Annotated in this window: 58 protein-coding genes (1 of these 58 running past the window's edge); 29 read left to right on the top strand and 29 right to left on the bottom strand. The window is 65.5% G+C overall.

Annotation, left to right across the window (positions count from 1 at the left end; genetic code table 11):
• The 4 genes from AB0J47_RS11880 to AB0J47_RS11865 form a co-directional block, all read right to left on the bottom strand.
• Positions 1-886, bottom strand: the 5' portion of a protein-coding gene (locus tag AB0J47_RS11880) for a phosphomannomutase/phosphoglucomutase (RefSeq protein ID WP_364344581.1). It extends 485 nt beyond the left edge of the window; only the first 886 of its 1,371 coding nucleotides appear in the window; the start codon lies at positions 884-886; its stop codon lies off the left edge, out of view.
• Between the two features lie 60 nt (positions 887-946).
• The gene (locus tag AB0J47_RS11875) at positions 947-1,336 is read right to left on the bottom strand and encodes a DUF3499 domain-containing protein (RefSeq protein ID WP_218007639.1); all 390 of its coding nucleotides are present in this window, start codon (positions 1,334-1,336) and stop codon (positions 947-949) included.
• A gap of 97 nt (positions 1,337-1,433) precedes the next feature.
• Positions 1,434-1,913 (bottom strand): metallopeptidase family protein, encoded by a 480-nt coding sequence (locus AB0J47_RS11870; protein ID WP_330249994.1) that lies wholly within the window; start codon positions 1,911-1,913, stop codon positions 1,434-1,436.
• 152 nt (positions 1,914-2,065) lie between these two features.
• Positions 2,066-2,299: a WhiB family transcriptional regulator gene (locus tag AB0J47_RS11865; RefSeq protein ID WP_029901515.1), complete on the bottom strand. Its 234-nt coding sequence runs from the start codon at positions 2,297-2,299 to the stop codon at positions 2,066-2,068.
• 528 nt (positions 2,300-2,827) lie between these two features.
• On the opposite strand from AB0J47_RS11865, the gene cofD reads away from it, so the two are divergent.
• The 15 genes from cofD to raiA all read left to right on the top strand — a co-directional run bounded on the left by cofD (position 2,828) and on the right by raiA (position 18,244).
• Complete coding sequence (gene cofD / locus AB0J47_RS11860) at positions 2,828-3,826, top strand: 2-phospho-L-lactate transferase (RefSeq protein WP_364344001.1); 999 nt, start codon at positions 2,828-2,830, stop codon at positions 3,824-3,826.
• Positions 3,823-5,187 carry a coenzyme F420-0:L-glutamate ligase gene (locus AB0J47_RS11855; protein ID WP_364343998.1) on the top strand — a complete coding sequence of 455 codons (1,365 nt, stop codon included), beginning with the start codon at positions 3,823-3,825 and terminating at the stop codon, positions 5,185-5,187. The genes cofD and AB0J47_RS11855 overlap by 4 nt, the downstream gene beginning before the upstream one ends.
• 76 nt (positions 5,188-5,263) lie before the next feature.
• Positions 5,264-5,779 carry an NUDIX domain-containing protein gene (locus AB0J47_RS11850; protein ID WP_364343995.1) on the top strand — a complete coding sequence of 172 codons (516 nt, stop codon included), beginning with the start codon at positions 5,264-5,266 and terminating at the stop codon, positions 5,777-5,779.
• A 209-nt stretch (positions 5,780-5,988) separates the two neighbouring features.
• The gene (locus AB0J47_RS11845; RefSeq protein WP_364343992.1) at positions 5,989-7,227 is read left to right on the top strand and encodes an alkane 1-monooxygenase; all 1,239 of its coding nucleotides are present in this window, start codon (positions 5,989-5,991) and stop codon (positions 7,225-7,227) included.
• Between the two features lie 2 nt (positions 7,228-7,229).
• Entirely contained in the window at positions 7,230-7,403 is a 174-nt protein-coding gene (locus AB0J47_RS11840; RefSeq protein ID WP_040694908.1) for a rubredoxin, read from the top strand.
• The gene (locus tag AB0J47_RS11835) at positions 7,400-7,582 is read left to right on the top strand and encodes a rubredoxin (protein WP_364343988.1); all 183 of its coding nucleotides are present in this window, start codon (positions 7,400-7,402) and stop codon (positions 7,580-7,582) included. The genes AB0J47_RS11840 and AB0J47_RS11835 overlap by 4 nt, the downstream gene beginning before the upstream one ends.
• A gap of 39 nt (positions 7,583-7,621) precedes the next feature.
• Positions 7,622-8,260: a TetR family transcriptional regulator gene (locus AB0J47_RS11830; protein WP_364344578.1), complete on the top strand. Its 639-nt coding sequence runs from the start codon at positions 7,622-7,624 to the stop codon at positions 8,258-8,260.
• 258 nt (positions 8,261-8,518) lie between these two features.
• Positions 8,519-9,589: an alkane 1-monooxygenase gene (locus AB0J47_RS11825; RefSeq protein WP_364343985.1), complete on the top strand. Its 1,071-nt coding sequence runs from the start codon at positions 8,519-8,521 to the stop codon at positions 9,587-9,589.
• A gap of 69 nt (positions 9,590-9,658) precedes the next feature.
• Complete coding sequence (gene ahcY / locus AB0J47_RS11820; protein WP_364343982.1) at positions 9,659-11,143, top strand: adenosylhomocysteinase; 1,485 nt, start codon at positions 9,659-9,661, stop codon at positions 11,141-11,143.
• Positions 11,144-11,244: 101 nt separating this feature from the next.
• Entirely contained in the window at positions 11,245-11,892 is a 648-nt protein-coding gene (locus AB0J47_RS11815; RefSeq protein ID WP_364343979.1) for a dTMP kinase, read from the top strand.
• Positions 11,893-11,961: 69 nt separating this feature from the next.
• Positions 11,962-12,648, top strand: a complete 687-nt coding sequence (mtrA, locus tag AB0J47_RS11810; protein WP_174555219.1) for an MtrAB system response regulator MtrA — start codon at positions 11,962-11,964, stop codon at positions 12,646-12,648.
• Between the two features lie 196 nt (positions 12,649-12,844).
• On the top strand, positions 12,845-14,758 hold the full coding sequence (gene mtrB / locus AB0J47_RS11805; RefSeq protein WP_364344574.1) for an MtrAB system histidine kinase MtrB: 1,914 nt from the start codon (positions 12,845-12,847) through the stop codon (positions 14,756-14,758).
• Between the two features lie 2 nt (positions 14,759-14,760).
• Positions 14,761-16,578: an MtrAB system accessory lipoprotein LpqB gene (gene lpqB, locus AB0J47_RS11800; RefSeq protein WP_364343976.1), complete on the top strand. Its 1,818-nt coding sequence runs from the start codon at positions 14,761-14,763 to the stop codon at positions 16,576-16,578.
• 74 nt (positions 16,579-16,652) lie between these two features.
• A complete protein-coding gene (locus tag AB0J47_RS11795; RefSeq protein ID WP_364343973.1) occupies positions 16,653-17,297 on the top strand; it encodes a ComF family protein in 645 nt (214 codons plus the stop codon).
• Positions 17,298-17,560: 263 nt separating this feature from the next.
• Positions 17,561-18,244, top strand: coding sequence for a ribosome-associated translation inhibitor RaiA (raiA, locus tag AB0J47_RS11790; protein WP_364344571.1), 684 nt, complete (start codon positions 17,561-17,563; stop codon positions 18,242-18,244).
• 176 nt (positions 18,245-18,420) lie between these two features.
• Here raiA and AB0J47_RS11785 read toward each other — a convergent pair whose 3' ends face one another.
• The 3 genes from AB0J47_RS11785 to AB0J47_RS11775 all read right to left on the bottom strand — a co-directional run bounded on the left by AB0J47_RS11785 (position 18,421) and on the right by AB0J47_RS11775 (position 20,185).
• On the bottom strand, positions 18,421-18,966 hold the full coding sequence (locus AB0J47_RS11785; RefSeq protein WP_364343970.1) for a hypothetical protein: 546 nt from the start codon (positions 18,964-18,966) through the stop codon (positions 18,421-18,423).
• 79 nt (positions 18,967-19,045) lie between these two features.
• The gene (locus AB0J47_RS11780; protein ID WP_364343967.1) at positions 19,046-19,468 is read right to left on the bottom strand and encodes a hypothetical protein; all 423 of its coding nucleotides are present in this window, start codon (positions 19,466-19,468) and stop codon (positions 19,046-19,048) included.
• A gap of 12 nt (positions 19,469-19,480) precedes the next feature.
• Positions 19,481-20,185 (bottom strand): helix-turn-helix transcriptional regulator, encoded by a 705-nt coding sequence (locus tag AB0J47_RS11775; protein ID WP_364343964.1) that lies wholly within the window; start codon positions 20,183-20,185, stop codon positions 19,481-19,483.
• Between the two features lie 417 nt (positions 20,186-20,602).
• Here AB0J47_RS11775 and AB0J47_RS11770 point away from each other — a divergent pair, with 417 nt between their 5' ends.
• Positions 20,603-21,895, top strand: coding sequence for an acetyl-CoA C-acyltransferase (locus AB0J47_RS11770; protein ID WP_364343961.1), 1,293 nt, complete (start codon positions 20,603-20,605; stop codon positions 21,893-21,895).
• Between the two features lie 320 nt (positions 21,896-22,215).
• On the opposite strand, the gene bluB is transcribed toward AB0J47_RS11770, so the two are convergent.
• The 6 genes from bluB to AB0J47_RS11740 all read right to left on the bottom strand — a co-directional run bounded on the left by bluB (position 22,216) and on the right by AB0J47_RS11740 (position 29,184).
• Positions 22,216-22,860 (bottom strand): 5,6-dimethylbenzimidazole synthase, encoded by a 645-nt coding sequence (gene bluB, locus AB0J47_RS11765; protein WP_364343958.1) that lies wholly within the window; start codon positions 22,858-22,860, stop codon positions 22,216-22,218.
• Positions 22,861-23,108: 248 nt separating this feature from the next.
• A complete protein-coding gene (locus tag AB0J47_RS11760) occupies positions 23,109-24,356 on the bottom strand; it encodes a fatty acid desaturase (protein WP_364343955.1) in 1,248 nt (415 codons plus the stop codon).
• A gap of 99 nt (positions 24,357-24,455) precedes the next feature.
• Entirely contained in the window at positions 24,456-25,871 is a 1,416-nt protein-coding gene (locus AB0J47_RS11755; RefSeq protein ID WP_364343952.1) for a fatty acid desaturase, read from the bottom strand.
• An 82-nt stretch (positions 25,872-25,953) separates the two neighbouring features.
• A complete protein-coding gene (locus AB0J47_RS11750) occupies positions 25,954-27,111 on the bottom strand; it encodes a ferredoxin reductase (RefSeq protein ID WP_364343949.1) in 1,158 nt (385 codons plus the stop codon).
• A 95-nt stretch (positions 27,112-27,206) separates the two neighbouring features.
• Positions 27,207-27,764: a hypothetical protein gene (locus AB0J47_RS11745; protein WP_364344568.1), complete on the bottom strand. Its 558-nt coding sequence runs from the start codon at positions 27,762-27,764 to the stop codon at positions 27,207-27,209.
• Positions 27,765-27,771: 7 nt separating this feature from the next.
• Positions 27,772-29,184, bottom strand: coding sequence for a wax ester/triacylglycerol synthase family O-acyltransferase (locus AB0J47_RS11740; protein WP_364343946.1), 1,413 nt, complete (start codon positions 29,182-29,184; stop codon positions 27,772-27,774).
• Positions 29,185-29,770: 586 nt separating this feature from the next.
• On the opposite strand from AB0J47_RS11740, the gene secA reads away from it, so the two are divergent.
• Positions 29,771-32,599, top strand: a complete 2,829-nt coding sequence (secA, locus tag AB0J47_RS11735) for a preprotein translocase subunit SecA (protein WP_364343943.1) — start codon at positions 29,771-29,773, stop codon at positions 32,597-32,599.
• 71 nt (positions 32,600-32,670) lie between these two features.
• Here the strand turns inward: secA and AB0J47_RS11730 are convergent, their stop codons facing one another.
• The 5 genes from AB0J47_RS11730 to AB0J47_RS11710 form a co-directional block, all read right to left on the bottom strand.
• Entirely contained in the window at positions 32,671-32,937 is a 267-nt protein-coding gene (locus AB0J47_RS11730) for a type II toxin-antitoxin system RelE/ParE family toxin (RefSeq protein ID WP_364343940.1), read from the bottom strand.
• Positions 32,934-33,212 carry a type II toxin-antitoxin system Phd/YefM family antitoxin gene (locus tag AB0J47_RS11725; RefSeq protein WP_364343937.1) on the bottom strand — a complete coding sequence of 93 codons (279 nt, stop codon included), beginning with the start codon at positions 33,210-33,212 and terminating at the stop codon, positions 32,934-32,936. Before AB0J47_RS11725 ends, AB0J47_RS11730 begins: the two co-directional genes overlap by 4 nt.
• A gap of 35 nt (positions 33,213-33,247) precedes the next feature.
• Positions 33,248-34,234 (bottom strand): ribosome small subunit-dependent GTPase A, encoded by a 987-nt coding sequence (gene rsgA, locus AB0J47_RS11720; RefSeq protein WP_364344565.1) that lies wholly within the window; start codon positions 34,232-34,234, stop codon positions 33,248-33,250.
• Complete coding sequence (aroA, locus tag AB0J47_RS11715; protein ID WP_364343934.1) at positions 34,231-35,541, bottom strand: 3-phosphoshikimate 1-carboxyvinyltransferase; 1,311 nt, start codon at positions 35,539-35,541, stop codon at positions 34,231-34,233. The genes rsgA and aroA overlap by 4 nt, the downstream gene beginning before the upstream one ends.
• A 227-nt stretch (positions 35,542-35,768) precedes the next feature.
• On the bottom strand, positions 35,769-37,277 hold the full coding sequence (locus AB0J47_RS11710) for an aldehyde dehydrogenase family protein (protein WP_364343931.1): 1,509 nt from the start codon (positions 37,275-37,277) through the stop codon (positions 35,769-35,771).
• A gap of 134 nt (positions 37,278-37,411) precedes the next feature.
• Between AB0J47_RS11710 and AB0J47_RS11705 the strand changes: the two genes are divergently transcribed.
• Positions 37,412-38,203, top strand: coding sequence for an SOS response-associated peptidase (locus tag AB0J47_RS11705; protein WP_364343928.1), 792 nt, complete (start codon positions 37,412-37,414; stop codon positions 38,201-38,203).
• A gap of 24 nt (positions 38,204-38,227) precedes the next feature.
• On the opposite strand, the gene AB0J47_RS11700 is transcribed toward AB0J47_RS11705, so the two are convergent.
• Positions 38,228-38,587, bottom strand: a complete 360-nt coding sequence (locus AB0J47_RS11700; protein ID WP_364343925.1) for a hypothetical protein — start codon at positions 38,585-38,587, stop codon at positions 38,228-38,230.
• 73 nt (positions 38,588-38,660) lie between these two features.
• Positions 38,661-39,155 (bottom strand): Cys-tRNA(Pro) deacylase, encoded by a 495-nt coding sequence (gene ybaK, locus AB0J47_RS11695; protein WP_364343922.1) that lies wholly within the window; start codon positions 39,153-39,155, stop codon positions 38,661-38,663.
• A 340-nt stretch (positions 39,156-39,495) separates the two neighbouring features.
• On the opposite strand from ybaK, the gene AB0J47_RS11690 reads away from it, so the two are divergent.
• From AB0J47_RS11690 to AB0J47_RS11675, 4 genes are all read left to right on the top strand, one after another.
• Positions 39,496-40,119: a sigma-70 family RNA polymerase sigma factor gene (locus AB0J47_RS11690; protein ID WP_364344562.1), complete on the top strand. Its 624-nt coding sequence runs from the start codon at positions 39,496-39,498 to the stop codon at positions 40,117-40,119.
• Between the two features lie 20 nt (positions 40,120-40,139).
• A complete protein-coding gene (gene rsrA, locus AB0J47_RS11685; protein ID WP_364344559.1) occupies positions 40,140-40,400 on the top strand; it encodes a mycothiol system anti-sigma-R factor in 261 nt (86 codons plus the stop codon).
• Positions 40,401-40,637: 237 nt separating this feature from the next.
• Entirely contained in the window at positions 40,638-40,853 is a 216-nt protein-coding gene (locus AB0J47_RS11680) for a biotin/lipoyl-binding carrier protein (RefSeq protein ID WP_364343919.1), read from the top strand.
• A gap of 23 nt (positions 40,854-40,876) precedes the next feature.
• A complete protein-coding gene (locus AB0J47_RS11675) occupies positions 40,877-42,391 on the top strand; it encodes a histidine kinase N-terminal domain-containing protein (protein ID WP_364343915.1) in 1,515 nt (504 codons plus the stop codon).
• Positions 42,392-42,660: 269 nt separating this feature from the next.
• Here AB0J47_RS11675 and AB0J47_RS11670 read toward each other — a convergent pair whose 3' ends face one another.
• Positions 42,661-42,915 (bottom strand): WhiB family transcriptional regulator, encoded by a 255-nt coding sequence (locus AB0J47_RS11670; RefSeq protein ID WP_011211115.1) that lies wholly within the window; start codon positions 42,913-42,915, stop codon positions 42,661-42,663.
• Positions 42,916-43,165: 250 nt separating this feature from the next.
• Complete coding sequence (locus AB0J47_RS11665) at positions 43,166-44,110, bottom strand: diacylglycerol kinase family protein (protein WP_364343912.1); 945 nt, start codon at positions 44,108-44,110, stop codon at positions 43,166-43,168.
• A 67-nt stretch (positions 44,111-44,177) separates the two neighbouring features.
• On the opposite strand from AB0J47_RS11665, the gene AB0J47_RS11660 reads away from it, so the two are divergent.
• Entirely contained in the window at positions 44,178-44,609 is a 432-nt protein-coding gene (locus AB0J47_RS11660) for a hypothetical protein (RefSeq protein ID WP_364343909.1), read from the top strand.
• Positions 44,610-44,616: 7 nt separating this feature from the next.
• Here the strand turns inward: AB0J47_RS11660 and AB0J47_RS11655 are convergent, their stop codons facing one another.
• The 5 genes from AB0J47_RS11655 to AB0J47_RS11635 all read right to left on the bottom strand — a co-directional run bounded on the left by AB0J47_RS11655 (position 44,617) and on the right by AB0J47_RS11635 (position 49,768).
• Positions 44,617-45,297, bottom strand: coding sequence for an endonuclease V (locus AB0J47_RS11655; protein WP_364343906.1), 681 nt, complete (start codon positions 45,295-45,297; stop codon positions 44,617-44,619).
• Positions 45,298-45,301: 4 nt separating this feature from the next.
• A complete protein-coding gene (locus AB0J47_RS11650; protein WP_364343903.1) occupies positions 45,302-45,793 on the bottom strand; it encodes a GNAT family N-acetyltransferase in 492 nt (163 codons plus the stop codon).
• A complete protein-coding gene (locus AB0J47_RS11645; RefSeq protein ID WP_364343900.1) occupies positions 45,790-46,401 on the bottom strand; it encodes an acid phosphatase in 612 nt (203 codons plus the stop codon). Before AB0J47_RS11645 ends, AB0J47_RS11650 begins: the two co-directional genes overlap by 4 nt.
• A 49-nt stretch (positions 46,402-46,450) precedes the next feature.
• Positions 46,451-47,686, bottom strand: a complete 1,236-nt coding sequence (locus tag AB0J47_RS11640) for a hypothetical protein (protein WP_364343897.1) — start codon at positions 47,684-47,686, stop codon at positions 46,451-46,453.
• A 321-nt stretch (positions 47,687-48,007) separates the two neighbouring features.
• Positions 48,008-49,768 carry a DEAD/DEAH box helicase gene (locus AB0J47_RS11635; RefSeq protein WP_364344556.1) on the bottom strand — a complete coding sequence of 587 codons (1,761 nt, stop codon included), beginning with the start codon at positions 49,766-49,768 and terminating at the stop codon, positions 48,008-48,010.
• A gap of 368 nt (positions 49,769-50,136) precedes the next feature.
• Between AB0J47_RS11635 and AB0J47_RS11630 the strand changes: the two genes are divergently transcribed.
• From AB0J47_RS11630 to AB0J47_RS11620, 3 genes are all read left to right on the top strand, one after another.
• Positions 50,137-50,994 carry a hypothetical protein gene (locus AB0J47_RS11630; protein WP_364343894.1) on the top strand — a complete coding sequence of 286 codons (858 nt, stop codon included), beginning with the start codon at positions 50,137-50,139 and terminating at the stop codon, positions 50,992-50,994.
• A gap of 70 nt (positions 50,995-51,064) precedes the next feature.
• Entirely contained in the window at positions 51,065-52,120 is a 1,056-nt protein-coding gene (locus tag AB0J47_RS11625) for an alpha/beta fold hydrolase (RefSeq protein ID WP_364343891.1), read from the top strand.
• A gap of 157 nt (positions 52,121-52,277) precedes the next feature.
• Positions 52,278-52,970 (top strand): ferritin-like fold-containing protein, encoded by a 693-nt coding sequence (locus tag AB0J47_RS11620; protein ID WP_364343888.1) that lies wholly within the window; start codon positions 52,278-52,280, stop codon positions 52,968-52,970.
• On the opposite strand, the gene AB0J47_RS11615 is transcribed toward AB0J47_RS11620, so the two are convergent.
• Positions 52,971-53,801 carry a helix-turn-helix transcriptional regulator gene (locus AB0J47_RS11615; RefSeq protein ID WP_364343885.1) on the bottom strand — a complete coding sequence of 277 codons (831 nt, stop codon included), beginning with the start codon at positions 53,799-53,801 and terminating at the stop codon, positions 52,971-52,973.
• A 102-nt stretch (positions 53,802-53,903) separates the two neighbouring features.
• Between AB0J47_RS11615 and AB0J47_RS11610 the strand changes: the two genes are divergently transcribed.
• Entirely contained in the window at positions 53,904-54,449 is a 546-nt protein-coding gene (locus AB0J47_RS11610; RefSeq protein ID WP_364343882.1) for a YceI family protein, read from the top strand.
• A 265-nt stretch (positions 54,450-54,714) separates the two neighbouring features.
• Complete coding sequence (locus AB0J47_RS11605; protein ID WP_364343879.1) at positions 54,715-54,942, top strand: DUF3107 domain-containing protein; 228 nt, start codon at positions 54,715-54,717, stop codon at positions 54,940-54,942.
• 74 nt (positions 54,943-55,016) lie between these two features.
• On the opposite strand, the gene AB0J47_RS11600 is transcribed toward AB0J47_RS11605, so the two are convergent.
• Complete coding sequence (locus AB0J47_RS11600) at positions 55,017-55,682, bottom strand: TetR/AcrR family transcriptional regulator (RefSeq protein ID WP_364343876.1); 666 nt, start codon at positions 55,680-55,682, stop codon at positions 55,017-55,019.
• 414 nt (positions 55,683-56,096) lie between these two features.
• Here AB0J47_RS11600 and AB0J47_RS11595 point away from each other — a divergent pair, with 414 nt between their 5' ends.
• Positions 56,097-57,092 carry a DUF3152 domain-containing protein gene (locus AB0J47_RS11595; protein ID WP_364344553.1) on the top strand — a complete coding sequence of 332 codons (996 nt, stop codon included), beginning with the start codon at positions 56,097-56,099 and terminating at the stop codon, positions 57,090-57,092.
• Positions 57,093-57,197: the final 105 nt, after the last annotated feature.

Raw genomic sequence — 57,197 nt, 5'->3', positions numbered from 1 at the left:
CGGGCACCGCATGCGAGGTGATCAGATTGTGGATGATGACCGCGCCCGGCTCCTTGGCCAGCTCACGCTCGGCGACCAGTGCGGTGATGGCCGACGGCGAAATCGGATCGCCGTTCTCGTCGACCACGAAGCAGCGGTCGGCGTCGCCGTCGAAGGCGAGACCGATATCGGCACCGGACTTGCGGACCAGAGCTTGCAGATCGACCAGATTCTTCGGATCGAGCGGATTGGCCTCGTGGTTGGGGAACGAGCCGTCCAGCTCGAAGTAGAGCGGCACCAGGTTCAGCTGCGCCACGGTGCCCAGCACCTCGGGCACGGTGTGTCCGCCCATGCCGTTGCCCGCGTCCACCGCGATGGTGAGCGGGCGGACCTTGTCGAGATCGACAAGCCCGCGCAGGAACTTCGCATAATCGGCCAGCAGATCGATCTTCGTGGCGCTGCCCGGTGTTCCGTCGTAGCCGGGTACCCCGTTGATCACCTCGTCCTTGATCGTCGCCAGACCGGTGTCCTGGCCCACCGGAAGCGCCTTCGCACGGCACAGCTTGATGCCGTTGTAGCGGGCCGGATTGTGGCTGGCGGTGAACATCGCGCCGGGACAGTCGAGGTCACCGGAGGCGAAGTAGAGCTGATCTGTCGAGGCGAGTCCGATGTGCACCACGTCGAGGCCCTGGCCGAGCACGCCGTCGGCGAAGGCGCTGGCCAGTTCCGGGGAGGACTCGCGCATATCGTGTCCGATGGCTACGCGGGTCGCGCCCTCGGCGCGCATCAACCGCGCGAACGCGGCCCCCACATCCTTGACGAATTCTCCGTCGATCTGTTCACCGACGACCCCGCGAACGTCATAAGCCTTGATCACCGCGTTCACGAATTCGGCAGAGCGGGCCACTGTCATGATGACCACCCTAGTGGCTCGCGCCGACACCCCTGACACGGTCCCATCCGAGTGCTAGCTGGGCGGGTCCGGGAGTACTCGAAGGTGGCCGCGCCGGCCGGTGCGCGTGGCGCGCGGTGCGGGCGGGGCGTAATCGGAATAGCCACGCTGATCGTGCTCCGGGGGACGGCGGCGCAGGCCCGCCTCGCGGACCGCTTCGGCCAATGCCGTCAGATCATCGTCATCCGGTGTGCTGGAAGAGAATCCGCCTTCGTGGCGAACCATTTCCCAACCCTTCGGTGCGGTGATGCGGGAAGCGTGTGTTTCACACAGATCCCAGGAATGTGGTTCGGCCACCGTTGCCAGTGGCCCGACCACCGCGGTCGAGTCGGAGTACACGTAGGTGAGCGTCGCAACAGCGGGATTCTTGCAACCTGGTCGGCAGCAACGACGCATGGGGATCACGCCGATGAGAGTAACGCGCTCGGCGTTGCGATGTGCTCAGACACGCTAAGGATTCGGCGATTTCGGGCGAGTTCACCCGCCCTCGGCGGTGTGTTCGTCACGCGCCTTCGGGATCGATGAGGTCCGGATCGACGCCGAGATAGGTGGCGATCTGTTGCACGAGCACCTCGCGCAGAAGATCGACCAGATCGTCGGGATCGCCCGCGCGCAGTTCGAGTGGCTTGCGGAACAACACAACTCGGGCGCGGGTGGCCACTCCGTGCCGGTCTACGCCCGCCGGAATGAGTCGGGAAAGCGGCACCGGTCCGTCGGCCACCACCTCATCCGGCCAGGTGACCGAATCCGGGTGCAGCGGACGGATTTTCGGCACATCGTCGACCGCGATATCGAGCTTGGTGAGTCGATCGTGCCACCGGGTGTCCAAGGGCGCGAAGGCCTCCAGGACCAGCCGGTCGAACTGCTGGCCCCTGGTGCGCCATGCCGGCACCGTCGGTGGGAGCATCGGCCCGCGCACCCCGCGCCCACGACGGATCACCGATCGTGCGGTCGGTGGACGACGATTACGTGAACGGGCCATGACTAAAACTTAGGCTAATCCGCCTCCCCCGACCTTCGGCGCCCCATTGGGTGCCGCGTTCGCCGCGTCGGCGGCCGAGGGTCGGGTGCGGTCGACTTCTGGGCTTGCCCCCCGGAGTTGCCCGAGGCAACTCCGGGGCTTGCCCCAAGTCTCTAGCCGATGCCGCGCTTCAGGCGGCGCCGCTCTCGTTCGGAGAGCCCGCCCCAGATACCGAAGCGTTCATCGTGTGCGAGTGCGTACTCGAGGCACTCGTCGCGTACCTCGCAGCCCATGCAGATCCGTTTGGCCTCACGGGTCGAGCCGCCCTTCTCGGGGAAGAACGCCTCCGGATCGGTCTGTGCGCACAGGGCACGTTCCTGCCACTGCTCTTCGATCGATTCGAACATCTCGTCGAAGCCCGTCACGACCAAGCTGAGCCGGGGTGCTGTCACTCCGTCGGTCATCTCAGGCCCGATCCGGTCCGGTTCGATCCGACCGATGTCTGCGCAGACGCCACGTGCTGCGCCTGCTGTGGAATCGGTTTGCGATACGCCGCCCGGCATGCCCGAAGGGGCCAGCTCATTGGCCATCGCTCCGCCTCCTCACTGTGTGTTAGCGCAGATTGATTCTTTCCGTCGGACCAACACGCACACCGACGGCCGTACCCCGCGACGTTGTCCCGCGGACATCCCCGAGCTTGCCACTCCGATGCGAACACTTGTTCGAAAAACTGTCCGCGCCTTGAACTCTCGCGCGAACCCGAAATGACATGTCTGTGATTAGACACGCCGGACGTGTCGATGGTCAAGCCGCCGTCGCAATTCCGTTACTATCCGCTACCGCTTTCCAGAGCTGATCTTGAACGCGGAATAGCAAATGAGCAGCAAATACGGCGTGAACCGAGGCCGCTCCGACAGCGCATAGGCTGTGTCGATGTGACTCCACAACAAGCGGACACCGCACCCGCAAGTGGGCCCAAGATCGCCGTCCTGGTGGGCGGGGTCGGCGGCGCGCGCTTCCTTCAGGGCGTCCGGGAACTACTGCCCGATGCGGACGTTTCCGCCATCGTCAATGTCGGTGACGACGTCTGGATGCACGGCCTCCGGATCTGCCCCGACCTCGACACCTGCATGTACACCCTCGGCGGTGGGATCGATACCGAACGCGGCTGGGGCCGGGTCGCCGAGACCTGGCACGCCAAGGAAGAACTCGCCAAATACCATGCCCAACCGGATTGGTTCGGTCTGGGGGATCGCGATATCGCCACGCACTTGGTTCGGACCGAAATGTTGCGCGCCGGGTATCCGCTCTCCGCGGTCACCGAGGCATTGTGCAATCGGTGGCAGCCGGGCGTAAAACTCATCCCGGCTACCGATGATCGTTGCGAAACACATGTCGTTGTCAGTGACCCCGACAACCCTGGCGAACGTCGCGCGATCCATTTCCAAGAGTGGTGGGTTCGCTACCGCGCGGACATCCAGACGCACGGATTCGCCACAATTGGGGCCGATGAAGCCAAACCGGCGCCAAATGTGACGCAGATCATAGCCGAGGCCGATGTCGTGCTATTGGCCCCCTCCAACCCCGTGGTGAGCATCGGTGCGATCCTCGCGGTGCCCGGCATTCGCGGCGCACTGCGCACCACCGCGGCCAAGGTGATCGGCATCTCCGGCGTGATCGACGGAAGACCGTTACGCGGCATGGCCGATGAATGCCTCTCGGTGATCGGCGTGGAAACCACCGCCGAGGCGATCGGACGGCACTATGGCGCTCGCTCGGCCACCGGCATCCTGGACGGGTGGCTGATCCACAGCACCGATACCGCGGATGTGCCCGGTGTCGACGTGCGAAGCGTGCCGCTATTGATGACCGATCCGCCGACCACCGCCGAAATGGTGCGGGAGGCGCTCGACCTGGCTGGGGTGAAACCATGACTACACAAGAGCCATTGACGGGTCGGGCCGACCACGCGGCGGGGGAGTTGCGGATCCTGCCGATTACCGGGCTGCCGGAGTTTCGGCCCGGCGACGATCTCGCCGAACACATCGCTGCCGCCGCGCCCTGGTTGGTCGAGGGCGACATCCTGGTCGTCACAAGCAAGATCGTCGCCAAGGTCGAGGGTCGGATTGTCGAGGCGCCGCTGGATCCGGAGGAGCGCGATACCGCGCGCCGCGCGCTGGTGGAACAGGAGGCGGTGCGCGTGCTCGCGCGCAGGGGCCGCACGCTGATCACCGAGAACAAGCTCGGCATCGTGCAGGCCGCTTCCGGGGTGGATGGATCCAATGTCGAGCAGGGTGAACTCGTTCTGCTGCCAGCGGATCCGGACGGGAGCGCGAAGGCGTTGCGCGCCGCGCTGTCCGAGCGGCTCGGGGTGGATGTCGCGGTGGTCATCACCGACACCATGGGCCGCGCTTGGCGCAACGGGCAGACCGATACCGCCATCGGCGCCGCCGGACTGCGGGTGCTGCACGACTATGCGGGCGCCGTCGACGGACAGGGCAATGAACTGCAGGTCACCCAGGTGGCGGTGGCCGACGAATTGGCCGCCGCCGCGGATCTGGTGAAGGGCAAGCTCGGCGGCGTGCCGGTCGCGGTGGTGCGCGGGCTGCCGATCACCGACGACGGCTCCTGCGCCGCGGACCTGCTGCGCGGCGGCACCGATGACCTGTTCTGGCTCGGCACAGCCGAGGCGATCGAGCGGGGCCGCTCCGAGGCACTGCTGCTGCGCCGCTCGATTCGTCAATTCGCCGATACCCCAGTCGATCCCGAACGCATCCGCGCCGCCGTGGCGAAGGCGCTCACCGCGCCCGCGCCGCATCACACTCGCCCGGTGCGCTTCGTCTGGGTGCGTAAACCCGGCATGCGCGCCGAACTGTTGGAAGCCATGGCCGAGAAGTGGCGGGCCGATCTCACCGCGGACGGTCTCGATCCGGAGCGAGTGGAACGCCGAATCGCCCGCGGCCGCATCTTGCACGACGCACCCGAGGTGATCATCCCGTTCTGTGTGCCCGACGGTGCACACGACTATCCGGATGAGCGGCGGCGCGGCAACGAACGCACTATGTTCACCGTCGCGGTGGGCGCGGCGGTACAGGGCCTGCTCGTCGCGCTGGCCACCGAGGGCATCGGCAGCTGTTGGATCGGGTCGACCATCTTCGCCCCGGAGATCACCCGCGACGTCCTCGGCCTCGCCGACGACTGGAACCCCTTGGGCGCCATCGCGATCGGCTACCCCCTCGAAGAACTCACCCCCCGTCCCGTCTTCGGGCCGGGCCCCGGCCTGGTCGAGCTGTGAGCGAGTGCCGGCCAGTGAACCGTGAACACAGTGCGCCCGCGCGTACGACGGGGCGCAGCGCCGGCGAGGTGCGGTCATGAGCGCCAGTTCGCTGCACCTCTCGGCAACGCGGTTGCTCGAGGCGTGGAAGCCGACGGGTGTCGATGCCTCGCTGCGCGAGGCCATGCTGGCCTTCCTCGGATCCGCACCGCGCGGGTGTCTGCGCGAGCACGCACCCGGTCACATCACGGCCTCGGCCGTCGTCTTCTCGCATGACGAGCGCGAGGTGCTGCTGACGCTGCATCCGCGGGTCGGCCGTTGGATCCAACTCGGCGGGCACTGCGAGGAGGGTGACCAGACGGTGGCCGACGCCGCGCTGCGCGAGGCGACCGAGGAGTCCGGCATGAACGGCCTGCGCATGGCTACCGAACTCTATGGCGCGCAGGCTCATCCGATCACCTGTTCGCTCGGCGTCCCGACCCGTCACCTCGACCTGCTGTTCCGCATTGTCGCACCGCCGGGTGCGGTCCCGGTCCGCAGTCATGAATCCACCGATCTGCGCTGGTGGCCGATCGACGCACTGCCCGACGACGCCGACGTCCTGCTTCGTTGAATCCGCACAGTTCGATCGCACGTCGTCCGCAATCGACGGGATGGCGCGGCGATCGTCGTATCGGGCGTTCCGCGGCGTCCGATTCGCCGTTTCCGCCAGAGTTTACAAATTCATAAATTTGTCTAGACAGAAGACAAGTTGATCTCTAATGTCCAAGTAAGTGGTACTGCACATCACATGTGATGTGCCGCTTGAATGAGGAGACAACGATGTCCACGGAAACCCATGCGCCAGGCCCCCCGGCCGCGGCGACCGATTGGCGCGACCGCAAGCGATACCTGTGGCTATGGGGGCTGTTCGCGCCGACCGGCCTTTTCACCATCGGCCTTCCATTGGTCTGGGCATTCAACGAATTCGGCTGGCACCGGCTGGCCCAGGTGCCGTTCTGGCTGGGCCCGGTGCTGGTCTACGTGGTGATCCCGCTGGCCGATATCTTCTTCGGCCCGGACGGCGACAATCCGCCCGACGAGGTGATGGAGTACCTGGAGAACGACCGGTACTACCGCTATCTCACCTACCTCTACCTGCCGTTCCAGTATGCGACGCTGGCCATGGGGTGTTATCTGATCACGGCGGACAACCTGAGCTGGCTCGGCATCGACGGTGGGCTGCACATCGTCGACAAGATCGGCCTGGCCATCACCGTCGGCATGATCGGCGGCATCGGCATCAATACCGCGCACGAACTCGGCCACAAGAAGATCGATCTGGAGCGCTGGCTCTCGCGCATCGCCCTGGCCCAGTCCTTCTACGGCCACTTCTACATCGAGCACAACCGCGGCCATCACGTGCGCGTCGCGACACCCGAGGATCCCGCGAGTTCCCGTGTCGGCGAGTCGTTCTGGGCCTTCTGGCCGCGCACGGTATGGGGCAGCTTCGTCTCTTCGTGGCGGCTGGAGAAGACCCGGCTGGATCGGCTCGGCAAGAAGTCGTGGAGTCTGCGCAACGAGGTGCTCAGTGCCTGGCTGATGTCGGTGGCGCTATATGCGGTCTTGCTCGCGGTATTCGGAATCGGCCTGCTGCCGTATCTGATCCTGCAGGCGATCGTCGGCTTCAGCTTGCTGGAGGCGGTCAACTACCTCGAGCACTACGGGCTGGTCCGCCAGCGCACCGCGTCCGGGCGGTACGAGCGGCCCGCGCCCGTGCACAGCTGGAACAGCGACCACATCGTCACCAATATCTTCCTGTACCACCTGCAGCGGCACAGTGATCACCACGCCTACCCGACCCGCCGCTATCAGACGCTGCGCAGTTGGGACGGTGCGCCCAATCTGCCGAGCGGCTACGCGAGCATGATTCTGCTCGCCTACTTCCCGCCGCTGTGGCGGCGCGTGATGGACAAGCGGGTGCTCGCACACTACGGCGGCGATATCACCCGCGCGAATATCCATCCGGCCAAGCGGGACAAGGTGATCGCGCGCTACGGTACGGCTGCGTCGGAGGCTTGACCATGAGCAGATTTCGTTGCCCTGTCTGCGATTACGTCTACGACGAGCTGAAAGGCGCACCGCACGAAGGGTTTCCGGCCGGCACGGCGTGGGAAAAGATACCCGACGATTGGTGCTGTCCGGACTGCGGCGTGCGCGAGAAGATCGACTTCGAACCGATGGGGGTTCCCAAATGAGTGAATACAAACTGTTCCAATGCATCCAATGCGGCTTCGAATACGACGAGGCCAAGGGGTGGCCGGAGGACGGAATCGAGCCGGGCACCCGCTGGGATGACATCCCGGACGACTGGACCTGCCCAGACTGCGGGGCCGCCAAGGCCGACTTCTATATGGTCGAGATCCAACGGTCGTGAATTTTGACTGCGGCAACCACCCGTGACAACCTCGCGGGTATGCCGCGCAACGGACCCAGAGTTTCCTATCAGGAGGCGGCGCGGGAACTCCTGCGCACCTCCGTCCTGGATTCGATGCGCGAACTGCTCACCGAGCGGGACTGGTCCAAGATCACCCTCGGTGATGTGGCCACCCGCGCCGGTGTCAGCAGGCAGACCCTCTACAACGAATTCGGTTCGCGCGCCGGACTTGCGCAGTCCTATGCGCTGCGCCTGGCCGACGATCTGGTCGATCATGTCGGCTCCGCGATCGATGGCAATATCGGCGACGCGCGCGCCGCATTCGAAGAGGGGTTGCGCGACTTCTTCCAGGCGGCCGCAGCCGACCCGCTGGTCCAGTCACTGGTCGCAGGTGAGGTGAAGCTGGATCTATTGCGGCTCATCACCCTTGATGCCGAGCCGTTGGTCGAACATGCGACCGCACGGCTGTCCATCGCGTTCCAGCACAGCTGGGTACAGGCGACGGTCATCGAATCCGATGTGCTGGCACAGGCTCTGGTGCGTATCGCGCTGAGTTACATCCCGACGCCGCCCGCGGAAGGCCGCAATGCGCCCGCCGAATTGAGTGCCGTCTTCAGCCCGTATGTCGAGGCGATTCTGGCCGCGCGAACGGCACTGATTCCACCACTGGGAAATTGACTGTTTGCGGTGAGTGTGCCCTGATCATGGCGACATGTGAAGGTACTTGAAAACCGACCGCCACGCATGTAACGGTTGACAACTTTCGGTGCCAAGCTGCTGTGTAACGGACGTAAGGTCTGTATGTATTCTCATGCGTCGGAGTTAGGGAACTTATTTAGCGGGGCAAACGTGCAAACGGCTGGCAAACCGGCGGGGTCGCCCGACCCTAAACGCCATCTGTGGGTTCTCGGCCTGATCGCTCCTGCGATCGCGCTGTTGCCATCGCAGCTGGTCTTGCATACCGGCGCCCCGGTCTTCTGGTGGATCGGGCCGATCATCGTGTTGATCGTCATCCCGGTGCTGGACTGGGTCGTCGGTGTGGACGGCACCAATCCGCGCGACGAGGATTACGAGTTGCTGTCCAACGACCGGTATTACCGGTGGTGCACCTATCTCTTCCTGCCGGTTCAGTTGGTCGGCCTGGTCATCGCCGCCATCATGTGGGCCGGCGACGAGCTTGCCGTGGTCGACAAGCTCGGGCTGGCAATGACTCTCGGGTTCGTCAGCGGTATCGGCATCAACGCGGCGCATGAGCTCGGGCATCGGGTCGAACATCTGGAGCGCTGGTTGGCCAAGATTTCGCTGGCGCAATCCGGATACGGACACTTCTTCGTCGAGCACAACCGGGGCCATCACGCGCGCGTGGCGACACCGGACGATCCCGCCAGTGCCAGGTTGGGCGAGTCACTTTGGGAGTTCTTGCCGCGCAGTATTTCCGGCGGATACCGCTCCGCCATCCGGCTCGAACGCGAGCGCCTTACCCGCAAGGGCAAAGGCTGGTTCACCTTGGGCAACCACATCTTGCAGGCGTGGGCAATGAGCGTGGTGCTGTTCGGCACGCTGATCGCGATCTTCGGCTGGCGCGTGCTGCCGTATCTGGCGCTGCAGGCGGTGATCGGCGTCATGCTGCTGGAGACGGTGAACTACATCGAGCACTACGGACTGCTGCGGGCCCGCCGACCCAATGGCCTGTATGTGCGCTGCTCGCCGCGCGATAGCTGGAACAGCGACCACCTGGTCACCAACATCTTCCTGTTCCATCTACAGCGGCACAGCGATCACCACGCGAATCCGGGGCGGCGGTACCAGACCCTGCGCAGTTCGATGCAGGCGCCACAACTGCCCGCCGGATACCTGTCCATGATCGTGTTCGCGGCCATCCCACCGCTGTGGCGACACATCATGGATCACCGCGTACTGGCCCATTACGGCGGCGACATCACTCTCGCGAATATCCAGCCGCGTAAGCGCCGCCGGATCCTGATGTCCTATGGCGTGACCGCGTAGTCCGTCGGGTGCACTCAGCGGTTAGCCTTGACCCGGTACTGACGAACCAGGAGAGGCTGATAGAGGCAGATGACGACCTCAGAACTTCCCGCACGCACGTCCCTGACCGCCGATGTCCGCAACGGCATCGATTACAAGGTGGCGGACCTGTCGCTGGCCGAATTCGGTCGCAAGGAGATCCGCCTCGCCGAGCACGAGATGCCCGGCCTGATGGCGCTGCGCCGCGAGTACGCGGAGGTGCTGCCGCTGAAGGGTGCGCGCATCTCCGGTTCGCTGCACATGACCATCCAGACCGCGGTGCTGATCGAGACGCTGACCGCGCTGGGCGCCGAGGTCCGCTGGGCCTCCTGCAACATCTTCTCCACCCAGGACCATGCCGCGGCGGCGGTCGTCGTCGGACCGCACGGCACCGTGGACGAGCCCAAGGGCACCCCGGTCTTCGCCTGGAAGGGCGAGACCCTGGAGGAGTACTGGTGGGCCGCCGAACAGATGCTGACCTGGCCGGGCGAGCCGGCCAATATGATCCTCGACGACGGCGGTGACGCCACCATGCTCGTGCTGCGCGGCGCGCAGTTCGAAAAGGCCGGCCTGGTGCCGCCGGAGGACGAGGACCACTCGACCGAATACAAGGTCTTCCTGAACCTGCTGCGCGAGCGCTTCGAAACCGATAAGACCAAGTGGGGCAAGATCGCCGCATCGGTGCAGGGCGTCACCGAGGAGACCACCACCGGCGTGCTGCGGCTCTACCAGTTCGCGGCAGCGGGTGAGCTGGTATTCCCGGCGATCAATGTCAACGACTCGGTCACCAAGTCCAAGTTCGACAACAAGTACGGCACTCGCCACTCGCTCATCGACGGAATCAACCGGGGCACCGACGTTTTGATCGGTGGCAAGAAGATACTGATCTGCGGCTACGGAGACGTCGGCAAGGGCTGCGCGGAATCGCTTGCGGGACAGGGCGCCCGGGTGCAGGTCACCGAGATCGATCCGATCAACGCACTGCAGGCGCTGATGGACGGCTACGACGTCGTCACCGTGGAGCAGGCGATCGGTCAGGCCGATATCGTCATCACCTCGACCGGCAACAAGGACATCATCACCCTCGACCACATGAAGGCGATGAAGGACCAGGCCATCCTCGGCAATATCGGTCACTTCGACAACGAGATCGATATGGCGGCGCTGGAGCGTTCCGGCGCAACGAAATTGAATATCAAGCCGCAGGTCGACCTGTGGACGTTCAAGGAGTCCGGCAAGTCCATCATCGTGCTGTCCGAGGGCCGACTGCTGAATCTCGGCAATGCGACCGGACATCCGTCGTTCGTGATGTCGAACAGCTTCTCCAATCAGGTGATCGCGCAGATCGAACTGTGGACCAAGCCCGAGGAGTACGACAACGAGGTCTACCGCCTGCCCAAGCATCTGGACGAGAAGGTCGCGCGCATCCACGTCGAGGCGCTCGGCGGCACGCTGACCAAGCTCACCAAGGATCAGGCCGAGTACATCGGCGTCGACGTCGAGGGCCCGTACAAGCCCGACCACTACCGCTACTGAGCCGCCGCGGATAGCGCTGAAAAGGCCTGTGCCCCGCCGACCGAGCCCGGTCGGCGGGGCGCTGTCGCTCTATGTCGTAGCCTGGCGGTAGCCTGCTCGCCATGGGCGTGTTGATTGCGGTCGAGGGCCTCGACGGAGCAGGGAAGCGGACGCTGATCGACAGCGTTGTCGCAAACCTGCGCGCGCGGGGTCTGCGCGCGCAAACACTCGCGTTTCCACGCTATGACCGGTCCATCCACGCCGATCTCGCGGCCGAGGCATTACGTGGCGCCCACGGCGATCTCGCCGATTCGGTACACGGCATGGCGCTGATGTTCGCGCTCGATCGGGCGGCGGCCCGCGATGACCTGTCGAAGTTGTTGGCCGACAACGACATCGTGATCCTGGACCGCTACGTGGCCTCCAATGCCGCGTATTCGGCTGCGCGCCTACATCAGTCGGCCGACGGCGAAATCGTGCGCTGGGTGGGCGAATTGGAGTTCGATCGGTTCGAGTTGCCGGTGCCGACGCTACAGCTGTTGCTGGATGTGCCTACCGAGGTCGCGGCCGAGCGTGCCCGGCTGCGTGGCGAACTCGACGACAGTCGCGCCCTCGATGCCTACGAGCGCGACGGCGGACTACAGTGGCGCACCGGCGAGGTGTACCGTGAGCTGGCCGAACGGGACTGGTACGGGCCGTGGTCGAGATACCGATCCGGTGACGATCCCGCGACGCTCACTACTCGTTTGGTCGAAATTGTTGCCGGATAAGGTTGGATGTGCGGCGGGATTGCACCAGTGTTGGCGTGGCGGCCCGTTCCGAGCGCGAGAGATGACAACATAGTACTTATGAAGCCGAAGATTCTGGTCGTCGACGACGATATGGCACTCGCTGAGATGCTGACGATCGTCTTGCGCGGGGAAGGGTTCGACCCGCATGTGGTCGGCGACGGCACGCAGGCGCTGGCGGCGGTTCGGGAGATTCGTCCCGATCTGGTGCTGCTCGACCTGATGCTGCCGGGCATGAACGGTATCGACGTATGCCGGGTGCTGCGGGCCGATTCCGGAGTTCCGATCGTGATGCTCACGGCGAAGACCGATACGGTCGACGTCGTGCTCGGTCTGGAGTCCGGTGCCGACGATTACATCGTCAAGCCCTTCAAGCCGAAGGAACTCGTCGCCCGCGTGCGTGCCCGCCTGCGGCGCACCGAGGAAGAGCCCGCCGAGCTGCTCTCCATCGCCGATATCGTCATCGATGTGCCCGCGCACAAGGTGACCCGCGGCGGTGCGCAGATCTCGCTGACACCGCTGGAGTTCGATCTGCTCGTCGCGCTGGCCCGCAAACCGCGCCAGGTCTTCACCCGTGAAGTACTGCTCGAGCAGGTCTGGGGCTACCGGCACGCGGCTGACACTCGTCTGGTGAACGTGCACGTGCAGCGGTTGCGCGCGAAGGTCGAGAAGGATCCCGAGAATCCGGAGATCGTGCTGACCGTCCGCGGTGTGGGGTACAAGGCCGGACCACCGTGAGCGAGCGTAGCGAGCGAACCATAGGCACGGCCGAGTCGCTCGGTCATGTCGGAGCCGAGCGCCAGCGAGGCGTAGGCATGAGCGAGCGCAGCGAGCGAACCATAGGCACAGCGTTCGCGAGAACGGCGCAGCCGAGCGCCAGCGAGGCGAAGCCGTGATCGGTGGCGATGCGGATCGTTCGACCGCCTCGCCCGGACTGGTGCAGCGTCTCGAACAATCCCTCGCGCCGGTGGTCGCTTGGCTCAAGGAGGTCGGCAGCGCCCTCGGTCATGTTTGGCGGCGTTCGCTGCAGTTGCGCGTCATCGTGTCCACGCTCACCCTGTCGCTGATCGTCATCACGATCCTCGGTGTGGTGCTGACCAGTCAGATCACCGATCGATTGATCGACGCGAAGATCAACGGCGCGGTCGAGGAGATGGATCGCGCCCGCAATACGGTGGAGAGCCAGCTGGCCGGTGTGCACGATATCGGCACCCAGCAGCAGCGCCTGATCGATGCCCGCAATGCGCTGTCCAACCGCGGCGGTACCGGTCAATCCACTGGTGTCGCAGGCAGTTTCGATTCCGCGTTGAGCATTGTCGGCAGTACCCCACAGCAGCCGATCTCGACCGGGCCGATCCAGGAGGTGCCCGAGGAACTGCGCCGCTTCGTCGCGCGCAACCAGGTCAGCTACCAGTTCGCCACGGTCGCGGATCCGGACGGCTACCACGGCAGGGCGCTGATCATCGGCAGCCCGAGCGCGGAGATCCCGACACTGCAGATCTACCTGATCTTCCCGCTGACCAATGAGGAGCGCAGCCTGTCGCTGATGCGCGGCACCATGTTGATCGGCGGCGTCGTGCTGCTGGTGCTATTGGCCGCGATCACCGCACTGGTCACCCGGCAGGTGGTGCTGCCGATTCGGTCGGCCGCGCGGATCGCGGGACGCTTCGCCGACGGCAGGCTCAAGGAACGCATGCTGGTGCGCGGTGAGGACGATATGGCGCGGCTGGCCCAGGCCTTCAACGAAATGGCCGAAAGTCTGTCCAACCAGATCAACGAGCTTGCGGAGTTCGGAAATCTGCAGCGCCGCTTCACCTCCGATGTCAGCCACGAGCTGCGCACCCCGCTAACCACCGTCCGCATGGCCGCGGATCTCATCCACGGCAGCAGCGACGATCTCGATCCTGCGCTGGCCCGCAGCTCGGAATTGTTGGTGACCGAACTCGACCGCTTCGAGGGTCTGCTCAACGATCTGCTCGAGATCAGCCGCCACGACGCCGGTGTGGCCGAACTGCAGGTCGAATCGCTAGACGTGCGGATGTGCGCGCGGGCGGCGATCTCCACCGTGCGGCATCTTGCCAAGGAATCCGGTGTCGAGGTGGTCATCGATATGCCGGATGAGCCGCTGGTCGCCGAGGTCGATCCGCGACGGGTGGAGCGGGTGCTGCGCAATCTGCTGGCCAATGCGATCGACCACAGCGAGGGCAAGCCGGTGCTGATCCGGATGCGCGGCGATGTCGAGGCCAATGCGGTCGCGGTAATCGTGCGCGACCAGGGTGTCGGCCTGCGGCCCGGTGAGGAGAAGTTGGTCTTCAACCGGTTCTGGCGCTCGGATCCGTCGCGGATGCGGCGTTCCGGCGGCACCGGACTCGGTCTGTCGATCAGTGTCGAGGACGCCAATCTGCATGAGGGCAAACTCGAGGCCTGGGGCGAGATCGGTATCGGCGCGAGCTTCCGGCTCACCCTGCCGCTGGTGCGCGGCAAGAAGATGGGCGCGAGCCCGATGCCGCTGGAACCGGTGTTGCGCAAGGCATTGCCGGCGCCGCGGGTCGATCCGCAACCGCCCGAGGATCCGAGCACCGATGAGGCGACCGAAGCGACAGTCACGGACCTGTCGATGATCCGCGTCGAGACCAACGGTGGCGAATCGGCCCCGAGTGAAACCGATGCGGTCGCGGAGGATTCGACGGACACCGACGCGGCGGATGCGAACGACTCGAACGGCGTCGGTCCGATCGGATCCGTGCCGACCAATGGCACCGGAGCGGAGGCCGAGCAAACCGAATCCACCGAGCCGAAGCAGACCGGGCACAGCGTGCCGGGTGACGGCGGGGACGTACAGTCATGAGGATGCGTAGCTCGTATCCGAGGCGCAAAACGCTACGGCTGTCCGCACTGGGCGCAGCCGCCGTGGCCGCGCTGTTGGTACTCACCGGATGCGCGAGCCTGCCGGAATCTTCCGCACCGCAGGCGCTCGGCACCATCAACCGCCAGCCCACCTCCGAGGGCCCGCCGGCGCCCATCGGCGGTCGCGATCCGGACCTGCTACTGCGCGATTTCCTGCAGGCCACCGCCGATCCGACCAACCGACATCTGGCCGCACGCCAGTACATGACGCCGTCGGCGTCGTCGCAGTGGGACGACGCGGCGGGCACCCTGATCGTCGACAAGGCCGATACCCTGCGCGAATCGCGCTCGGGCGATAAGGCGACCTATGTGATCCGGGCGCACAAGGTCGGCGAACTGGCCGCCGACGGCGCCTATCGGGCCATTGACGCGCCCCTGGAAAACAAGATCGAAATGAGCAAGGTCGACGGCGAATGGCGCATCGACGAGCTGCCCGACGGCGTGGTGATGGAGCAGACCGCCTTCGCCAAGTCCTACCGCCGCTACATCCTGTACTTCGTCGACCCGACCGGTACCAGCGTCGTCCCGGATCTGCGCTGGATTTCGGTGGCCAAGAACCAGCTGGCCCAGCGCCTGCTCGGCCTGCTTGCCGAGGGCACCCAGCCCGCACTCGCCCCGGTCGTGCGCAATGAATTCGCACCACCGGTGACTCTGCGCGGCCCGATAACCAAACCGAACAACGATGACAACGATGTCGGCGTCGGGCTCGGCGGGGTGCGCATCGACTTCGCAGGTGCTTCGGGATTGTCTCCGCGCGATAAGGAGTTGCTGGCCGGACAGGTGGTGCTCACGCTCGCGAGCGCGGAAATCCTCGGCCCGTACATGCTGCTCGCCGACGGCAAACCGTTCGACGATCGCTTCGCCGCCAACGGCTGGTCGGTCGCCGATGTCGAACAGCTGAGCCCAGCTGTCTACGCGCGCAACCAGATCGGGCTACACGCGCTGCGCAACGGCTCGCTGGTGCAGGTCACCGACAGCGGAATGATCACCCCGCCCGGCTACTTCGGCGCGGTGAACAATCTGCAGTCGGTCGCGCTCTCCCCCGACGGCCAGTTGGTCGCCGCGGTCGCCGATGCCGGACGGCCGCCACCGGAGCCGCCGCGCACTCTGATGGTCGGCAGCTACGGCGGCAACGCCTTCCCGGTCGCCGCGGGTTCCACCATCAGCCGGCCGTCCTGGAATGCCGACGGAACCGCCGCCTGGGCTGTGATCGATGGTGAGCGGGTCATCCGCGCGGTCAACGATCGCGCCACCGGAAATGTCTCGGTGCAGGATGTGGACATCTCGGCACTGATGGCCTCGGCGCAGGGATCGGCGCTGCGGCTGCCGATTACCGAGTTGCGGGTATCGCGCACAGGCGTGCGTGCGGCGCTCATCGCCGACGGCAAGGTCTATGTGGCGGTGGTCGAACGACGCCCGGACGGCAAGTACGCCCTCACCTCGCCGCTGCAACTAGCGCTCACCCTCAGCACGCGAGCGGTGTCTTTGAGTTGGCTCACCGCGGATGCGATCGTCATCGCGAGGGAGGGCAATGTCGATCCGCTGACGACTGTTGCGATCGACGGATCGCAGCCGACCCCGCAGATCAGCCAGAATCTGACCGCGCCGGTTCGGGTGGTCAGTGCCTCTCCGGAAGCCGAGTACGTGGGAGATTCGCGCGCGGTGCTCCAACTCCAGTACAGCGATCAGACCTCCGACCGCTTCTGGCGGGAGGTGCCCGGCCTCAACGGCGACAACTCGGTCCCGGTGCTCCCTGGCTGATCGTCGGGCGCCGAAACGAGTACCGCGACACCGTTATTCGCGAATCTGTCGGTGGGCGGGCGCAGACTCGGGCGATGCGAACCCTGTTGGATCTGATTCTGGCCGCCGCCTGTGCCGGATGCGGTGTGATGGGGGTGGGCTGGTGTGCGGACTGTGCGGCCACTCTGGCCGGGCCGCCGACGCGGGTGCGGCCGCGCACCGATCCGGGTGTGCCGTGCTGGGCGCTCGGGACGTACGCGGGTCCGGCGCGGCGGGCGGTGCTCGCGGCGAAGGAGCACGGGCGTCGCGATCTGGCAGAGCCGCTGGGGCTGGCGCTTGCCGACGGTCTGGCACGGTTGCGCGATGACCAGCGGCCGCTGATATTGATCCCGGCACCGAGTCGACGGGCGGCCGCACGTCGCCGCGGCGGGGATCCGGTGGTGCGCACGAGCCGGGCGGCGGTGCGGTGGCTGCCCGATAGCCGGGTGATACCGATGTTGCGTGTGTGGTGGGGTGTGCGCGATTCGGTGGGCTTGACAGTCGGTGAGCGGCAACACAATCTGCGCGGTCGGATCGTGGCTCGACCCGGTGCCGGAGCCGGCTCGGAGATCGCGGCGAATGCCGAGTTCGTACTGGTCGACGATGTGCTCACGACCGGCGCTACCGCTCGCGAATCAGTACGCGTTCTCGACCTGATCGGGGTGCCGGTACGTGCCGTGTTGGTGACGTGTTCGGCTTGACTCCGGGAAATTTGCGTGAACAGTGGCGGACCGCCCGTTGACGTACTAGCGTCGCGATCACACACCCGAACCGGGAGTTTGGAGGTGGCGCCTCGGACATCATGTGCCGAGAGATTGTCTATCGGCACGGCTCATCCCGCCGCACGCACGCTGGTTTGTGCGGCCATATCCGGGAGGTACGCGTGACGACTTCTTCACGACCTTCAGTGAAAGACGCCCTCACTGTGAAAGAAACACAGGCCCCGGTGCTCGATGACAGCACCCTGGATGCGACAGAGCAACCCACAGCGGACCGACCTCGCGCGCCGCGCGGCGATGTCGTGGTGAAAGGCCGCAATGTGGAGGTTCCCGATCATTTCCGAATTTACGTCGCGGAGAAACTCTCCCGTGTCGAACGCTTCGATCCGTCGATATTCATCTTCGATGTGGAGTTGTTCCACGAACGCAATCGTCGTCAGCGCAAGGCCTGCCAACGCGTCGAGATCACCGCACGCGGCAAGGGCCCGGTCGTCCGGGCGGAAGCATGTGCGGACAGCTTCTACGCTGCCCTCGAATCGGTGACCGCGAAGCTGGAGAGCCGACTGCGTCGAACCAAGGATCGCCGCCGCGTCCACTATGGGGACAAGACCCCGGTCTCGGTGGCCGAGGCGACCGCCGATCTGATCGATGAATCACTGTTCGCGCAGGCGGAGGGCGCCACCGCACACGAGCATCCCGAGGCCGAACGGACCCGGCCCGAGACGGAGTCACCGGATTACGCGGCCGGCCCTGGCCATATCGTCCGAACCAAAGTCCATTCCGCGACCCCTATGTCGGTCGACGACGCCCTCTACCAGATGGAGCTCGTCGGGCACGACTTCTTCCTCTTCCAAGACAAAGAGACCGACCGACCGTCTGTTGTCTACCGTCGCCACGCATTCGACTATGGACTGATCAGGCTCGCATAGTCATTCGCCACACTTGTTCTCCGGGTATTCAGCCCATGAGTTGGGTGCCCGGAGAGTCGCGCTGTCTGCCTGCTCGGCATCACGACAGATTTCGCAAGCACATGGGTAACTGATCGGGTACGTCCAAACCTCGGCCAAGCTTCGATCGCCGGTCCGCGACGTTCGTGTCGTGGCACTCAATCTCCGGCGTGAGGTCCGGGGAGGCGGGGGAGCCGTTCGCGGAAAAAGGTTCTGTGCAGCAAGGAATCTCGGCGTCGCGGGCGCATGGCCTGCAGCATGACCAGGTCGGCGAAGGTTTCGGCATCGCGTTCGCGGGCGGTTGTGTAATCGCTGCGCCCGAGCACATAGGCGATTGACTCCGGGGAGATCGAGGGGAGCAGTTCCGCGAGGGCCGACATCGGTTGTGGCGCGGGCGGTTCGGTCGCCGATTCCGGTCCGTGGCCGAGCAGCATATGACCCAGCTCATGGACGATGATGTGCTCGGCATGCCATTCGGTGGTATCGGCGCCGTAGACGATGATGTCGCTGTCGCGCTTGGCAATCCACAGACCGCTGCCGGTACCGCAGCCGGTGCCCGCGAGTAGTGCGGTATCGACCGGTTGCAGGGTGATGGTGCGACCGCGATGATCGGCAATGGCATCGAGGTATGCCGTCAGATTCCACGGGGACGGTATCGGTACGTCCCGGGAAACTTCCCGGAACCGGTTCTCCATACCGGGCATTCGTCGGCAATCTCCTACAGCGCTGCGGTCCCGCCCCATGCAACCGACGATGCTACCGAGTCTTCGGAAACTGCCCGGTCTATGGTCGCTCGACCGGTTGATCCGAGCGATGGATGAGCGCGGTCAGCGTGGCGAGATCGACATCGGATCCGCGCAGCGCGATGCTGGCGACATTCGCATCGCGCATGGTGGCCAGCAATTCGAGTTCCCGATCGATCGCGGCCGCGGCCGCGCCCGTTGTGGTCAGGTAGTCGGCGCTCACGCCGAAGCACTGCGCGATGGCGGTGAGTAGTTCGGATCCGACCGGCGCGGAATCGAATTCGCCGCGCCGCAGCCGGTCGAGTTGGTCCTGCGGGATGGTGCGGCCCAATTGCGCGCCGATCTGTTCGGCCACCGCGGCCGTCGTACGCTCGGGCTGCGACCGTGGGTGCACGGTCGCGAATAGTCGATTCACCTTGTGGCTGAGCGTCAGTCGCGCTCGGCTCGTCGCATCGTCGGTCATCTGTACTGCCCTCTACTGCTTGCCGTTTCGAATCGATGCCGCACCGGGATTGGCCGCCAGCCAGCGTGCGCGGAAGCGGCCCTCGGTGCCGGCGTCCACATCCTCCGCGCGTCCGGCCAGCCAGCGACGATAGCGGCGTTCCTCCAGGTCGGCGGGATCGCTGGACTCGGCGGGCACATCGAGTAGATGGGAGAACGCCATCGCGACCAACGGGTGCAGGGTTTTGCCGGGTCCGCCGTTGCGTTCCAACATCGCGGTGGCATAGCGGGCGGACAGCCGCGAGACGACCCCGTTGAGATCCGAAATGGCCGACACCAGATGGGGTTCGGTGGTCCGACCGCGCTCGACCGCATCGTTGAGCCGACCGGCGGCGGCGAGCAGTCCGGTCAGGTCGGACAGTTCGAAGCGGATCGAATCGGGTCCGGAGACGATCGACTCGTCGGTGTTCGGGGTGTGCGTGGCGACCTCATGCGGGGTCGGATCGCCGCCCGCATAGGTGCGTGCCGCACTCCCGGGCAGCCAGCGCAATGGGGCGTCGAGCTTGTTCAGGGTGTGCGTGCTGATGGTCGCATCGCCGTCTTCGATCTTGCGGATCGTCGGCGCGGAGGGCCCTCCCAGATCGCCGATCTGCATCTGGGTGAGGCCGAGTTCGTCCCGGCGTTCCTTGATGATTCGGCCGAAGCGCTTATGTCGCGACAGCTCCGAAGGGCTTTGCATAGTGAGCCTCATGGTAGAGCTCTTTTGGGAGAAAAGACAACTTCATAGAAAAAGTTTGAAAAACTGATGGAAAGATTGCTACTGTTCCTACGCGCCGAGTGGTGTCGACGTCGACCTTGCGGGTTCCGAGACGAGCAGGGGCGTTCGCCGGGACGGGCGCCGCTCATCCGCCTCCGCGGGCCTTTGTCGGCCGTGGGTGCCCCGACAGTGTCGTCGCGGGCTGGCGGTTGAGTGCCGGGCTGCTTTTGGGCCCGATGGAGTTACCCATGTGCTTGCGAAAGTGGGCGCAGCGGGTCTGTGGAGAATGCCCGGCTCAGCGGCGATGGAGGGGATCGCTGAGCCGGGTACTCTCGGGTCTGGACCTGGAACTTACTTCCAAGTAAGTTTGTGGGGTAGATCTCTCGAGGAGGAGACCCCGTGGCTACCAGTGCTGCTCGCCGTGCCGTCATCGTTTCCGGAGCGCGGACGCCGTTCGTCAAGGCGTTCGGCGATTACACGCGAATGGATTCGATCGCGCTGGCCGATGCCGCGGTGCGTGGATTGTTGGAGCGGACCGGGCTGCCCGGTGCCCAGGTGCAGGCGATCGTGTGGGGTGGCGTAATTCTGCCGAGTGCCGCGCCGAATATCGCGCGTGAAATCGCCTTGGATCTCGGTCTCGACCCTGGGTGTGAGGGCTACACAGTGACGCGGGCCTGTGCCTCCGGACTCCAGGCGATCACATCGGCGGTGGCGGCCATCGAGCGCGGCGAATACGACATCATGATCGCCGGTGGCAGCGATTCGACCAGCAATGCCGAGGTGAAGTTGCCGCAGAAGCTGGTGCATGCCGGTGCGCCGCTGGCACTGGGCAAACCGAAGCCGAAGGACTATCTCGCGGCGGCACGTCAGCTCGCGCCGTTCACCGATCTGCTGCCGAGCCGACCGAAAATCGCCGAACGCACCACGGGAGAGGTGATGGGGGAGTCGGCCGAGAAAATGGCCCGCATCCACGGCATCAGCCGCGCGGATCAGGACGAATTCGCGGCGCGCTCACACCACCGGGCCGCCGCGGCCATCGATTCGGGCCGCTTCGACGACGAGGTGCTGCGGGTGCGCACCCCCGAATGTGCGGATGTCACGCGCGACGGACTGGTGCGCGCGAATACCAGCGTCGAGAAGTTGGCGAAGTTGAAGCCGGTCTTCGCCCGCGACGGCAGCGTGACCGCGGGCAATGCCAGCCCGCTCACCGACGGTGCGTCCGCGGTATTGCTGATGAGCGAGGAGCGGGCGCACGCCCTCGGCTACCGTCCGCTGGCCGCCTTCCGCTCCTGGAGCTACGTCAGCGTCGACCCCACCGATCAGGTGCTGATCGGCCCGGCCATCTCTATGCCGCGCGCCCTCGACAAGGCCGGAATGTCGCTCGGCGATATCGATTTGGTCGATATCCACGAGGCATTCGCGGCCCAGACGCTGTCCGTACTCGCCGCGCTGAACAGCGACGAATGGGCCAAGACCCGCCTCGATCGCGATACTGCGGTCGGCGAGGTCGATGTCGACAAGCTCAATGTGCACGGCGGTTCGGTTTCGCTCGGGCATCCATTCGGCGCGACCGGCGCACGCATGGTCACCACAATGGCCAACGAGTTGGCCCGCACCGGAAAGAACGCCGCCCTGCTCGGCATCTGCGCCGCTGGCGGAATCGGCGCCTCGGCAGTACTGGAACGCGTCTGACAGCCCCGAGCATCCTTCCCATAGATTCGACCGTGCAAGGGCCAAGACTATTGCGGCAGTGGGCTTCTCTGAGCGTGCTGCGGTGGGTCCTGTTGTCTTGCCCTCGGGTCTGCCGCCCCTGGGGTGTTAGCTGTCCCGCGGTTTTGTAGTCGCAGTGCTGGGCGCGTCGGTGTCGTACCCGGCTCATCTCCCGCGGACCGGCGGGCAGGCCCGCAGCTCTCAGCTCGGTCGACCGGCCGGGGTTGCATTCTCGAGCATTTGTCGAGGGGAGTCGGATGTTGCTGGCGCAGCCATTTGACTACGCTCGGTGAGCATTCGACTCAGCTCGGTGGCCTGCGGAACGTTTCCTGGTGGACGGCGTCGGTGAGGGCGCGGCCGGTGCGCCAGCCGAGGCGTTCCAGGTCGGGTACCTGTTGGAATTCGTGCACTGGGCCGACGCACAGCCAGGCGACGGGGCGGATGCTGTCGGGTAGGCCGACCAGATCGGTCAGGAATTCGGCGTCGTAGAACGAGACCCAGCCGACGCCGACCTGCTCTGCCGTGGCGGCCAGCCAGAGGTTCTGGATCGCGAGAACCGCTGAGTAGATGCCGGTTTCGGGGACGGTGGCGCGGCCGAGGACCTGCGGGCCGCCGCGGTCGTGGTCATAGGTGACGACAATGCCGGTGCCGCTCTCGGTAATGCCCTCGATCTTGATCGGTTCGAAGGTTGCCGCCCGCTCCGGCGGCAGTGCATCCCGGAATTCGATCCGCTTCTGTGCGACGTGATCGGCGAACTTGCGCAGCGTCGCGGTCTCGCGCACCACCACGAAGTCCCACGGCTGTGAATTGCCGACACTGGGCGCGCGATGCGCGGCATCGAGGATCCGCCACAGCGTCGCATCCTCGACGAGGTCACCGGTGAACTCGGCCCGCACATCCCGCCGCATCCGGATGGCCTCGTAAACGCTCAGATCTTCAGCACACACGGCCCCAGTCAACCAGCCGCAACCTTTCGCTCTCGCCGACACCCGAGAGGATGCGCTTGCGCGCCAACCTGCACCCCGGCTGACTCGGGCCGCACGACTCGTCAACGGCTGCCCGCGCTCACCGGCTGTGGCCGTCGTGACAGCATCCGGCTACAAGCAGCCGGATGCTGTCGGTACTCGCTTCCGGATACTCGAAAGACTGAGGCGCCCACGGACTTCCGTGGGCACCTTCGCCTACGAACTGTGCGTCAGCCAGCGGCGACGGCCCGCCGGGCGAACCGGCGGCGGCCATCCTTCAGCGCCGTGCGCAGGCCGCGCCGCTTACCGGTGACCGGATCGAAGCTCGGCATGATGGCGCCGTCGAATTTACGCTCCGAGGCGGTCTCGGGGGCGTCGTCGGCGGTCGCGCGCAGGTACTTGTTCGGCAGTGCCAGCTTCAGGATGGTGCGCCAGGCCTTGAAGTACTGCACCGGAAGCGAACCGGTGGTGTAGGGCAGGTCGTACTTCTCGGCCAGGGCGCGCACCCGCACCGCGATATCGGCGTAGCGGTTGCTCGGCAGATCCGGGAACAGGTGGTGTTCGATCTGGTGGCTCAGATTGCCGGTCATGAAGTGCATGACCGGACCACCCGAGATATTGGCGCTGCCCAGCATCTGGCGCAGGTACCACTGGCCCTTGGATTCGCCGTCGATATCGGCCTTGGTGAATTTCTCCGCGCCGTCGGGGAAGTGGCCGCAGAAGATCACCGCATTGGTCCAGACATTGCGGATGATATTGGCGGTCAGGTTCGCGGTGAGCGTCGAGAAGAAGGCGGGCCCGGTCAGCAGCGGGAACAGCAGGTAATCCTTGCCGACCTGCTTGCCTATCTTGACCAGCACCTCGCGGCGCTTGACCTCGAATTCGGCCCGCTGCGGCGAACCCTCCTTCAGCCGGTGCACCTTGCCCAGCTCCAGATGCTGGATCGCCACGCCGTATTCGAAGAACAGCTGCAGCAGCAGGTTGTAGGCCGGATTGCCGATATTGAACGGCTTCCACCGCTGATCCCGGGTGACGCGCAGCAGGCCGTAGCCGATGTCGTCATCCATGCCGAGCACATTGGTGTACTTGTGGTGCAGATAGTTGTGCGTCTGCTTCCAGTGCTTGGACGGGCCGGTGTTATCCCATTCCCAGGTGCTGGAGTGGACCTCCGGATCGTTCATCCAGTCCCACTGCCCGTGCATGACGTTGTGCCCGATCTCCATGTTCTCGATGATCTTGGCCGTGCTGAGCAGGGCCACACCGGCGAACCAGGCGGGCGGCAGGAAACTGGCGAACAGCACCGCGCGGCCGCTGATCTCGAGCGCACGCTGCAGTCGGATGACATTGCGGATATACCGCGCGTCCCGAGCACCGCGCGTGGACTCGATATCGCGCCGGATCGCGTCGAACTCCGCACCGAGCGCCTCCACATCGGCTTCGGTGAGGTGCGCGTATTCCTTGACATCCGAAATCGCCATGGTGGTTACAGTACCGTAAGTTACGAGACCGTAGGTTGCGAGGTGTGTCTCCGGAGTGTGGCAAATCCCCCATTGCGAATGCGGCTGGGGGATGCTAGGTCACTTACGGCGGCGGATGCGGCGGATCGCCCGCTCGCGCATGGCCTTACGCTGCAATGTCGCCTTCTCCTGACGGGCCTTTTCCTGCAGCGCCAGCTTGGCCTCGCGCAGCACTTCCTTCTCGTGCCGCGCCGTCTCCCGCAGCACCACCTTGGCCTCGTTGAGCGCCGAACGCAGGCCGCGCCGCTTACCGGTCTCGGGGTCGACGGGCAGCCAGTGCGTCTCGTTCCACTTGTCGGCCCAGCGCTCGGCATTGGGCATCGACGGCATGGCGGGCAGTGAGATACCTGCGAACTTGTGCTCCGAGGAGGTCTCCGGTGCGTCATCGGCGGTGCGCTTGAGGAAACGGTCCGGCAGTGCGAGCTTGTGGATGGTCCGGAAGGCCAGCAGATACTGCTTGCCGAGGGAGCCGGTGGTGTAGGGCAGGTCGTACTTGTCGCACAATTCGCGGACCCGCTCGGCGATTTCCGGATACCGGTTGCTCGGCAGGTCGGGGAACAGGTGATGTTCGATCTGGTAGCAGAGGTTGCCGCTCATGAAGGCCATCGCGGGTCCGGCCTTGAAGTTGGCGCTGCCGAGCATCTGGCGCAGATACCACTCGCCGCTGGTCTCGCCCTCGAGCTGCTCGATGGTGAATTTCTCGGCGCCATCGGGGAAGTGGCCGCAGAAGATCACCGCATATGCCCACAGGTTGCGCACCAGGTTGGCGGTCGCGTTCGCCTTGAGCGTCGACATGAAGGCCGGTCCGGTGAGCGCGGGGTAGAACAGGAAGTCCTTGGCCACCTGGCGGGCTATCTTGCGGGCGAACTCCTTGTTCGGCTCCGACATCCGCTCCTTGGGCGGCGTGCCGGAGAGCTCCTTCTCGATGCTCAAGTCGTGCAGCGCGATACCCCATTCGAAGGTGGCCGCGAGCAGGATATTGGCCAGCGGCTGGATCAGATGGATCGGCCGCCACTGCTCGTCGCGGGTCATCCGCAGGATGCCGAAGCCGAGATCCTCATCCTTGCCGAGCACATTGGTGTAGGTGTGGTGCGAATAGTTGTGCGCCCGCCGCCACTGCGCCGAGGGCCCGGTCATATCCCATTCCCAGGTGCCGGAGTGGATTTCCGGATCGTTCATCCAGTCCCATTGCCCGTGGCTGACGTTGTGCCCGAGCTCCATATTCTCGATGATCTTGGCGACCGACAGGAGCGCCGTCCCGGTCAGCCAAGCCCACCGATTGCGGCTGCCGAACAGCACCGCGCGCGCTAGCACTTCCAGGCCACGCTGTGCCGCGATGGTGCGCCGGATGTACTTTGCGTCACGCTCGCCGCGGGACAGTTCGACGGACCGCCGAATGGAATCGAGTTCCTGCCCCAGTGTTTCGATGTCAGCCGCCGTGAGATGGGCGAACGCTTTGATATCGGCGATGGCCACCGGGGTCCTTTCCCTGACTGAATTTATCTCGAGGGTACCTGGCGGATCCCCCGGGGACGGTGCGTCTGCGAGTGTCGGTGTCTCAGATGTCGAGTGTGCAGTCGCCCGCTGCGGCCGAGATGCAGGTCTGCACCTTGTCACCCTCGCGGCGCTCGTCACCATTGCGCAGATCGCGGGTATGTCCGGAAGTCAGTGTGATGACACAGGTTTGGCAGATGCCCATCCGGCAGCCGAACGGCATCTGCACACCGGCGGATTCGCCAGCCTCCAGCAGACTGGTCGCGCCGTCGACCTCGACAGTGCGCCCGGTATTGCCGAATGTCACGGTGCCGCCCTCACCCACGGCGGAGCGCTCGATCTCGAAGCGCTCGACATGCAACCGGTCGCTGATGCCCGCCTCGCGCCAGTGCTGTTCGATCTCGTCGAGCATGGCGGCCGGACCGCAGGCCCAGGTCTGGCGCTCGCGCCAATCCGGGAATTGTTCGTCCAATGTGGTCAGGGAGAACCGGCCCTGCTCATCGGTGAGGTGCAGATGCGAGGAGAAACTGGGGTGGCGATCGTGCAGATCGCGCAGTTCGGCGCCGAACATCACATCGTCACGGGTGCGCGCGGAGTGCACGTGCACCACATCGGTGACCACATCGCGGCGATCCAGCGCGCGCAGCATGGCCATGACCGGGGTGATGCCGCTGCCCGCGGTGAGGAACAGCACCTTCTCCGGCGGCGGCGACGGCAGCACGAAACCGCCCTGCGGTGCGGCCAACCGGACGATGGTGCCCGCGGCGACCCCGCTGACAAGGTGGCTGGACAGGAACCCCTCGGGCATCGCCTTGACCGCGATGGAGATCAGGCGCTTGCCGCGATGTTCCGGATCGGTCCAGTTCGGCGGGCAGGTCAGCGAGTAGGAGCGCCAGTGCCAGCGGCCGTCGACCAGCATGCCGATACCGATGTACTGACCCGGCTCGTATTTCCAGTCGAAGCCCCACCCCGGCTTGATGACCAGGGTGGCCGAATCGGCGGTTTCCTTGCGCACCTCGACAATTCGGCCGCGCAGCTCACGCGCCGACCACAGCGGATTCGCCAGATGCAGATAGTCGTCGGGCAGCAGTGGCGTGGTGACGCGCGCGACGGCGCCGCGCAGCACGTTCAGCCGTCCACCGCGTTCGGCGACGTCCGCCGCCGGAGCCTCCAGCCACTCCCGGACTGTGCGCACCGAGAGTGCCGCTTTTTTCAAGACCATTGCCGCCGTTCGTCTCCCTGTCGTAGCGACCGGTGAGGCCGCCTCGCAGCCAGGTTACGGCATCGTAGGTTACTACGTGACGTGTAGGTTGCCCGTCACAGTAATTCGAGCAGGAACGGCAATTCCTGGGCCGCGTACCAGGCCAGCTGATGGTCCTCGGCATCACCGAGCACGAATTCGGCATCGGCATCGCCGAGGTCGGCGGCATCGATGACATCTACCGCCTTGGCTACCTCGGGTTCGGCCTCGGCCAGGTCGACGTGCACCGACGCGATCCGGTCGTAACTGATCGATCCGGCCAGTCGGACCACTGCGTCGTCGAGATCGGGGCGCAGCTTCGCGCCGGTCACATCGGCGGCGATTACCGCGCGTCGATAGACCGGGCTGTGATAGGTCGTGGCGGTGTCGTCGGCGTCGGTGTCCTCGTCGTCGGACGCCTCGGTGGCCTCCTCGCGCTCGGCGGCCAGTAGGCGCAGCGAGGCCCGCGCAGCCTCGGCCATCGCCACCTCGGCCAATTCATCGTCGTCACCGGAGGCGTAGGCCTCGCGCAGCGTCGGCGTGACCGCGAAAGCGGTTCCGCCGGTCGGTCGCAGTTCCCGGTTCGCGACGAGCTCCCGCAGCATCGGCACGGTGGCGGGGATATAGACCCGCATGATGTTCTCAGACGCAGGCACCGAGCATCTCCTCCATGGACTCGTGCACCGACGCGGCCAGCACGCCGATATCGGCCATCGCGTCGCGGTCGGCATTGAGTCCGTAGAAGACGCGTCCGTCATAGGACGTGATCCCGATGCTCGAGGCCTGGTTGCGCAGCAGCGGCGACACCGGATACATCTCCAGCATCCGCGCGCCGCCGATATACATCGGGGTCTGCGGACCCGGTGCGTTGGTGATCACCAGATTGAACGTGTGCTCTGCGAACGTACTCGCCGCCCGCACACTCATCGCATGCAGGCTCGCCGGAGCGAAGCCGGCAAGGTGCACCAGGGTGCGCGCCCGCACCCCGCGCCGATGCTTGATATCGGCCTCGGTGGCATGGGAGATGTGCGATAGGCGCATCACGGGATTCGGTTCGCCCACCGGCAGATCGATCAGGAACGAGGAGACCTCGCTGGCGGGTTTCAGCTGGTCGTCGATGCCTTCGACATAGACCGACATGGGCACCACCGCGCGCAGCACGGTCGATTCGGTGAGTGCCTCACCGCGCGAGAGCAGCCAATTGCGCAGCGCCCCTGTGACGACGGCCAGGATCGCATCGTTGATCGAGCATTCGAAGCGCTTGCGGATCTTGCGGTAGTCCTCGAGATCGGTGCGCACCACATCGAAGCGGCGGTTGCGTGAGGTCTTGGCGTTCAATGGGCTGTCCGGTGCGCCGATGGTGGCCGCACGCACGGCCGAAACCATCGAATCCACCGCCTTTCCCGCGGCCTCGACCACCGAGAACGCCTGCGCGCTCGCATCGCGCGCGACCTCGAGCGCCTCGCGCGGCTGCGCGGCCAGGTGGGTGAGCGCGCCGATCATCAGTTCCATCTCGTTGGGTTCGCGTGGGGCCACCCAGGCGTCATCGGCGATACCGCGCGGTGATGCGCTGGTATCGAGGATGACGTGCCCGATCTCGAGTGCGGTATCCCCGTCGACGAGCGCCGAATGGGTTTTGGTGAAGATCGCGGACCGGCCCTGCGCCAGGCCCTCGATCAAATACATCTCCCACAGCGGGCGGCTCTGATCGAGCGGTCGCGACGCCAGCCGCGCCACCAGATCGTGCAGCTGGCCGTCGTTGCCCGGAGCGGGCAGTGCGGAGCGGCGGATGTGATAGGTGATATCGAAATGGCTGTCCTCCACCCAGACCGGGCGGCCGAGCGCGAACGGGATTTCGCGCACCTTCCTGCGATAGCGGGGGACCAGCGAAAGCCTGCTCTCCACCAGATCGACCAGTCTGTCGTAGTCGAGTGCCGTTTCCTCCTGTGCGGAGTCGCTACCTCGGACGATCGCGAGAGAGCCGATATGGATCGGATTGCTGCTCGACTCGAGCCGATAGAACGACGCGTCCTGCGGCGTCAATCTCGTGATCACGCTGCCCGGTGCTCCTTCCGATGTGGCTCCCACCCGAGCCGTCTCACCGCCTATTGTGGTCGCCCACAACGGTTCGTCCTGCCCCCTGTGGCATATCCAGCGATATTCGCGCATCCCTTTACCCACGCTTGGTTCCGTGGAAGGCTGCCTTGGATCGAGACCGGAGGAACTCGATCCGCTCACATTAATCGGGTGCCGTATAACGGATGCCTTTGAGCCGCGCTGCCCTTTGGTGTCGTCACGTGCCGTCGGATAACGGGTTGCCCCTGGTAGATCAGGTTCACGGCGTCCGGCACGACGGACGACTCATATCGTATGACACCCGCGCTGAAACAGGTTCCGGTCCAGCGGATTCCCACCCGCTCCGACGGCCGACACACGGGTACGGTGAGAAGAAACGGCTATCGCCTCGGCGGTAGCGGCGGATGCGGCGCGATGTCGCTGGTCATCGGCACCTACCATGGATGCCGCATTACCATGAAGCGTGCTGCGGATTCCGCCGTGCTCGGCGGGGGCCATGTGCACACTGCCCGCCCAGGGTGACGGCCGAACATTTGACACACCGACCAGAGGACTGACGAGACCCGTGCCTGCGCTGACACTGACGAGGTTGCTACGGATTGGTGAGGGACGCACGGTCAAGCGGCTCGCCCATCTCGCGGAAGAGGTCCTCGCGCTCGGGCCCGAGGTCGAGGAGCTCACCGACCACGAGCTGCGTGCCAAGACCGACGAGTTCAAGGACCGCTACGCGGACGGCGAATCGCTGGACGATCTGCTCCTGGAGGCGTTCGCGGTGGCCCGTGAGGCGTCCTGGCGGGTGCTGAACCAGAAGCACTACAAGGTGCAGATCATGGGTGGCGCGGCGCTGCACCTCGGCAATATCGCCGAGATGAAGACCGGTGAGGGCAAGACCCTGACCTGTGTGCTGCCCGCCTACCTGAATGCGATCTCCGGCGACGGCGTGCACGTGGTCACGGTCAATGACTACCTGGCCAAGCGTGATGCCGAGTGGATGGGCCGCGTGCACCGCTTCCTCGGGCTGAGTGTCGGGGTGATCCTGTCCGGTATGACCCCGGCCGAGCGTCGCGAGTCCTACAACTCCGACATCACCTACGGCACCAACAACGAATTCGGCTTCGATTACCTGCGCGACAATATGACTCACTCCCTGGACGATCTGGTCCAGCGTGGGCACAACTTCGCCGTGGTCGACGAGGTCGACTCCATCCTCATCGACGAGGCCCGCACGCCGCTTATCATCTCGGGTCCGGCCGACGCCTCCTCGAAGTGGTACGCCGAATTCGCCCGCATCGCACCGCTGTTGAAGAAGGACCTGCACTACGAGGTCGACATCAAGAAGCGCACCATCGGTGTGCACGAGGCGGGCGTGGAGTTCGTCGAGGATCAGCTCGGCATCGATAACCTCTACGAGGCGGCCAATTCGCCGCTGGTGAGCTACCTGAACAACGCCATCAAGGCCAAGGAGCTCTACCACCGGGACAAGGACTACATCGTCCGCGACGGCGAGGTCATCATCGTCGACGAATTCACCGGCCGCATCTTGGTCGGGCGCCGCTACAACGAGGGTATGCACCAGGCGATCGAGGCCAAGGAAGGCGTCGAGATCCAGCCGGAGAACCAGACCCTGGCCACGATCACGCTGCAGAACTACTTCCGCCTCTACGACAAGCTTTCCGGAATGACCGGTACCGCCGAGACCGAGGCCGCCGAGCTGCATCAGATCTACAGCCTCGGCGTGGTCCCGATCCCGACGAACAGGCCGATGGTCCGCGCGGACCAGTCCGATCTGATCTACAAGACCGAAGAGGCCAAATTCGCGGCCGTGGTCGACGATGTCACCGAACGGCACGAGAAGGGCCAGCCGGTGCTGATCGGTACCACCAGCGTCGAGCGCTCGGAGTACCTGTCGAAGCAGTTCACCAAGCGCGGCATCGCACACAACGTGCTGAACGCGAAGTTCCACGAGAAGGAAGCCGAGATCATCGCCGAGGCCGGTCGCCCGGGCGCGGTCACGGTCGCGACGAATATGGCCGGTCGTGGTACCGACGTCGTGCTCGGCGGTAACCCGGACATCATCACCGACATCATCCTGCGCAAGGAGGGTCTGGATCCGGTTGAGACGCCGGAGGAGTACCAGGCCGCCTGGTTGCCGACGCTGGAGCGGGTCAAGGAGCAGACCGCCGAGGACGCCGACGCGGTGCGCGATGCCGGTGGTCTGTACGTGCTCGGCACCGAGCGGCACGAATCGCGGCGTATCGATAACCAGTTGCGCGGTCGTTCCGGTCGTCAGGGTGACCCGGGCGAGTCCCGGTTCTACCTTTCGCTGGGTGACGAGTTGATGCGGCGCTTCAACGGCGCCGCCCTCGAGGCCATCATGACCAGGCTCAACCTGCCGGATGATGTGCCGATCGAGGCGAAGATGGTCTCCAAGGCAATCAAGAGCGCGCAAACCCAGGTCGAGCAGCAGAACTTCGAGATCCGGAAGAACGTGCTCAAGTACGACGAGGTGATGAACCAGCAGCGCACCATCATCTACGGCGAGCGCAACCGGATCCTGCGCGGTGAGGATATGGAGGGCCAGGTCCAGGAGATGATCACCGACGTGGTCACCGCCTATGTCGACGGCGCCACTGCCGACGGCTACGTCGAGGACTGGGATCTGGACAAGCTGTGGAGCGCGCTGAAGACACTGTATCCGGTGAGCCTGGATTACAAGGAGCTGACCGGTGAGACCGGTGTCGGCGAGGCGGGCGACCTGACCAAGGACGAACTGGTCGAAGCGCTGCTCGATGACGCGCACAACGCCTACGAGAAGCGTGAACAGCAGATCGACGGTCTGGCCGGCGAGGGTTCGATGCGCAATCTCGAACGCCAAGTGCTGCTTTCGGTGTTGGACCGCAAGTGGCGCGAGCACCTCTACGAGATGGATTACCTCAAGGAGGGCATCGGCCTGCGTGCCATGGCGCAGCGCGATCCGCTGGTGGAATACCAGCGCGAGGGCTTCGATATGTTCGCCGCGATGCTGGACGGCCTGAAGGAGGAGTCGGTCGGCTTCCTGTTCAACCTGCAGGTCGAGGTGCAGCAGCCGCAGCCCGAGGGCGTCGGGATCGATCCGGGCCTGCGCTCGCCGGTCGGCGCCGCCGCGCCGCGTCCACTGCCCACCCAGGAGGCGCCGGTAGCCAATGGCGCGCCGGCGGCGTTGCGCGCCAAGGGGATCGGTGATTCCCGGGCCAACAACGGCTTCCACTACTCGGGGCCGGACGAGGGCGGCCACGCCGCGGTGCACAGCGACGTCGAGGAGTACGGCGACGGCGCCACCCGCCGTGAGCGTCGCGAGGCGGCCCGCTCGCAGGCCAAGCCGAAGCGCGCACCGAAGTCGCGTCGTCGGCACTGACCATCAATTCCGAAGGCGCGCTCATCGACTCGAGGTCGATGAGCGCGCCTTCGCCGTGTCCGGTCCCGTATCTAGCGCTCGTAGATGTCGCGACGGTGTCCGGCGGTGATGACGAGAATGATCAGTTTGCCGTCATCGACCTCGTATACCAGTCGGTAATTGCCGACTCGTAGCCGGAATCCTGGGCGACCGGTGAGACCTCTGACATCTACCCCATCACGTCGGTATGGGTCATCGCCCAGCAGCGTGAGCGCGATCAACAGGCGCATGGCATCGGGATGCGGGATATTTCGTAGTGCACGACGCGCTGCTGGGGTCCAGCGGAATTCGTATTTCACGCCGTGCCTTTATGTCCAGCATCGAGGATCTCATCCATCATTTGGCCTAGCGTGATGTGTTCTGGTTCACCACCTTCAGCGAGCGCCTCGTCGGCCATGCGTCCGAGTTGCTCGTCTTCCCACTCTTCGAGCTTGGCGAGCATGTACAGCGGAATCACTGCGGCTGCGGGTTCTCCGGCACGCGTGATGACGGTCACGTGCCCATCCTGTACTGCGGCGTTGATGACGGCAGGGAGCTGGGCTCGAGCCTCACGGATGCTGAGCTGATCTTCCACAACTGGAGTGTACACCGAACTGTGTACACGAGAAATTACCAGGATTCGTTGGTGTTCAGCGCGGTCAGTAGCAGGCGGATGGCGGCAACACGGCGATCCTTGCCGGGCAAGGTATCCAGGGCGCATTCGGGATCTGCAGGGGGACCGAGATGGGTGCAGCCGCGTGGACAGTCCTCGATGGCGGCGGCCAGATCGGTGAAGGCGGCGATGACATCGTCGGGCGTGATGTGGGCCAGCCCGAAGGAGCGGACACCAGGTGTGTCGATGACCCAGCCGCTCTGCGGGAGCGGTAGGGCGACGGATTGGGTGGAGGTGTGTTTGCCCTTGCCCACGCCCGAGACCTCGCCGACCGCCCGATCCGCATCGGGCACAAGGCGATTCACCAGCGTGGATTTGCCGACGCCGGAGTGGCCGATGAAGGCGGTGAGGCGGTCGGTGAGCAGATCCAGGACCGGTGCTATGGGGTCGTCGACGCCGCCATAGATGATGGTGAGGTCGAGATCGTCGAAGGCGGCGGCGAATTCGGATTCGGCGGCCAGATCGTGTTTGGTCAAACACAGAATCGGTTGCAGTCCACCGGCATACGCGGCGACCATGGCGCGCTCGACGAAACCGGTGCGCGGCGGCGGATCGGCGAGGGCGACCACGATGAACAGTTGTTCGGCATTGCCGACGACGATCCGTTCGAACGGATCGGTGTCATCGGCAGTGCGGCGCAGGACGGTTCGGCGTTCGCCGACGCGGACGATGCGGGCGAGGGTATCGGGTTTGCCGGACAGATCGCCGACTACGTCGACCTGATCGCCGACGACGATCGGCGTGCGGCCCAGTTCCCTGGCCCGCATGGCGACGATCAGTTTGTCCGGATCGCCGCCGAGCACGCAACCCCAGCGACCACGGTCCACCGAAACGACCATGGCCGATTCCGCATCATTGTGCTGCGGACGGGTTTTGGTGCGTGGACGAGACGACTTGCCCGGGCGCACCCGGACATCCGACTCGTCGTAATCGCGTCGTCTCAGCGGGCCGCTCCCTGATCAGTGAGCGTGGGATCGAGCATCTGCTCCCACAGGCCGACAAATCCGGGCAGCGTCTTCGCGGTGGTGCCGATATCCTCGATCGCCACACCGGGCACCCGGAGTCCGAGAATCGCACCGGCCGTTGCCATTCGGTGGTCGGCATAGGAATGCCAGTTGCCGCCGTGCAGCGGGGCCGGGGTGATTTCGAGTCCGTCCTCGGTCTCGGTGACATTGCCACCGAGCCGGTTGATCTCGGTGGACAGCGCCGCGAGCCGATCGGTCTCGTGCCCGCGCAGATGGGCGATACCGCGCAGCCAGGACGGCGAATCCGCAAGTGCCGCTAGGGCGGCCACCGTCGGGGTCAACTCGCCGACATCGTGCAGATCGATATCGATACCGGCCAGTCGCTCCGGGCCGCGCACAGTCAGGACACCGTCGAACCGGGTGACCTCCGCGCCCATGCGCACCAGGATCTCTCGGATCACGTCACCGGGCTGTGTGGTCAGCCGTGGCCAGTGCGGGATGCGGACCTCGCCGCCGGTGACGGCGGCTGCGGCCAGGAACGGCGTGGCATTGGACAGATCCGGCTCCACATCCCAGTTCACCGCGCGGATAGGGCCGGGTGCGACGGTCCAGGTCTGGGCCTTGCGGCTGTCGGCGGGGGCATCGACCGCGACGTCGGCGCGCCGCAGCATCTCCACCGTCATCTCGATATGCGGCATAGAGGGCAGCGCCTTGCCATCGTGATGCACCACGATGCCCTCGTCGAACCGGGCCGCCGACAGCAGCAGGCCGGAGACGAACTGTGAGGATCCGGAGGCATCGATGGTGACCGCGCCGCCACGCAGCGCGCCCTTGCCGTGCACCGTGAAAGGCAGTGCGTCGCCCTCGATATCCGCGCCGATCCGGCGCAGTGCCTCCAGGATGGTGCCGAGTGGGCGAACCCGGGCCTGCTCGTCACCGTCGAAGGCGACATCACCGGTGGCCAGGGCCGCGACCGGCGGCAGGAACCGCATGACTGTGCCGGCCAGGCCGCAGTCGACGTTGCCGCCCTGCAGCGGCGCGGGCGTCACGGTCAGCGTTTCGGCGTCGCCCTCGATCCGCGCGCCCAATGCGCACAGCGCGCCGATCATGAGTTCGGTATCGCGGCTGCGCAGCGCACCGGAGATGGTCGAGGGACCCTCGGCGAGTGCCGCCAGGATCAAGGCCCGATTCGTGATCGATTTAGATCCGGGCAGGGTCACGGTCGCGTGCACGGGGACATCGACATGGGGCGCTGGCCAGAAACTCACCCGTCCATCTTCGCCCATCGCGTCACCGGACACGCGGGCTGGGCTGTGTTTGATTTGCCGCGGCTGCGCCGCGGCGGGTTCGCGGCCCCCTGGTGTCTCGCGTCCGAGCCGTCGAGACTCGCGACTTCGTCGCATGCGCTTCGACGGCTCGGACGCGAGTCGGGCCGCGAACTCCTCGCTCGTAAGACTCGCTCCGTTGTGGTCGAAGGGCTCGCCTCGAAAGACGAGCCCGGCGGGTGTGGCGGCTACTTGTGGCGGCCGTGCAGGATCGGGACCAGGCGGCGCAGCAGCTTCATGGTGGTCTGGGTCCGTGAGTAGCTGAGCAGTGCCATGCCGGGAATCGCGAAGCGCTGCACCGCGATCGAATGCGGCCGGGAGAATTCGCGCAGGCCGGGCTCGCCGTGGATGCGCCCGATTCCGGAATCGCCGACACCGCCGAAGGGCAGACCCGCGATGGCGGCGAAACCGAGCACCGAGTTCACCGAGGTCGCGCCGACGCGCAGCCGTCGGGCGATCTCCAGGCCGTTCTTCTTCGAGTAGACCGCCGAGGCCAGGCCGTACTTGGACTTGTTCGCCAACTCGACGGCCTCATCGACGCCGTCCACCGTCCGGATGGTGACGGTCGGGCCGAAGGTCTCCTCGGCCACGGCCTCGGAGTTCTCGTCAACATCGACCAGCACGACCGGCTCGATGAACGGACCCTTGACCGAGTCCGGCCCGCCGAGCACCGCGGTGCCGCCGTTCTTCAGCGCGTCATCGATATGGCGGCGCACGATATCGATCTGGCTGGGCATGGTCATCGGACCGTAGGCCGCATCGGTGCCCGAGCCCGGCTTGACGTCGGTCAGGATGCGTTTGACCTCGGCGACGAAGTCGTCGCGCACCGCGCGGTCCACATAGACCCGCTCCACACCGGCGCAGGTCTGGCCGCTATTCGCGGTGGCGCCCCAGGCGACCGCATCGGCAGCGGCCTTGATATCGGCATCGCCCGCGACGATCACCGCGTCCTTGCCGCCGCATTCCAGCAGTACCGGGGTCAGTGATTCGGCGGCCGCGGCCATGATCTTCTTGCCGGTCGCGGTGGAGCCGGTGAACGCGATCTTGTCCACACCGGCCTGCACCAGTGCGGCGCCGGTCGCGCCGTAGCCATTGACAGTCTCGAAGATGCCTTCGGGCAGCTCCGGATTGGCTTTCTTGAACGCATCGGAGAGGAAATTGCCGATGCCGGTGGAGAATTCGCTCGGCTTGAAGACCACGGTATTGCCCGCGGCCAGGGCGTAGGCGATGGAGCCGTTCGGGGTGTAGACCGGATAGTTCCACGGGCCGATTACGCCGATGACACCGAGCGGACGCTGCTCCACACGCGCGGAGAAGTTCGCCATGAACGCGCCGGGGGCGATCTTCTTCGGCGAGAGCACCTTCCTGGCATTCTTGGCTGCCCAGGCGATGTGCTCGAGCGCGAGCATCAACTCCAGGAACGCATCGTCGAGTGGTTTGCCGTTCTCCTTGTGGATGAGCGCGGTGAACTCCTCGGAGTCCGCGACCAACTGGCTCGACCAGCGCAGCAGATGTTTGCGCCGCTCGTCGAAGCTGAGTCCGCCCCAGGTCGCGGCGGCGGTGCGGGCCTTGGCGACGGCGGCGCGAACCGCGTCGGCATCGGCGATGGTATGGGTGGCAATGACCTCTCCGGTGGCCGGATCGACCGAATTCAACGCCGTCTCCGGTGTCGTTGGGGTGGTCTCGATGGTTGTCACGGTGGGTCTCTCCCTCTTGCCGAGATAAGTTAACGGCCATTCATCTGAGATGATGCTATGTCAGAACTCTCACCAGGTCACCCCTACCGTCAATTCTTCCCGAGTCTGTCGGCGCCGCGTGCAAGTATCGAGATATGTGCGGCAGATATGCGACAACTACCGATCCCGGTCGGCTCGCCGCCGAACTGGACGCCATCGACGAGACGCCGACCGGTAACAACGGCGGTTCCACCAACTACAACGTCGCACCGACCACCCAGGTGCTGACCGTGGTGGAGCGGCATGAGCACGACCACCCCGACGACGACCCGAAGTTGCGCATCCGGCGAATGCGCTGGGGCCTGATCCCGGTCTGGACCAAGGCCGCCGGACCGGGCGTACCGGTCAAGGGCAAACCGTTGTTCAATGCCCGCGCCGATAAGGCGACGACCACGGCATCGTTTCGCGATGCGGTGAAGTATCGCCGCTGCCTGGTACCGATGGACGGCTGGTACGAGTGGTTGGTCGAACCGGATGCCGGGGCCAAGGGCAAGGTCGCCAAACATCCGTACTTCATGTCGAATGCCGATGGCGCGCGCCTGTATATGGCCGGATTGTGGTCGGTATGGCGGGACCGTTCGCAGCGGGAGAGCGAACCGCTGCTGTCATGCACCATCCTGACCACCGACGCCGTCGGCGAGCTGGCCCGCATCCACGACCGGATGCCGCTGCCCATGCCGCGGCAGCATTGGGCGGCCTGGTTGGATCCGGATCATCCGGCACCGGCCACACTGCTCGAGACGCCGAGCGCGGAATCGGTGGCGGACATTGTGGCGCGTCCGGTTTCGTCGCTGGTAAACAGCGTGCGCAATAACGGTCCGGAACTGTTGGCGCCGTTGGACTCTCGCGGTGGTACGGAAAAGGCCGGGCAGATCAGCTTGCTGTGATCGCCCGGCCCGCCGTTCATCCACTCAGAGCTGACACTTCACGCTATCGGTCACGATATTCAGCGCGCACTTGACGATACCGCCGCCCAGGTCGATGACCTTGCGGGCCACGCCGCCGCCCAGGTCGATGACCTTGCCGGCGACGCCGCCGCCCAACTTCTCGGCCTTGTCGGCCTTCTCATTCTTCGTCGGGGGGTTGTTCTTCTTCGGCCCGTCGTCAACGACATGCTCATCGAACGGGAAGTCGTTGACGTCGATCACCAGAGGGCTGCCGGGTGCGGCGGTGGCCGCAGGCGCTAGCAGCGCGACCGGGCCGGTGGTGAGCAGGAGAACTCCGAACAGAGCGACGATCATGGTGCTGCACAATCGCTGGCGCGCGGACATTTCGCATCACATCCTCGAGTCGGACGATCTGGGCCTGTTCAGTAACGCACAAATGTTGCTGACTGGTGCGGATTTATACGGATGTGACTGGTGAGGTTACCGCGCCGGTGAGCCGGATCAAGTCCGCAGGTGCCAGTTCGATCTCCAGACCGCGCCGTCCCGCGCTGCAAAGCATGCGGTCCCAGGCCAATGCCGAGGCATCGACCACGGTGGGCAGCAGCTTGCGCTGGCCGAGCGGGGAGATGCCGCCGAGAACGTAACCGGTGGTTCGCTCGACCTTCGTCTTATCCGCCATGGCGGCCTTGGGCGCACCGAGTGCCGCGGCGGCCGCCTTGAGCGACAAGGTATTCGGCACCGGCAGCACCGCGACCGCGAGCGCACCGGTCGACAATTCGATCACCAGCGTCTTGAAGATCTGCGCCGCCGTCACCCCGACCTCGGCGGCGAGTGCGTCGACCGCCTCGGTGCCATAGGAATCGGCGCGCGGATCGTGCTTGTACGCATGCACGCGATGGACCACACCGGCCTTGGTCAGGGTGCGGATCGCCGGGGTCGAGGCTGCTGCCATGCCGGTCACCCTAATGGCGGTCGGCAAGGGGATTTCGGGTCGGGGAGTTCGCTATGGGAACACAGTTGGGCGCGGACATGTTGCATGCGATACGAAAGCCGTACGGCGGCTGTAGGACGTGAAGGAGAGGTCGGTGCCCGTTCTGCTCGACGAACGCCCCGTGACGTCGCTGGTGCTCGATCTGCGACACTCTCGGCGCCCTCCGTGGTTACGCTCCGCTACCGCCTCCGGGCGTGTCGAGAGCGCCGCGGGGGACGCTCAGTTCTCACTCGATCTGCCCGCGCCTGTAGATTTGGCAGGTACGGCGATCGAAGGGATTGGTGTGACGAGCGACGATGACGTGGTGACCGACGGTGCGGTCGGCGCCGCGGTCGAGGATACCGAGCTGGTGCGGCGGTTCGAGCGCGATGCGCTCCCGTTGCTAGACCAGCTCTACGGTGCCGCGCTGCGCATGACCCGTAATCCGGCCGATGCCGAGGATTTGGTGCAGGAGACCTACGTCAAGGCGTTCCAGGGCTTCAAATCCTTCAAGGAGGGCACCAATCTGCGTGCCTGGCTCTACCGCATCCTGACCAACACCTACATCAACTCCTACCGCAAGAAGCAGCGTCAGCCCGCACAGTATCCGACCGACGAGATCACCGACTGGCAGCTTGCCGCCACCGCCGAGCACACCTCGACCGGACTGCGTTCGGCCGAGGTCGAGGCGCTGGACGCACTGCCCGACGACGACATCAAGGCCGCACTGCAGGAGCTGCCGGAGGAATTCCGGATGGCGGTGTACTACGCGGATGTCGAGGGTTTCCCGTATAAGGAAATCGCCGACATCATGGGCACCCCCATCGGTACGGTGATGTCCCGGCTGCATCGCGGTCGCAAGCAGCTCAAAGGATTGCTCGCCGATGTGGCGCGCGAACGTGGATTCAACCGCAACGGCGCGGAACGCCAGGAGGTCAAGCAGTGAGTACGGAGCGTGACCCCGATATGGAGTTGGACTGCACGGCTGTGCTCGCCGACGTCTGGCTCATGCTCGACGGTGAATGTGACGATGCCACCCGGGCCCGGCTACAGCACCACATGGATCACTGCTCGCCGTGCATCGAGGCCTACGGCATCGAGGAGAAGATCAAGGGCCTGCTGAGCCGCAAATGCGGCGGCGATCGGGCACCGGATTCGCTGCGTGATCGGCTGACCCTGGAGATCCGCCGATCCGTCACGGTCACCCGGGTCGAGACCACCGAGTAGTGCCGAAGACAGAAAAAACACCGAGTGCCTTACGAACGATCTTGGCCCTCGGTGTTTTTCGTCTGTTACGGCTCAGGCGTTAGGACGCTTGCCGTGGTTGGCCGCGCTTCCCTTGCGGCTGCGCTTCTTACGACCACGCTTACCCATAGGTAGTCTCCCTTCTGATCGAAGGTCATTGTTTCATGTGTGGTTGGCTGTAGTTTCAGCGGATACGGGCGAACGAGTGGATGGGGTGTCATGGCGGAGGAAGTGCTCTCGGAGCTGGTGTCGGTCGTGCAGCAAGTTGTCGTTGCCGAGGGTGATGAGGTGCACGAGGGTGACACCCTGGTGATCCTCGAGTCGATGAAGATGGAGATCCCGGTGCTCGCCGAAAGCAGTGGCACAGTGACCTCGATCGGCGTCGAAGAGGGCGATGCGATCAAGGCCGGGCACCTGATCGCCGTCATCTCTTAACTTCTGAAGCGGGTAGATCGAATATGGCGACACTGAGTGAGCTGCTGGCCGAACACACCGACCTACCCGGCGTCGCCGTGGACCATCTGCAGCGGGTGGTCGGCGATTGGCAGTTGCTGGCCGATCTGTCCTTCGCGGATCTGCTGCTGTGGGTCGGTGCGGGACCGATCGTCGACGGCGCCGATATCGTCTGCGTCGCACAGTGTCGCCCGACGACCGCGCCCACCGTCCATCCAGAGGATCGGGTCGGCGGAACCGCCTTGCACGCTGATCATCCGCAGGTCTTCGACGCGCTGATGACCGGCAAGATCGTGCGCGCGGACAGCGATATCGAGGCCGAGGGCGTCTACCATCCGCCTCCGGTGCACGCCATCCGCGAGGCCATTCCGGTGCGCTGCGGCGACGATGTCATCGCGGTGCTCAGCCGCGATACCGATCTGCAGCGTTCCCGGGTGCGCAGCACGCTGGAGATCGCCTATGTCGCCTGCGCCGACGATCTGTGCCAGATGATCGCTGACGGCACCTTTCCGACCACCGAGGACCGCGCCGCGACGCATTCCAGTCCGCGCGCGGGCGACGGCTTCATCCGGCTCGATACCGAGGGCATCGTCGTCTACGCCAGCCCGAACGCACTGTCGGCTTATCACCGGATGGGGCTGCAGTCGGATCTGGCCGGTCAGGATCTGGCCGTCACCACCCGCTCGCTGATCACCGATCCGTTCGACGCCCAGGAGGTCGTCGGCGATATCCAGGCCGCCCTGGCGGGCCGGACCGGGCGCCGCATGGAGGTCGAGGCGCGCGGCGCCACCGTGCTGCTGCGCACCCTGGTGCTTCGCCCGCACGGCGAATTGGCCGGTGCCGCGGTGCTGGTCCGCGATGTCACCGAGGTCAAGCGCCGCGACCGCGCACTGCTCAGCAAGGATGCGACCATCCGGGAGATCCACCACCGGGTGAAGAACAATCTGCAGACCGTGGCCGCGCTGCTGCGACTGCAGGCGCGCCGCACCGAGAACGAGGAGGCGCAGGTCGCGCTCACCGAATCGGTGCGCCGGGTCACCTCGATCGCCTCGGTGCACGAAATGCTGTCCATGTCGGTGGACGAAGAGGTCGATCTCGACGAGGTGGTGGACCGGCTGCTGCCGATCATGGCCGATGTCGCGACCGTGCACACCGCGAGAATCAAAGTGCGCCGGGCGGGTTCGCTGGGCGTGTTCTCCGCCGAACGCGCCACCCCGCTGGTGATGGTGCTCACCGAACTGGTGCAGAACGCCATCGAGCACGCCTTCGATTCAGGCGAAAACGGCACGGTGACAATCCGTTCCGAGCGTTCGGCGCGCTGGCTGGACGTGATCATCAGTGATGACGGCCGCGGGCTGCCGCCGGGTTTCAGCCTGGAATCCTCCGACCGCCTCGGCCTGCAGATCGTGCGCACACTGGTCACCGCCGAACTCGGCGGTTCCATCGGTTTACATCCAGGTGCCGATATCGGCACTGACGCGGTGCTGCGCGTCCCGTTGGGCCGCCGCTCAGGGCGCTGAGTTGAACTCGCCTGGTAGGCAATAAGTCTCAGCTTCCACACACATCTGACCACAACGGAGCAAGTCTTACGAGCGACTGTTCGCGGCCGGTCTTGCGGCCGAGTCGTCGAAGCGCATGCGCCGCAGGCGCGAGACACTAGGGGGCCGCGAACACGCAGCGCCGCAGGCGCTGCAATCAGACACAGGCACAAAATAGCCCGGCACCTGGGTGCCGGGCTTGACTGCGTTACCGGGCCGGGCTGATAGGTCCGGTAACGCTGGTCGTCCTACTAGACGACGGTGCGGGTACGTGTGCGGGCGTTGCGACGTTTGAGCGCCCGACGCTCGTCCTCGCTCATACCGCCCCACACGCCGGCATCCTGCCCGGACTTCAGGGCCCAGGACAGGCAGTCGGCGGTAACGGGGCAGCGAGCGCAGACCAGCTTGGCATCGGCAATCTGCGCGAGCGCCGGACCACTGTTACCCACCGGGAAGAACAGCTCGGGGTCCTCATCGCGACAGATGGCCTTGTGGCGCCAGTCCATTCCTCTGCTCCTTTGCTGGGCGCCGCGAAGGGCGCCTACGGTTTGTGGATCGTTCACTTGTGCGACTCGAATGTTTCCGCACGGTTGCTTGTGAATGCTTTCACGAACACCGTAGATGTCAATAGGTATCTGGTGCACCGTGGGGAAGCTCACGCTCTCAAGGAACCCCTGGGGGAACCTGCCCGGTCCTTTGTACTCGCTCTACCCGGTTTTCGCAGCACAACACCGGGTTTTTTCGCGCGTTTCGTGCTCATTTCGAGCGTGGAGCGACGACCTCGAGCACGTCCGGCACAGCTGTGAAATCCACCATGTTGCGTTTTCCGATGAAGTCGCCATCGATTTGCAGCCCGATGGGCTCGCTCGCCTCGATACGCACGGATGGCACATCGTCCTCGCGAAATAGGTTGCGGGACTTGGGATTTCCATGGGCTGCGAGAAGCTGCCTGGCGAGCAGTAGCGTGGAGACCACCGACATCGACCGCACGGCAAACACGCCGAGACCGGTTTCGAAGGCCGTTCCCGGGTTGGTGTGCACCGGGGTGGCGTTCAGGTAGGTCCACGGGCTGGTGTTCGTTACGAAGGCGTAATGGACCTCACCGATAGGTTCGAAACCAGGGATCACGATCCGGACGCTCGGCTCCTTGCGCTTCGACTTGAAGAACTGTCGGACGGTTGTGCGAACGTAGCGACCGGGGGTGGCGGCATGGCCGTTGGCGCGGCTGTTGTCGATCGCCTCGCAGACATCCGCGTCCAGGCCGACGCCCGCGCTGAAGCCGAACCAGCGATCATCGGCGAGGCCGAGCCCGATCTTGCGGTCATGCTCGAGGGTGAGCAGATCGATGAGCTGGTTGGTCGCGGTCACCGGATCCGGGGAGATGCCGAGGGCGCGTGCGAACACATTCGCCGAGCCGCCCGGAATCACGCCGAGGCGCGGCAACCAGGCATGTCCGTCGTCGACCTGGGGTAGCGGCAGGTAGCCGTTGATGGTCTCGTTGACCGTCCCATCGCCGCCGTGCACCACGATCAGATCCATCTCGTTGGTTGCCGCCCACTGCGCCAATTCCGCCGCGTGGCCGCGGTGCTGGGTATGCGCGACGGTCAGCTGGGTCCGGCTCTCCAACGCGTGCGCCAGCAGGTCCCGCGTCGCCGGCGTAGTCGAGGTGGCATTCGGATTCACGATCAGCAACGTCCGCACCTTCGCCACCCTAATCGGCGCACGGCCCGGTCCGAAAAGCCGCCGAGTGCGTTCTAGGCTTGGCCCCGTGGCGGACAGCGGCAAAGACGAGGTTTCGGCGGGTGTGCCCGCGACGGTGCGCGGTGCGGGCGGATTGGTTGGGTTGGAGGGGGCGGTGGCCGTGGTCGTGGCGATCGTGCTGATCGTGCGCGGCCTGCTCGGACACGATCAGAGCGCCGCGAGCGGGTACGGCACGGCAGCGTGGTTCGGCATTCTCGGCGGGGCGGTGCTCGCGGCCGGGGTCGGACTTTTTCTCGGGCACCGATGGGGGCGGGCCATTGCTGTGATCGCCCAGGTGCTCCTGCTTCCCGTCACCTGGTCGCTGCTGACCGATTCGCATCAGCCGGTGCTCGGGGCGCTGCTCGGCATTGTCGTGGTGGGCGCACTGGTACTCCTGTTCGCGCCCGCGTCGAATCGCTGGATGGCCGAGGTTTACGGGATCGAACCGGAATCGAAGTAGCCGGGGTTCAGGCGGTGGCGGACCGCAGCGTCTGACGGCATAGGTGATCGGCCTGCCGGGTGGTTTCCGGCTGTCGGTAGCGCGGGGTGAGCGTGAGCACCTGGGCGCATGCGGTGTCCAGGTCGATGAGATGGCCGACCGAGACGAAGACGGGTTTGACGTCGCGTCGGGTGCGCAGCGCGCGCCCGACGACCTCGCCGTCCATGGTGATATCGCTGACCGCTCCGCGTTCTGGACCGGGTTCGCGGTAATCGCCCCACGGTGTCTTGGCCACGCCGATTGTCGGTGTCCCCGTGAGGATTCCGATGTGGCAGGCCAAGCCGAAGCGGCGCGGGTGTGCGAGTCCTTGTCCATCACAGATCAGCAGATCCGGTGTGGTAACGAGCTTTTTGAGGGCGGCGAGGGTTATCGGCAGTTCACGGAAGGACAGCAGGCCGGGCAAGTAGGGAAACGTGACCGGCCCATGCGCTACGGCGGTATCGACGGGATCCAGTGTGGCACTGTCCAATACGACGACGGCCGCAGCGGCGATCCCGGCTTCGTCGTCGTAGGCGGAGTCGAGTCCGGCGATGGTGCGGAATCGCGGCGGATGCGGATCGGCCGCAATCACCAATGGCCGCAAGGCATCCTGGATCGCCATGGCCTCCTCTGCGGTGGTCGGCCAATCCGTGGGTGCGGTAACCCTCACTCACTCACCAGGCTTCGGCGGCGAGCTTATCGATGGCCGCGCCGGTGAGCCGGTAGCCGACCCACTGGTCCTGCGGGTTGGCGCCGATGGATTTGTAGAACTCGATGGCTGGCGCATTCCAGGTCAGCACGGCCCAGTCGACCCGGCTGTAGCCATTGGCGACGGCCTCCTCGGCGAGGGCGGCGAGCAGTGCCTTGCCGTAACCCTTGCCGCGGGTTTCCGGTTTCACGTACAGGTCCTCCAGGTAGATGCCGTGTACGCCGGTCCAGGTGGAGTAGTTCAGGAACCAGATCGCACACCCGACCACACCGGTCTCGTCCTCGACGACATGCGCGAAAACCGCGGGCGACGGCCCGAACAGCGCGGTGTCCAGCTGCTCGGCGGTGAGCGTGCACTCCGCGCGGGACTTCTCGTACTCGGCGAGATCCTCGACCAGGCCAACCATGGCGGGTACATCGGCGGAGGTGGCGCGACGGATCTGGCCGGGGCGAGTCATAGTGCTGCTCCATGGTTTGCGGGAACTAGGTTGTGCGCCAGGATGGTTCGGTCATCATGTTCGTAACCGAGCACGGTGATCGCGGCGGTCGACATCGCGAAGCGCCGCCCCTCCCGGATATCGAGCTCGGCCCAGCGGGCGATCAGCGCCCGGGAAAAATGACCGTGACCGACCAGCACGATATCCCGGTCCGGCAGTGCCGGGCCCACCGATACCAGCACCCGATCGGCGCGTGCGCTGACCTGCGCGGCCGTCTCGCCACCGGGCACAACTCCGGTCCAGATGGTCCAGCCGGGATCGTGCTCGCGGATCTCGACGGAGGTTTTGCCCTCGTAATCGCCGTAATCCCATTCGGCCAGATCGGCATCGACAACCGTATCGGTGAGCCCAGCGAGCGCCGCCGTGTGGACAGCGCGTTGACGCGGACTGGTGAGCACCAGCGGGTCACGCAGCTTCAGCTCGTCGAGCAGGCCGCCCGCGGCGCGGGCCTGCTCCTCACCGCGCTCGGTGAGTGGCAGATCGGTGCGGCCGGTATGGCGCCGCTGGCTGGACCATGTGGTTTCGCCGTGCCGGAGCAGAACCAGTCGGGCGTCGTCGCGTGCGGACATGAGTTCCATCATGAAGTACGGGTCCGACACCGCCGGGGACGGGCGGGTGCTAGCCGAGCGCGAAGATCTCGGTGCCGCGCTTTTCCAGCACGGTGGTACCGAGGACGGCGAGCGAGATGGGGGACCCGTCGTAGCCGGGGCGGGCCACCGGAATGCGCGACACTTCGGTGCCCGAAGTTGGGTCGAGGACTGTGATGGCGCCGTCGACCGGCACGAGTAGTCGGCCCGCCATGAAGACGGGACTGCCGAGTGCGCTGGGAGCGGCCCAGATCGGATCGAAAGTGCCCGCGTTCAAGGCGATCAGGCTATTGCCGGTGAATACCAGGAACAGCGAACTGATTCGGGTGGTCGTCGTCTTATCGCTCAGCGGTGCGGAAAGTTGGTGCACCACAAGCGCATTCCCGGTGCCGTCGAAGACCTCCAGCCGCGGCGATATCGCTTCGGCGGTCGCGGTGGCAGGTGTACCGGGCAGGTACAACACGATTCGGTTGTCGGACACCGCGATTACGCGTCCGTCGGGGGAGTCCGAACCGGATCCGTTGAGCACATGCGAGCCGTACTCCTCGGGCACCGTATTGTCCTTCGGCGCCGGATTGAGCACGGTCAGCCGGTTGGTGGGATCTTCGGGGCAGCGTTCGAGCACCGCGAGCCGGGTGGAGCTCGAACTCGACGAGATCAGCTTGCAGCCCTTGCGCGGTTGAGTTTTCACGTTCACCGGTGCGTCGACGTAGCCGTATTCGAGGGTGCGCACCAGATCCGAGCGCCACATCTCCAGCCGCCGCGGCCCCTGGGCCAGTACATAGGTGCCGTCGACCGATAGCTGCACGGCGGGATCCATGTAGCTGCTGCGCGCGGTCCGGCGCGAACCGTCCTCACCGGCCAGCAGCGTGGCCTGGCTGCAGCCGCGCTGGTCCTTGTACACCGCGATCACGGTGCCGAACTGCGACTCGACGCCGCACAGGGGTAGGTCTCGCCGGTAGTGCCACACTTCCGTACCCGTGCGCGGATCGTGCCCGGTGACCGTGCCGTCCGCGCCCGTGACGACGGTGCCCGCAGCCACCAGCGCCCGGTTCGCCGCCGGGTCGGGCGCATGCCACAGCTCATGCAGACTCGTCGGAACCTGATCTGCCGCCGCCGGAGTGGAAACCGGATGTTCCGCCGTCACCGATTCGGTTCCCCTGGCATCGCTGCGCGCCCACACCACCACGGCCGCGATCACCACGACCACGGCGATCGCGACTGCGGAGATGATGTCGGCGCGCGTTCGCCGCTCGGGTGCGAGCACGTTTGCGAGAGTACAACGTATCGCTCGGCCGATGCGATCGGTCTCACCGTGGACACCCGCCGACCGATGACGGCTACCGGTGCGCTCAATGGTGCTTACCTGCCGATATTTCCGCGTTCCGCGCTCGCATGCGACAGTGCATCAGGAGAACGCGCGCGCATCCGCGCTGGGGCCGCTGAGACGCCTGCCCACGACAGACGTGCCTGCTTATCGACGACCCGTCGACGCTTACCTGCGACCGTGTATCGCAAGACGCGGCCGGGGCCTGCCGCTGAGACACCACAGGCGCGCCTGTCCATGACAGACGCGCCTGCGTATCGACTATGCCGAGGCGGTCACCGTTTCGGGAGCGGTGTCCGCCGCTGCTTCGCCAGCCGCTGCTTCGCCAGCGGGCTTGCGGCGACGGCGCCGACGGCGCGCGGGCTGTTCGGTGGTTTCGGCGTCATCGGTATCGCTGTCCGAGTCCGCTTCGGCGCTCACGTCCGCGTTGTCATTCGACTCGGTGCCGTTCTCCGTGCCGTTTTCGGTGGCACCGCTGGACTTGCGCCGACGGCGGCGGCGACGGGCGGGCTTATCCGCCGTCTCGTCGTCGGTCGCATCGTCGAGTGGGGCGGCGGCGTCATCGGTTTCGGTGTCGTCGGTTTCGGTGACGTTGGCTTCGCCGTCGAGCGGCTGTCCCGCGCGGGTACGGCGCCGATTGCGCTTGCGCGGCGTGCGGGCGGGGCGCTCGACTACCTCGGCGTCCTCCTCGCGGACCGGCTTCGGCTTGCGGATCGTGCCGGTGACGCCCTCCGGAATACCGAGGTCGGAGAACAGATGCGGCGAGCGCGAATACGTTTCGACCGGATCCGGGATGCCGAGGCCCAGGGCGGTGTTGATGGCGGCCCAGCGGTTCAGTTCGTCCCAGTCGATCAGCGTGACCGCGACACCGGTGCGTCCGGCCCGGCCGGTGCGCCCGATCCGGTGCACGTAGGTCTTCTCGTCCTCCGGGCACTGGTAGTTGACCACGTGGGTGACATCGTCGATATCGATGCCACGCGCCGCGACATCGGTCGCGACCAGCACATTGATGGCGCCCTTGCGGAACTTATTGAGCGCCTTCTCCCGAGCGATCTGCCCGAGGTCACCGTGCACGGCGCCGACGGCGAAGCCGCGGTCGGCCAGATCGTCGGCGACCTTCTGCGCGGTGCGCTTGGTCCGGGTGAAGATCATGGTCGCGCCGCGGGTCTCGGCCTGCAGCACCTTGGCGACGAGTTCGCTCTTGTCCAGTGCGTGCGCCCGATAGACGAACTGCGCGGTGCGATCGTGCACGGCCGAATCGTGCGGTTCTTCGGCTCGGATATGCGTCGGCCTGGTCAGGAAGGTGCGCGCCAGGGTGATGATCGGGCCCGGCATGGTGGCCGAGAAGAGCATGGTCTGACGCTGCGTCGGAACCATGCCGAGAATGCGTTCGATATCGGGCAGGAAGCCCAGATCCAGCATTTCGTCGGCCTCATCCAGGACGAGCACGCCGATCTTGCCGAGGATCAGATGGCCCTGATCGGCCAGATCCATGAGTCGGCCGGGGGTACCGACGACTACGTCGACGCCGGAGCGCAGCGCGGCGATCTGGGACTCGTACGGGCGGCCACCGTAGATCGAGAGCACGCGCAGCTGGCCCTGGTGGTTCTTCAGGTACTTGCTCGCGTTTTCCAGATCCTGGGTGACCTGAATGCAGAGTTCGCGCGTCGGCACGATGATCAGTGCCCGGGGTGTGCCGTCCAGCGGGGTCGTCCCGGTGTCGGCGGTGGCGATCCGGTGCAGCAGCGGCACACCGAATCCGAAGGTCTTACCCATCCCCGTGCGGGCCTGACCGATCAGATCTTCACCGGCCAGAGCCAGTGGCAGGGTCAGTTCCTGAATTGCGAAGGTACGTTCGATTCCGATCTCGCCGAGCGCTCGCACGATTTCATCGCGAACCCCCAATTCGGCGAATGTCGGAGCGGTGTGCGTTTCGTCCAGTTCGGCGGTCAGTAGCGTATCCGCCAGACCAGGTTCCTGTTCGACAGTGATCTTGCTCAGGTTCGTGCCTTTCCTCGTTATCGCGTCACACGCGCACGAGGTGTGGGGCGGACCGGCCGGCCCGCGACAACCACATATCCGCCTGTGATACTCACCTCGGCCACTGCCCTGATACCTGCGGCAACTCGTCGTTTTCGGCGGCTGACCTCAGCAGATATCGGCGCGGCGCAAGGGTGATGCGGATCTGGTGCGCGCACATATTCCCGGACTTCGAAAACCTCGTCGGCGACACTCGGGCGACCGTACGATCCGGCGACTCGACAGACGAAAATTTCCGTTGTCCGCAAAGATTGTAGCGTGATATTGTGCATGGCTCGAATTGCCGTCACGGTATTTCCGGACGGAATGCGCGGTGTCTATGCGTTGACCATCGACGTACGCTGCGCCACATGGCAATTCATCTAGCGCGTCGAATCTGGCACACTCTCGAACCCATCCACGATGTCGTGTATTTCGGCTCGGATGTCAAGCAGGCCGGAGTCGTGCTCGGACTGCGCGGTTTCTGGCAGACCTACTTCGCGTTCCGGGCCGCGCCGCTCGGAGCGGTGGGCGCTGGCACCGTACTGGCGACCTTCGCCGGATTCCATCCCGACACGGTGGCCAAGGCGGTCCCGGACGCCTGGACCCGGACGACGCCGCAGGCCTGTCTGCAGGCCCGGCTCGCCTTCTCGGTCGGGTTGTTGCGCGGGGCCGGAGCCGGTGACGCCGATTGCGCTCGTGCCGTCGAATTGCTCGAACCGGTGGTGCGCACTGCCGATCCGACCGGCCGCCCGTTGTATGCGGCGAATGCGGAATTGCCGCTGTCCACCGATCCGGTGGCCGCACTGTGGCAGCTCACCACCACACTGCGCGAACATCGCGGCGATGGCCATGTGGCGGCCCTGGTTGCCCGCGGTCTGTCCGGATCGCAGGCGTTGGTGCTGCAGGTCGCGGCCGGTAAAGCGCCCGAATCGGTGATGCGGCCCGCGCGCGGCTGGTCGGAGCGGGAATGGTCCGATATCGCCGATGAGTTGCGTGCTCGGGGTTTGATCGCGGGGGAGCCGATCAGTCCGCAGCTGACCGGCTCCGGTGCCGAATTGCTCGGACGGGTCGAGGCAGATACCGACGAGGCGGCCTGGAACGGCGCATTGGCGGCGCTGTCGCAGGATGCCATCGCGGAGCTGACCTACTTGCTCGACCCGTTGGCGAAGCGCGTTCAGGAGAGCGTGGTGCCGCCGCTCAATCCGATCGGCATGACTCGGGGCTGAGCGATGCACGATCGCTCACAAATCGGAGTTGCCTGTTACCGCCGGTAACGGTATGTGAGACATTTTTGAGGTGAGTTTCACCGACACAGTCACCATCGCGGCGCGCAATGCGTGGGCGCTGACCTTCGGCCATGGCGTCGAGGCGCCGGATCCCGCCCCGTCGACGGTGCTGTGGGACGAACCGCATCGGCAGCTGCGCCGCTTCGAGGCTACCGGATCCGCCGCTGCCGCAACGGATTCGGCGGTGCTGCTGGTGCCGCCGCTGGCCGCGCCCGCCAGCTGCTTCGATCTGCGTCCGGATCAGAGCCTGGCCCGATTCCTGCTGGAGACGGGCCGGGCGCCCTACGTCGTCGACTACGGCGAAATCACCTTCGCCGACCGGCGGATGGGCTTCGAGACCTGGATCGATGACATTCTGCCCGAGGCGATCCTGCGCACCTGCGCCGATCGCGACGGCCGTCCGGTCGATCTTGTCGGCTGGTCCATCGGCGGCACCCTCGCCCTGCTGACCGCGGCCGCGCACCCCGAACTGCCGATCCGCTCTATTACCGCCGTCGGCTCGCCGCTGGACTACGACAAGATGACCGGCATTCCGCAGGTGCGCGCGGTCGCCAAGCTGACCGGCGGCATCGCCACCTCGACGGCGGTGCGCGCGGCGGGTGGCATTCCGGCCACGCTGACCCGGATCGCCTACAAGGTCACCGCATGGGATCGCGAACTCACCCGCCCCTGGTTCGTCGCGAGCAATATCGCGCGCACCGAAGCGCTGGCCAAGATGGAGTCCATCGACCGATTCATGTCCGAGATGCCCGGCTATCCCGGCCGCTTCTACGGCCAGCTGTGGGGCCGACTGATCCTGAACAACGACATCGGGCGAGGTGTCGTGCAGTTCGGCAAGCGTCGCATCGAGTTGGCTGACGTGACCGCGCCGGTGTTGCTGGTCGGCGGACCCGCCGATGTCATCACCCCCGCCGCCGCGGTGGCCGCCGGACAGCGCATCCTCACCGGCGCGCAGTCCGTTCGCTACGAAACCGCACCCGGTAGTCATCTCGGCATCCTCACCGCCGAAACCGCACGCGACACGACCTGGACCTATCTCGACAAGTTCCTGGCCGGGCATCGGTAGAGCGTTGAGCTCGAGTGATTTCGTCCGTACATGGGTAACTCGTCGGGTACGCCCAGAATTCGACACCCCCGAATCCGTCAGTCCGTAACACGACACGTTCGGCAATTACTGGTCGGCTGAATATCCGGGGAGGCGGGGGAGCACTAGGCTGTGCGATATGGCAGCACAGTCACCAGCAGCGGTAGGGGTTTCGTTGTCCGGCTCGTCCATTTCCGCCGACGATACGGGCGTGATCGACCTGTTCGCGGTGCTCGCCTACGGTGAGATCTCGGCGTTCTACCGGCTGGCCGAGGAGGCCAAGCTGTCGCCGACGCTGCGCGGCAAGGTGGCCGTCGCGAAGATGGCCGCCGCCGAGATGCGTCACTTCGAAACCCTGGAGTCCGCGCTGGCCGAACGCGGTGTGGATATCTTCGACGCGATGGCGCCGTTCGTGCGCGCCCTGGACGCCTACCACGACTCCACCGATCCCTCGACCTGGCTCGAATCGATGGTGAAGTTCTATGTAGGTGACGGAATCGCGGCCGACTTCTACACCGAGATCGCCGGTGCCCTGTCTCCCGAGGTCTCCGCCGTGGTCCGGGATGTGCTCGCCGAGACCAGCCACTCGGAATTCGTGGTGGAGGAGGTGCGCCGCGCCGTCGCGACCAGCCGCTCCGAGCGCGACCGGCTGACGCTGTGGGGTCGGCGGCTGCTCGGTGAGGCGATCACCCAGGCGCAGTACGTCATGGCCCAGCGCGACGAACTCACCGAGCTGGTGCTCGCCGCGACCGGTGACCTCAACGGCATCGCCGCGCTGTTCGAGCGCATGCAGGCCAGCCATGCCGAGCGCATGGCCGTCTTGGGAATCTGATTACTCGTTGACCGCGCGGACCAGCCGCAGGCCGGGTGATTGCGCCTGTGCCTGGTCGGTGAGCCAAACGACGACGCACTGATCCTTATCGGCGTTCATGGCTTCGAACGGGATATCGATATGGCCGTACTCCGGGTGGTCGAATCGCATCGTGCCCGAGGTCAAGTCGTCGATATGCTGTGGCTGCCAACGGCTTTCGAATTCCGGATAGGCGAGCAGCGCGTCGATCAGCTCGAGTAGGCGGTCCTCGCCCGGCCAGCGGATCGTCGCGCGCCGCAGTGCGGCCGAGAAAATATCGGCCACCTCGTCCCAGTTCCGGAGCACCTGCTTGGCGCGCGAATGCGCGAAGGTGAACCAGGCCAGATTCACGACCTCCGGATTGTCCAGTAGCCCGACGGGTTTCGCGATGTTCTCCCAGGCCGGATTCCAGCCGAGCACATTGAGCCGCCGCCCGATCACGAAGGCCGGGGTGGGATGCAGTGCGCGCAGGATGGTCTCGATCGCGGGCGTCGGATGCTCCACCACGGATTCGGTGGTGGGACAGCGGGACTCATTACTCGAGGTGACGGCGAGCCAGCCGAAGTGGTGGCGGTCCTTACCCTCGATCAGCAGCGCCTGCGCGAGCGCATCGATGACCGCCCCCGACGGATTGGTATCGCGCCCCTGCTCCAACCGGGCCAGATAGTCGGCGCTCACTCCGGCGCGCACCGCGACCTCTTCGCGGCGCAATCCCGGGGTACGTCGGCGTCCGCCCTCGGGAAGTCCCACATCCGCCGGCCGCAATTGGGCGCGGCGCGCGATGAGGTATTCCGCGAACGGATTGGGTGCCATACGTTTCATCGTGCCCCGTCCTGGGATGGTTATCCGCGCCCTGACGGGTCCAGGATAACGGCGGTCTGGCTAGCGGACCACGGTCCGGTCATGGTCTATAGCATGACATCTTCCGCTGAATCCACTGCCACCACGCTCACCCCGGGTTCCTGGACCCTGGACTCGATGCACTCCCAGGTCGAATTCACCATCCGCCACCTCGGCATCTCCAAGGTCCGCGGCCGCTTCAACAAGTTCGAGACCGAATTCGTCGTCGACGACAAGGGCTTCGCAACGCTCGGCGCCACCATCTACCTCGACTCCTTCGACACCGGCAATGCCGATCGCGACAACCACGTCCGCACCGCCGACTTCCTCGATGTCGCCAACCGCCCCACTTTGAGCTTCCGCGCCGTCGAGCCGGTGCTGATCGCGGAATCGTTCGAGGTCGAGGGCGAGGCCACGCTCGGCGGGATCACCAAGCCGGTCACCCTCGATGTCGAGTGGGGCGGTGTCCAGGAATTCGCCGGGACCGGCGACCGGCACGCCGGTTTCTCCGCGACCGGAACCATCAAGCGCACCGACTTCGGCGTCGGCGGTCCGCTGCCCGGCATGCTCAGCGATGCCGTCAAGGTCGAGCTGGAAATCCAGCTCATCGAGCCCAAGTAGGCATACCCGCGAGCGGGACGGCGTTCGCGACAGGCGAACGCCAGCCGCGCGGTCGCTCGACGGCGCTATCGGATCCCGGACGTGACTACTGATTTCCCAGGTACATGGGCAACTCGTGGGGTACGCCCAGTACTGGCGAGCTATCCGGTCGCCGGTCGCCGACGTGGGTTTCGTGGCTCTTAGTGGGGCGCAGAATACCCGGGGAGGCGGGGGAGCATTAGCCTTGATTCGACAGCACACAGGACTCTAGGTTCGGAGGTTGGCCGTGGAGGTCAAGATCGGTATTTCGGATAGCCCGCGCGAGCTCGTGATCAACAGCGGGCAGACCCCCGACGAGGTCGAGGCGCTGGTGTCCGGTGCGCTGAGCGGTGAGAACGGCGTCGTCGCACTCACCGACGAGAAGGGCCGCAAGTTCCTGATCCAGGCCTCGAAGGTCGCCTATGTCGAGATCGGCGCCGCCACCGGCGGTCGTGTCGGCTTCGCGGCGGTCTGAGCCGAACCGCGACCCAACAAACGAGAGCCCCCGCACTCGGGTGAGTGTGGGGGCTCTGCTGCCCGAATACTCGATCAGTTGATCGGATGCAGCGGCACGTGCGACAGACCGCCCCACGCCAGCGAAACAGTGGTGTCGACCGCCTCTTCCTTCGGAATCGGCCGATCCGCCTCCAGCCAGTACCGTGCGGTGAACTGGCTGGTACCGACCAGTCCGACCGCGAGGATCCTGGCCCGGTACGGGTCCAAACCGGAATCGTGGGCGACCAGATCGAACACCGCGTCCACACAGGCCTCGGTGGCCTGCTCGACCCGGCGCTGCACCTGCGGCTCGCTGATCAGATCGGATTCGAAAACCAGTCGGAAGCCCTGCATTTCGTTGTCGACGAAATCGAAGTAGGCCTGCACCGCGGCACGCACACGCTGCCGGTTGTCGGTGGTCGAGCGCAGCGCCTGGCGCACACTCGACACCAGCATGTCGACGTAGTTCTGCAGCACCGCCAAATAGAGTTCGAGCTTGCTAGCGAAGTGCTGATAGAGCACCGGCTTGCTCACTCCGGCGCACTGCGAGATCTCGTCCATGCCCGCGGCGTGGTAGCCGCGCTGAACGAACACCTCACTGGCGGCCGCGAGTAGCTGTTGACGACGCTCGTCGCGCGGAAGCCGGGTACCGCGCTTGGTTGGCGCGATGGCATCGGACGACATTCTGCGGGACGCCATCCGGTCCACGAGGTCAGTCATTTTTCGGCTCTCCCAGTCGATGCCCCGGCAAATTGGGGTGTACACCGGGTATCCCATGAACGATACCCGGTTGCACCGCGTCTGCCGATCGGGGCCGCAGTTGCGGTCCACTCGGTGAGATATATCGCAGCCAATCGGGAGCGCAGGCATACCCGGGTCGAGGGTATTGCGCCCTGTGAGACTCTGGTTGACGTGACCGACCGAGCGGAAAGACCCTCCGGCGGCGGGCGCAGCGCGCACCGCCGGGCTGGCTCCGCCGCGTCCGGTTCCGTAGTCTCGGGCTCTGTGGAAAGGCCAGGCCCCGAGGTGCGTACGGGGGCAGTCACCGGAAACGGTGCCGCTGCCCGGGATGGCGCCGAGGGTGAGATCGAATGGAGATCCGGTTCGCCACCGAGCACTGCGAACGGTGTCGAGATCTATGACCCCCTCGGCTTGAACGAATCACCCGTCGATCGTGCCTATCAACCGTTGCGGGCCCGCTGGGACCCCACCGCCCCCGACGAGAGTCGTTCCCGCGCATCGAGACCCGAGCGCGATACCAAGAAGCAGAGCGCACTCGGTCGTTTCATCCGCACCTACGGATGGCGTGCCTACGCACTTCCCGTACTTTTCGTGGTGACCGTGCTGGTGATCGTGGACGCGGTGCGCGGGGTCAGCGATCCGGCGAATCTGGCAGGCGGAGCACCGGGATTCGGACGATTGAGCCCACGTGCGGCATCCGCGGGCATCATCGGCGCACCGCCCGGCGACGGCCACTTCCCGACGACCTTGCCGACCGGCGCGCTGCCCGACGGCGGACCGTTCACCGAAACCGGTACAGGCACATGGCATGTGGTGCCCGGGACCACCGGGCAGGTGGGTACCGGATCGGAGTTCCAGTTCAAATACACCGTCGAAATCGAGAACGGCGTAGACACTTCCGGATTCGGCGGGGACGAGTCCGTGGCCAAGATGGTCGAAAGCACCCTTGGCAATCCCAAGAGTTGGGCGCACGACACCAAGTTCGCCTTCCGGCGCATCGACCAGGGGGAGCCGGACTTCCGCATTTCGCTCGCCTCCCGCGAATCCTCGCGCAAGGCATGCGGTTTCGATATTCCGATCGACTCCTCCTGCTTCAATGCCGATCTGCGCCGGGTGGTGCTTTCGGAGGTGCGCTGGGTGCGCGGCGCGCTGGCCTTCGAGGGCGATATCGGTTCCTATCGGCAGTACCTGGTCAACCATGAGGTCGGCCATGCCATCGGCTATCACCAGCATCAGCCGTGCGAGACCGACGGCGGGCTCGCGCCGGTGATGATGCAGCAGACCTTCGGCACCAAGAACAACGACATCGCGGCGCTCGATCCAGACGGTGTAGTCCCGATGGACGGTAAGCACTGCCGCTTCAATCCCTGGCCTTATCCGCGCGGTTGAGCTGTGTCTAATGGCCGCGCCTTCGGCGCGGCGTGTTCGCGGCCCCCTGGTGTCTCGCGTCCGAGCCGTCGAGACTGGCGACTTCGTCGCATGCGCTTCGACGGC

It is taken from the genome of Nocardia sp. NPDC049737, assembly GCF_040674755.1.
GTDB lineage: Bacteria > Actinomycetota > Actinomycetes > Mycobacteriales > Mycobacteriaceae > Nocardia.
Note: the sequence above shows the minus strand (reverse complement) of the source record. Positions and strands in the feature narration are given on the sequence as shown.

Excerpts from the sequence above, each read along its gene's own strand:
- AB0J47_RS11760 (WP_364343955.1), bottom strand. The coding sequence starts at position 24,356 with ATGGCGATTTCGGATGTCAAGGAATACGCGCACCTCACCGAAGCCGAT.
- AB0J47_RS11650 (WP_364343903.1), bottom strand. The coding sequence starts at position 45,793 with ATGACTCGCCCCGGCCAGATCCGTCGCGCCACCTCCGCCGATGTACCC.
- AB0J47_RS11670 (WP_011211115.1), bottom strand. The coding sequence starts at position 42,915 with ATGGACTGGCGCCACAAGGCCATCTGTCGCGATGAGGACCCCGAGCTG.
- AB0J47_RS11870 (WP_330249994.1), bottom strand. The coding sequence starts at position 1,913 with ATGGCCCGTTCACGTAATCGTCGTCCACCGACCGCACGATCGGTGATC.
- AB0J47_RS11630 (WP_364343894.1), top strand. The coding sequence starts at position 50,137 with ATGGCAATTCATCTAGCGCGTCGAATCTGGCACACTCTCGAACCCATC.
- AB0J47_RS11705 (WP_364343928.1), top strand. The coding sequence starts at position 37,412 with ATGTGCGGCAGATATGCGACAACTACCGATCCCGGTCGGCTCGCCGCC.
- AB0J47_RS11615 (WP_364343885.1), bottom strand. The coding sequence starts at position 53,801 with ATGGCACCCAATCCGTTCGCGGAATACCTCATCGCGCGCCGCGCCCAA.
- AB0J47_RS11865 (WP_029901515.1), bottom strand. The coding sequence starts at position 2,299 with ATGTTCGAATCGATCGAAGAGCAGTGGCAGGAACGTGCCCTGTGCGCA.
- ahcY (WP_364343982.1), top strand. The coding sequence starts at position 9,659 with ATGACGACCTCAGAACTTCCCGCACGCACGTCCCTGACCGCCGATGTC.
- AB0J47_RS11830 (WP_364344578.1), top strand. The coding sequence starts at position 7,622 with ATGCCGCGCAACGGACCCAGAGTTTCCTATCAGGAGGCGGCGCGGGAA.
- AB0J47_RS11750 (WP_364343949.1), bottom strand. The coding sequence starts at position 27,111 with ATGGTCTTGAAAAAAGCGGCACTCTCGGTGCGCACAGTCCGGGAGTGG.
- AB0J47_RS11795 (WP_364343973.1), top strand. The coding sequence starts at position 16,653 with ATGCGAACCCTGTTGGATCTGATTCTGGCCGCCGCCTGTGCCGGATGC.
- AB0J47_RS11815 (WP_364343979.1), top strand. The coding sequence starts at position 11,245 with ATGGGCGTGTTGATTGCGGTCGAGGGCCTCGACGGAGCAGGGAAGCGG.
- aroA (WP_364343934.1), bottom strand. The coding sequence starts at position 35,541 with ATGGGCGAAGATGGACGGGTGAGTTTCTGGCCAGCGCCCCATGTCGAT.
- AB0J47_RS11835 (WP_364343988.1), top strand. The coding sequence starts at position 7,400 with ATGAGTGAATACAAACTGTTCCAATGCATCCAATGCGGCTTCGAATAC.
- AB0J47_RS11785 (WP_364343970.1), bottom strand. The coding sequence starts at position 18,966 with ATGCCCGGTATGGAGAACCGGTTCCGGGAAGTTTCCCGGGACGTACCG.
- AB0J47_RS11675 (WP_364343915.1), top strand. The coding sequence starts at position 40,877 with ATGGCGACACTGAGTGAGCTGCTGGCCGAACACACCGACCTACCCGGC.
- ybaK (WP_364343922.1), bottom strand. The coding sequence starts at position 39,155 with ATGGCAGCAGCCTCGACCCCGGCGATCCGCACCCTGACCAAGGCCGGT.
- rsrA (WP_364344559.1), top strand. The coding sequence starts at position 40,140 with ATGGAGTTGGACTGCACGGCTGTGCTCGCCGACGTCTGGCTCATGCTC.
- AB0J47_RS11680 (WP_364343919.1), top strand. The coding sequence starts at position 40,638 with ATGGCGGAGGAAGTGCTCTCGGAGCTGGTGTCGGTCGTGCAGCAAGTT.
- AB0J47_RS11845 (WP_364343992.1), top strand. The coding sequence starts at position 5,989 with ATGTCCACGGAAACCCATGCGCCAGGCCCCCCGGCCGCGGCGACCGAT.
- AB0J47_RS11850 (WP_364343995.1), top strand. The coding sequence starts at position 5,264 with ATGAGCGCCAGTTCGCTGCACCTCTCGGCAACGCGGTTGCTCGAGGCG.
- AB0J47_RS11700 (WP_364343925.1), bottom strand. The coding sequence starts at position 38,587 with ATGTCCGCGCGCCAGCGATTGTGCAGCACCATGATCGTCGCTCTGTTC.
- lpqB (WP_364343976.1), top strand. The coding sequence starts at position 14,761 with ATGCGTAGCTCGTATCCGAGGCGCAAAACGCTACGGCTGTCCGCACTG.
- AB0J47_RS11610 (WP_364343882.1), top strand. The coding sequence starts at position 53,904 with ATGACATCTTCCGCTGAATCCACTGCCACCACGCTCACCCCGGGTTCC.
- AB0J47_RS11855 (WP_364343998.1), top strand. The coding sequence starts at position 3,823 with ATGACTACACAAGAGCCATTGACGGGTCGGGCCGACCACGCGGCGGGG.
- AB0J47_RS11645 (WP_364343900.1), bottom strand. The coding sequence starts at position 46,401 with ATGTCCGCACGCGACGACGCCCGACTGGTTCTGCTCCGGCACGGCGAA.
- AB0J47_RS11745 (WP_364344568.1), bottom strand. The coding sequence starts at position 27,764 with ATGCGGGTCTATATCCCCGCCACCGTGCCGATGCTGCGGGAGCTCGTC.
- AB0J47_RS11840 (WP_040694908.1), top strand. The coding sequence starts at position 7,230 with ATGAGCAGATTTCGTTGCCCTGTCTGCGATTACGTCTACGACGAGCTG.
- AB0J47_RS11600 (WP_364343876.1), bottom strand. The coding sequence starts at position 55,682 with ATGACTGACCTCGTGGACCGGATGGCGTCCCGCAGAATGTCGTCCGAT.
- AB0J47_RS11620 (WP_364343888.1), top strand. The coding sequence starts at position 52,278 with ATGGCAGCACAGTCACCAGCAGCGGTAGGGGTTTCGTTGTCCGGCTCG.
- AB0J47_RS11780 (WP_364343967.1), bottom strand. The coding sequence starts at position 19,468 with ATGACCGACGATGCGACGAGCCGAGCGCGACTGACGCTCAGCCACAAG.
- AB0J47_RS11775 (WP_364343964.1), bottom strand. The coding sequence starts at position 20,185 with ATGCAAAGCCCTTCGGAGCTGTCGCGACATAAGCGCTTCGGCCGAATC.